This is a genomic window from Cryobacterium sp. AP23 (assembly GCF_054075385.1).
This window is the reverse complement of the sequence record NZ_CM133415.1, coordinates 1078032-1134893: the sequence shown is the minus strand read 5'-3', so window position 1 is coordinate 1134893 and position 56862 is coordinate 1078032. Positions and strand designations below refer to the sequence as shown.

Annotated in this window: 59 protein-coding genes and 1 pseudogene (2 of these 60 running past the window's edge); 40 read left to right on the top strand and 20 right to left on the bottom strand. The window is 63.1% G+C overall.

Features of this window, described 5'->3' with window-relative positions; all coding sequences use genetic code 11:
• On the top strand, window positions 1-466 hold the 3' portion of the coding sequence (locus ACU5E9_RS05370) for an alpha/beta hydrolase fold domain-containing protein (RefSeq protein WP_456812588.1). Its footprint begins 593 nt before the window's first position; the window shows 466 of its 1059 coding nt (coding positions 594-1059); its start codon lies off the left edge, out of view; it ends in the stop codon at window positions 464-466.
• Between the two features lie 274 nt (window positions 467-740).
• Here the strand turns inward: ACU5E9_RS05370 and ACU5E9_RS05365 are convergent, their stop codons facing one another.
• Together ACU5E9_RS05365 and ACU5E9_RS05360 are read right to left on the bottom strand one after the other, a co-directional pair.
• The gene (locus ACU5E9_RS05365; protein ID WP_456812587.1) at window positions 741-1337 is read right to left on the bottom strand and encodes a hypothetical protein; all 597 of its coding nucleotides are present in this window, start codon (window positions 1335-1337) and stop codon (window positions 741-743) included.
• A gap of 15 nt (window positions 1338-1352) precedes the next feature.
• Window positions 1353-2387, bottom strand: coding sequence for a LacI family DNA-binding transcriptional regulator (locus ACU5E9_RS05360; protein WP_456812586.1), 1035 nt, complete (start codon window positions 2385-2387; stop codon window positions 1353-1355).
• A gap of 88 nt (window positions 2388-2475) precedes the next feature.
• Between ACU5E9_RS05360 and ACU5E9_RS05355 the strand changes: the two genes are divergently transcribed.
• Window positions 2476-3822, top strand: a complete 1347-nt coding sequence (locus tag ACU5E9_RS05355) for an NAD(P)H-dependent oxidoreductase (protein WP_456812585.1) — start codon at window positions 2476-2478, stop codon at window positions 3820-3822.
• Window positions 3823-3828: 6 nt separating this feature from the next.
• Here ACU5E9_RS05355 and ACU5E9_RS05350 read toward each other — a convergent pair whose 3' ends face one another.
• Window positions 3829-4569, bottom strand: coding sequence for a DeoR/GlpR family DNA-binding transcription regulator (locus tag ACU5E9_RS05350; RefSeq protein WP_456812584.1), 741 nt, complete (start codon window positions 4567-4569; stop codon window positions 3829-3831).
• Entirely contained in the window at window positions 4535-5473 is a 939-nt protein-coding gene (locus tag ACU5E9_RS05345) for a ribokinase (RefSeq protein ID WP_456812583.1), read from the bottom strand. The genes ACU5E9_RS05350 and ACU5E9_RS05345 overlap by 35 nt, the downstream gene beginning before the upstream one ends.
• Window positions 5474-5662: 189 nt before the next feature.
• Between ACU5E9_RS05345 and ACU5E9_RS05340 the strand changes: the two genes are divergently transcribed.
• The 6 genes from ACU5E9_RS05340 (at window position 5663) to ACU5E9_RS05315 (ending at window position 12314) form a co-directional block, all read left to right on the top strand.
• Window positions 5663-6595: a sugar phosphate isomerase/epimerase family protein gene (locus ACU5E9_RS05340; RefSeq protein WP_456812582.1), complete on the top strand. Its 933-nt coding sequence runs from the start codon at window positions 5663-5665 to the stop codon at window positions 6593-6595.
• A gap of 155 nt (window positions 6596-6750) precedes the next feature.
• Entirely contained in the window at window positions 6751-7818 is a 1068-nt protein-coding gene (locus tag ACU5E9_RS05335; protein ID WP_456812581.1) for a sugar ABC transporter substrate-binding protein, read from the top strand.
• Window positions 7819-7856: 38 nt separating this feature from the next.
• On the top strand, window positions 7857-9359 hold the full coding sequence (locus tag ACU5E9_RS05330; RefSeq protein WP_456812580.1) for a sugar ABC transporter ATP-binding protein: 1503 nt from the start codon (window positions 7857-7859) through the stop codon (window positions 9357-9359).
• Window positions 9356-10393, top strand: a complete 1038-nt coding sequence (locus ACU5E9_RS05325) for an ABC transporter permease (RefSeq protein WP_456812579.1) — start codon at window positions 9356-9358, stop codon at window positions 10391-10393. Before ACU5E9_RS05330 ends, ACU5E9_RS05325 begins: the two co-directional genes overlap by 4 nt.
• Before the next feature lie 102 nt (window positions 10394-10495).
• Complete coding sequence (locus tag ACU5E9_RS05320; RefSeq protein ID WP_456812578.1) at window positions 10496-11407, top strand: NAD(P)-dependent oxidoreductase; 912 nt, start codon at window positions 10496-10498, stop codon at window positions 11405-11407.
• Window positions 11394-12314 (top strand): amidohydrolase family protein, encoded by a 921-nt coding sequence (locus ACU5E9_RS05315; RefSeq protein WP_456812577.1) that lies wholly within the window; start codon window positions 11394-11396, stop codon window positions 12312-12314. The genes ACU5E9_RS05320 and ACU5E9_RS05315 overlap by 14 nt, the downstream gene beginning before the upstream one ends.
• 555 nt (window positions 12315-12869) lie before the next feature.
• Here ACU5E9_RS05315 and ACU5E9_RS05310 read toward each other — a convergent pair.
• On the bottom strand, window positions 12870-13805 hold the full coding sequence (locus ACU5E9_RS05310; RefSeq protein WP_456812576.1) for a LysR family transcriptional regulator: 936 nt from the start codon (window positions 13803-13805) through the stop codon (window positions 12870-12872).
• A 129-nt stretch (window positions 13806-13934) separates the two neighbouring features.
• On the opposite strand from ACU5E9_RS05310, the gene ACU5E9_RS05305 reads away from it, so the two are divergent.
• The 8 genes from ACU5E9_RS05305 (at window position 13935) to ACU5E9_RS05270 (ending at window position 21637) form a co-directional block, all read left to right on the top strand.
• Window positions 13935-14951 (top strand): VOC family protein, encoded by a 1017-nt coding sequence (locus tag ACU5E9_RS05305; protein WP_456813499.1) that lies wholly within the window; start codon window positions 13935-13937, stop codon window positions 14949-14951.
• A gap of 6 nt (window positions 14952-14957) precedes the next feature.
• The gene (locus tag ACU5E9_RS05300; protein ID WP_456812575.1) at window positions 14958-15962 is read left to right on the top strand and encodes a fumarylacetoacetate hydrolase family protein; all 1005 of its coding nucleotides are present in this window, start codon (window positions 14958-14960) and stop codon (window positions 15960-15962) included.
• A 49-nt stretch (window positions 15963-16011) separates the two neighbouring features.
• The gene (locus tag ACU5E9_RS05295; protein WP_456812574.1) at window positions 16012-17145 is read left to right on the top strand and encodes an FAD-dependent monooxygenase; all 1134 of its coding nucleotides are present in this window, start codon (window positions 16012-16014) and stop codon (window positions 17143-17145) included.
• Window positions 17142-17813, top strand: coding sequence for a fumarylacetoacetate hydrolase family protein (locus ACU5E9_RS05290; protein ID WP_456812573.1), 672 nt, complete (start codon window positions 17142-17144; stop codon window positions 17811-17813). The genes ACU5E9_RS05295 and ACU5E9_RS05290 overlap by 4 nt, the downstream gene beginning before the upstream one ends.
• Complete coding sequence (locus ACU5E9_RS05285; protein WP_456812572.1) at window positions 17810-18817, top strand: phosphotransferase family protein; 1008 nt, start codon at window positions 17810-17812, stop codon at window positions 18815-18817. Before ACU5E9_RS05290 ends, ACU5E9_RS05285 begins: the two co-directional genes overlap by 4 nt.
• Window positions 18814-20112 (top strand): phosphopyruvate hydratase, encoded by a 1299-nt coding sequence (gene eno / locus ACU5E9_RS05280; RefSeq protein ID WP_456812571.1) that lies wholly within the window; start codon window positions 18814-18816, stop codon window positions 20110-20112. The genes ACU5E9_RS05285 and eno overlap by 4 nt, the downstream gene beginning before the upstream one ends.
• Before the next feature lie 62 nt (window positions 20113-20174).
• Window positions 20175-21044 (top strand): C-terminal binding protein, encoded by an 870-nt coding sequence (locus tag ACU5E9_RS05275; RefSeq protein ID WP_456812570.1) that lies wholly within the window; start codon window positions 20175-20177, stop codon window positions 21042-21044.
• A 233-nt stretch (window positions 21045-21277) separates the two neighbouring features.
• Window positions 21278-21637 carry a hypothetical protein gene (locus tag ACU5E9_RS05270; protein WP_456812569.1) on the top strand — a complete coding sequence of 120 codons (360 nt, stop codon included), beginning with the start codon at window positions 21278-21280 and terminating at the stop codon, window positions 21635-21637.
• A gap of 27 nt (window positions 21638-21664) precedes the next feature.
• On the opposite strand, the gene ACU5E9_RS05265 is transcribed toward ACU5E9_RS05270, so the two are convergent.
• The gene (locus tag ACU5E9_RS05265) at window positions 21665-22522 is read right to left on the bottom strand and encodes an IclR family transcriptional regulator (RefSeq protein WP_456812568.1); all 858 of its coding nucleotides are present in this window, start codon (window positions 22520-22522) and stop codon (window positions 21665-21667) included.
• 102 nt (window positions 22523-22624) lie between these two features.
• Between ACU5E9_RS05265 and ACU5E9_RS05260 the strand changes: the two genes are divergently transcribed.
• The 8 genes from ACU5E9_RS05260 to ACU5E9_RS05225 all read left to right on the top strand — a co-directional run bounded on the left by ACU5E9_RS05260 (window position 22625) and on the right by ACU5E9_RS05225 (window position 29931).
• On the top strand, window positions 22625-23614 hold the full coding sequence (locus ACU5E9_RS05260) for a PDR/VanB family oxidoreductase (protein ID WP_456812567.1): 990 nt from the start codon (window positions 22625-22627) through the stop codon (window positions 23612-23614).
• Window positions 23615-23632: 18 nt separating this feature from the next.
• Window positions 23633-24844: a cytochrome P450 gene (locus tag ACU5E9_RS05255; RefSeq protein ID WP_456812566.1), complete on the top strand. Its 1212-nt coding sequence runs from the start codon at window positions 23633-23635 to the stop codon at window positions 24842-24844.
• Window positions 24845-25654: 810 nt separating this feature from the next.
• Window positions 25655-25894: a DUF3105 domain-containing protein gene (locus ACU5E9_RS05250; RefSeq protein ID WP_456812565.1), complete on the top strand. Its 240-nt coding sequence runs from the start codon at window positions 25655-25657 to the stop codon at window positions 25892-25894.
• Between the two features lie 273 nt (window positions 25895-26167).
• A complete protein-coding gene (locus ACU5E9_RS05245; RefSeq protein ID WP_456812564.1) occupies window positions 26168-26431 on the top strand; it encodes a hypothetical protein in 264 nt (87 codons plus the stop codon).
• A gap of 66 nt (window positions 26432-26497) precedes the next feature.
• Window positions 26498-27445 carry a cytochrome c biogenesis CcdA family protein gene (locus tag ACU5E9_RS05240; protein WP_456812563.1) on the top strand — a complete coding sequence of 316 codons (948 nt, stop codon included), beginning with the start codon at window positions 26498-26500 and terminating at the stop codon, window positions 27443-27445.
• The gene (locus ACU5E9_RS05235; RefSeq protein ID WP_456812562.1) at window positions 27445-28140 is read left to right on the top strand and encodes a peroxiredoxin family protein; all 696 of its coding nucleotides are present in this window, start codon (window positions 27445-27447) and stop codon (window positions 28138-28140) included. The genes ACU5E9_RS05240 and ACU5E9_RS05235 overlap by 1 nt, the downstream gene beginning before the upstream one ends.
• Window positions 28137-28418, top strand: a complete 282-nt coding sequence (locus tag ACU5E9_RS05230; protein ID WP_456812561.1) for a glutaredoxin family protein — start codon at window positions 28137-28139, stop codon at window positions 28416-28418. The genes ACU5E9_RS05235 and ACU5E9_RS05230 overlap by 4 nt, the downstream gene beginning before the upstream one ends.
• Window positions 28419-28560: 142 nt before the next feature.
• Entirely contained in the window at window positions 28561-29931 is a 1371-nt protein-coding gene (locus ACU5E9_RS05225; RefSeq protein ID WP_456812560.1) for a multicopper oxidase family protein, read from the top strand.
• A gap of 33 nt (window positions 29932-29964) precedes the next feature.
• Here the strand turns inward: ACU5E9_RS05225 and ACU5E9_RS05220 are convergent, their stop codons facing one another.
• From ACU5E9_RS05220 to ACU5E9_RS05205, 4 genes are all read right to left on the bottom strand, one after another.
• Window positions 29965-30564 carry a recombinase family protein gene (locus tag ACU5E9_RS05220; protein ID WP_456812559.1) on the bottom strand — a complete coding sequence of 200 codons (600 nt, stop codon included), beginning with the start codon at window positions 30562-30564 and terminating at the stop codon, window positions 29965-29967.
• 13 nt (window positions 30565-30577) lie between these two features.
• Window positions 30578-31420, bottom strand: a complete 843-nt coding sequence (locus ACU5E9_RS05215; RefSeq protein WP_456812558.1) for a M23 family metallopeptidase — start codon at window positions 31418-31420, stop codon at window positions 30578-30580.
• A gap of 130 nt (window positions 31421-31550) precedes the next feature.
• Window positions 31551-32162: a DUF305 domain-containing protein gene (locus tag ACU5E9_RS05210; protein WP_456812557.1), complete on the bottom strand. Its 612-nt coding sequence runs from the start codon at window positions 32160-32162 to the stop codon at window positions 31551-31553.
• Between the two features lie 92 nt (window positions 32163-32254).
• On the bottom strand, window positions 32255-32734 hold the full coding sequence (locus ACU5E9_RS05205; protein ID WP_456812556.1) for a hypothetical protein: 480 nt from the start codon (window positions 32732-32734) through the stop codon (window positions 32255-32257).
• Between the two features lie 282 nt (window positions 32735-33016).
• Between ACU5E9_RS05205 and ACU5E9_RS05200 the strand changes: the two genes are divergently transcribed.
• From ACU5E9_RS05200 to ACU5E9_RS05180, 5 genes are all read left to right on the top strand, one after another.
• A complete protein-coding gene (locus tag ACU5E9_RS05200; RefSeq protein ID WP_456812555.1) occupies window positions 33017-33754 on the top strand; it encodes a response regulator in 738 nt (245 codons plus the stop codon).
• 260 nt (window positions 33755-34014) lie between these two features.
• Complete coding sequence (locus ACU5E9_RS05195) at window positions 34015-34884, top strand: HAMP domain-containing sensor histidine kinase (protein WP_456812554.1); 870 nt, start codon at window positions 34015-34017, stop codon at window positions 34882-34884.
• Window positions 34885-34938: 54 nt separating this feature from the next.
• Complete coding sequence (locus ACU5E9_RS05190) at window positions 34939-35298, top strand: ArsR/SmtB family transcription factor (RefSeq protein ID WP_456812553.1); 360 nt, start codon at window positions 34939-34941, stop codon at window positions 35296-35298.
• 149 nt (window positions 35299-35447) lie between these two features.
• On the top strand, window positions 35448-36353 hold the full coding sequence (locus ACU5E9_RS05185) for a cation diffusion facilitator family transporter (protein ID WP_456812552.1): 906 nt from the start codon (window positions 35448-35450) through the stop codon (window positions 36351-36353).
• Window positions 36354-36885: 532 nt separating this feature from the next.
• Window positions 36886-37302: an arsenate-mycothiol transferase ArsC gene (locus ACU5E9_RS05180; protein ID WP_456812551.1), complete on the top strand. Its 417-nt coding sequence runs from the start codon at window positions 36886-36888 to the stop codon at window positions 37300-37302.
• 268 nt (window positions 37303-37570) lie between these two features.
• On the opposite strand, the gene ACU5E9_RS05175 is transcribed toward ACU5E9_RS05180, so the two are convergent.
• Window positions 37571-38362 carry a CPBP family intramembrane glutamic endopeptidase gene (locus tag ACU5E9_RS05175; protein ID WP_456812550.1) on the bottom strand — a complete coding sequence of 264 codons (792 nt, stop codon included), beginning with the start codon at window positions 38360-38362 and terminating at the stop codon, window positions 37571-37573.
• Window positions 38363-38676: 314 nt separating this feature from the next.
• On the opposite strand from ACU5E9_RS05175, the gene ACU5E9_RS05170 reads away from it, so the two are divergent.
• The 7 genes and pseudogenes from ACU5E9_RS05170 (at window position 38677) to ACU5E9_RS05140 (ending at window position 43940) form a co-directional block, all read left to right on the top strand.
• Window positions 38677-39348 (top strand): SDR family NAD(P)-dependent oxidoreductase, encoded by a 672-nt coding sequence (locus ACU5E9_RS05170; protein ID WP_456812549.1) that lies wholly within the window; start codon window positions 38677-38679, stop codon window positions 39346-39348.
• A gap of 30 nt (window positions 39349-39378) precedes the next feature.
• Window positions 39379-40578: an MFS transporter gene (locus tag ACU5E9_RS05165; protein ID WP_456812548.1), complete on the top strand. Its 1200-nt coding sequence runs from the start codon at window positions 39379-39381 to the stop codon at window positions 40576-40578.
• A gap of 63 nt (window positions 40579-40641) precedes the next feature.
• Entirely contained in the window at window positions 40642-41187 is a 546-nt protein-coding gene (locus ACU5E9_RS05160) for a cyclophilin-like fold protein (RefSeq protein ID WP_456812547.1), read from the top strand.
• A gap of 50 nt (window positions 41188-41237) precedes the next feature.
• Window positions 41238-42278: pseudogene (locus tag ACU5E9_RS05155) on the top strand (zinc-binding dehydrogenase).
• Window positions 42279-42337: 59 nt separating this feature from the next.
• A complete protein-coding gene (locus tag ACU5E9_RS05150; RefSeq protein ID WP_456812546.1) occupies window positions 42338-42757 on the top strand; it encodes a (R)-mandelonitrile lyase in 420 nt (139 codons plus the stop codon).
• A gap of 35 nt (window positions 42758-42792) precedes the next feature.
• The gene (locus tag ACU5E9_RS05145; protein WP_456812545.1) at window positions 42793-43575 is read left to right on the top strand and encodes a carboxymuconolactone decarboxylase family protein; all 783 of its coding nucleotides are present in this window, start codon (window positions 42793-42795) and stop codon (window positions 43573-43575) included.
• Between the two features lie 14 nt (window positions 43576-43589).
• Window positions 43590-43940, top strand: coding sequence for a cyclophilin-like fold protein (locus ACU5E9_RS05140; protein WP_456812544.1), 351 nt, complete (start codon window positions 43590-43592; stop codon window positions 43938-43940).
• 373 nt (window positions 43941-44313) lie between these two features.
• On the opposite strand, the gene ACU5E9_RS05135 is transcribed toward ACU5E9_RS05140, so the two are convergent.
• Both ACU5E9_RS05135 and ACU5E9_RS05130 read right to left on the bottom strand, forming a co-directional pair.
• Window positions 44314-45351 carry a methionine synthase gene (locus tag ACU5E9_RS05135; RefSeq protein WP_456812543.1) on the bottom strand — a complete coding sequence of 346 codons (1038 nt, stop codon included), beginning with the start codon at window positions 45349-45351 and terminating at the stop codon, window positions 44314-44316.
• 20 nt (window positions 45352-45371) lie between these two features.
• Complete coding sequence (locus ACU5E9_RS05130) at window positions 45372-46364, bottom strand: DUF1852 domain-containing protein (protein WP_456812542.1); 993 nt, start codon at window positions 46362-46364, stop codon at window positions 45372-45374.
• A gap of 123 nt (window positions 46365-46487) precedes the next feature.
• On the opposite strand from ACU5E9_RS05130, the gene ACU5E9_RS05125 reads away from it, so the two are divergent.
• Entirely contained in the window at window positions 46488-47429 is a 942-nt protein-coding gene (locus tag ACU5E9_RS05125; RefSeq protein ID WP_456812541.1) for a LysR family transcriptional regulator, read from the top strand.
• 123 nt (window positions 47430-47552) lie between these two features.
• Here ACU5E9_RS05125 and ACU5E9_RS05120 read toward each other — a convergent pair whose 3' ends face one another.
• The 6 genes from ACU5E9_RS05120 to ACU5E9_RS05095 form a co-directional block, all read right to left on the bottom strand.
• Window positions 47553-47759: an ANTAR domain-containing protein gene (locus ACU5E9_RS05120; protein WP_456812540.1), complete on the bottom strand. Its 207-nt coding sequence runs from the start codon at window positions 47757-47759 to the stop codon at window positions 47553-47555.
• Between the two features lie 776 nt (window positions 47760-48535).
• Window positions 48536-48838, bottom strand: a complete 303-nt coding sequence (locus ACU5E9_RS05115) for a hypothetical protein (RefSeq protein ID WP_456812539.1) — start codon at window positions 48836-48838, stop codon at window positions 48536-48538.
• Window positions 48839-48856: 18 nt separating this feature from the next.
• Complete coding sequence (locus tag ACU5E9_RS05110) at window positions 48857-49021, bottom strand: hypothetical protein (RefSeq protein WP_456812538.1); 165 nt, start codon at window positions 49019-49021, stop codon at window positions 48857-48859.
• A gap of 194 nt (window positions 49022-49215) precedes the next feature.
• Entirely contained in the window at window positions 49216-49785 is a 570-nt protein-coding gene (locus ACU5E9_RS05105) for a potassium channel family protein (RefSeq protein WP_456812537.1), read from the bottom strand.
• The gene (locus tag ACU5E9_RS05100; RefSeq protein WP_456812536.1) at window positions 49782-51053 is read right to left on the bottom strand and encodes an AI-2E family transporter; all 1272 of its coding nucleotides are present in this window, start codon (window positions 51051-51053) and stop codon (window positions 49782-49784) included. The genes ACU5E9_RS05105 and ACU5E9_RS05100 overlap by 4 nt, the downstream gene beginning before the upstream one ends.
• A gap of 29 nt (window positions 51054-51082) precedes the next feature.
• Window positions 51083-52378, bottom strand: a complete 1296-nt coding sequence (locus ACU5E9_RS05095) for a cation:proton antiporter (protein ID WP_456812535.1) — start codon at window positions 52376-52378, stop codon at window positions 51083-51085.
• Window positions 52379-52597: 219 nt separating this feature from the next.
• Here ACU5E9_RS05095 and ACU5E9_RS05090 point away from each other — a divergent pair, with 219 nt between their 5' ends.
• The gene (locus ACU5E9_RS05090; protein ID WP_456812534.1) at window positions 52598-54160 is read left to right on the top strand and encodes a DUF1254 domain-containing protein; all 1563 of its coding nucleotides are present in this window, start codon (window positions 52598-52600) and stop codon (window positions 54158-54160) included.
• Window positions 54161-54218: 58 nt separating this feature from the next.
• Window positions 54219-54545, top strand: coding sequence for a carboxymuconolactone decarboxylase family protein (locus ACU5E9_RS05085; RefSeq protein ID WP_456812533.1), 327 nt, complete (start codon window positions 54219-54221; stop codon window positions 54543-54545).
• 15 nt (window positions 54546-54560) lie between these two features.
• Here the strand turns inward: ACU5E9_RS05085 and cls are convergent, their stop codons facing one another.
• The gene (gene cls / locus ACU5E9_RS05080; protein WP_456812532.1) at window positions 54561-56033 is read right to left on the bottom strand and encodes a cardiolipin synthase; all 1473 of its coding nucleotides are present in this window, start codon (window positions 56031-56033) and stop codon (window positions 54561-54563) included.
• A 177-nt stretch (window positions 56034-56210) separates the two neighbouring features.
• Here cls and ACU5E9_RS05075 point away from each other — a divergent pair, with 177 nt between their 5' ends.
• On the top strand, window positions 56211-56862 hold the beginning of the coding sequence (locus tag ACU5E9_RS05075) for a DUF1254 domain-containing protein (protein ID WP_456812531.1). It continues 923 nt past the right edge of the window; only the first 652 of its 1575 coding nucleotides appear in the window; it begins with the start codon at window positions 56211-56213; the stop codon falls past the right edge of the window.

The window sequence follows — 56862 nt, the reverse complement described above, 5'->3', positions numbered from 1 at the left end:
GGGCGACTCCGCCGGAGGCGGCCTCGCCCTCGGCCTCGCCCAGGTCCTCCAAGTGAACAATCTGCCGCAGCCGGAAAACATCATCCTGTTGTCACCCTGGCTAGATCTCACCATGACCAACCCCGGCATCCCGAACCTCGAATCCACGGACCCCGTACTCGGAACGCTCGGGCTGGTGGAAATGGGCCAGGCGTGGGCTGGCTCTACGGAGACGAAGGACCCCCGGCTGAGTCCCATATACGGCTCTTTCGAGGATCTGGGACACATCACTCTGTTCACAGGCACCCGTGAACTCTTCATCGCCGATGCCCGGAAATTCAGGGCCATGGCCGCCATTCGAAGCATCGAGATCACCTATATCGAAAAAGCCAAGATGAACCACGACTACCCGCTAATCCCTGCACCAGAGGGGGAAGAAGCTCGTCAGCAAATCGCCCAGATCATCCTCGGCCAAGACATCGGCTGAACGCGCATCTCCAGCGTCGATTAGAGGACATCCGACGAGCGGCAGTTGGTGGTCACAGCTGAATGCGGCGTGCGGCCTCGAAAATGTGACCTGAATCAAATCATTCCCAGTGATCCGCTTCTCGTCGTCTCGGTCGGCGCCGGCGACAGCCGGCACACGAGTGCTGATTGGCGCCTGCCGGTCAGTAGACAGACTCGTGAGAGCTAGGGGCCCTCGAAAAGAGGCTCGCTTCGCACGCCTTGGTGTCTTCGGTACCTGACGCAGGATCGGGCGCCTAGCCGTCGGTACGTTTCAAACGCGCGATGTCGATTGCGATAAGACTTTGAATTCTTTCTGCTCTGGCGCTTGTGTACCCTGCCTCAGAGTCGAAATCGTGGCGGACCAGCCGCCCTAGTGCCTCGTTACCGATCTCATCAGCTGCCTCGACGCGAGCTTGTGCAACGAGGACCGCAATCGCCGTCGGGTCATCGGCGTCTCTGCGGAGCGCGGCCGCAAGCATGCGATGAACGGTCGGGCGTCGGCGATGAGCCTCCTCGAGGAGGATGTCGTAGTCGTCCTTTTCCACGTCGGCATCGATAGCCGCGCCGTCTCCATCCCGTTCCTCCTGGTCAAGACGGTCGGCAGTCTTTTCGTTTTCGACCGCAAGGAAGATGAGTTGCTCCCGAGTTTCAACTTCCAGCAGATCTGAGTTGTAATCGAGTCGATCGCGCAGGGCTCCGACTATGAGTGAGTTCTTGATGGTCATCCGCACCGCGAGCGCAGCGATCAGCAGGCCCTCCCGCACAACGCTTTCGATCGCGGCAAGCGGAACAGTGGGCGGATGCTTGTAGATTCCGACGTCTGCACGGGGCCGCCGCCACCACAACTTCATGGCATGGCCATCCGATCAGGCGGAACGTGCCGGTTGAATCACGGAAGCGCAACTACCGCGGGTGATCAACTCTGCGTCGACCTCGATCACGCGCGGCCCGGCAGCGACCTGTCCCTGCATGCGCGCCAGAACCAAGTCCACGGAGTGGCGGGCAAGAAGGTCGATGGGTTGTCGCATCGCGCTCAGTGGCGGAGTGACGAGTTCGGTCCACGGATTGTCGTCGAAGACGATCAACGACAGATCGTGCGGAATGCTGGTGCCGAGTTGCGAGAGGCGCCGAACGACGTTCTGAACCTGCGCCGTATTGGCAACGACGAGTGCGGTCGGCGGCTCGGGCAGAGAGAGTAGAGAGGTCACGGCATCCGCTCCGCCATCGCCGCGGAAAGGAACCGCTCTGATCAAGCTCGCATTCTGATCGGCTCCAGCCCGGCGCAACGCCTCTTGGTATCCCTCGATGCGCGAGCGCCCGGTGGACGTGGACAGCGGTCCGGAGATCAGTCCGATCCGGGTGTGCCCGAGCGCCACGAGGCACTCGGTGGCCGTGTCTGCGGACTGGGCGTTCGCGATACTCACTACGTCTATTCCCTGCAGGCCGTCGATCGCGCGATCGACGAAGACGATGTTCACGCCCACGTCCTGCAGTTTTTCCCATTTGCCGAGGTTGTCCCCGGTCGGGGTCGCGATCACGCCGCCGACCGACCGGTCGAGGAGGGTGTCCAGCGATTGCGCCTCAAGATGCGGATCTTCCTGCGTGGTCATGAGAACCACTTGGGCACCGCGCCCCCGTGCTTCCCACACGATCCGGTCGGCCAGACGGGCGAAAAACGGGTTGGTCAGATCGGCGAGCACGAGTCCGATGGTCAGGGCGCGACCCTGACTGAGTTCCCTGGCAGCGGCACGTGGACGGTAGGCCATGCTCTCGATGGCCTGCAAGACGGCCTCGCGTTTGTCGGGAGCTACCGGCCCCGAATCGTTGAGCACGCGGGACACGACCGACACCGAGACGCCGGCCGTCTTCGCTACATCCCGGATAGTGGGCGGTTTGTTCACGTGCTCCCTCATTCGTTGCTGTTGACACAGTCTACGCTGCGGTGGTACAAAAGTGGTACCGATACCACAATAGACTGGAGAGGTCATCGTGAACTTGCATAAACTCCTCGGCCAACGAGAAAAGGAAGGCCGTCCCATCCGCGTCGGCCTGATCGGCGCGGGCCGCTACGGCACCATGTACCTGGCCCAGGCCCGCAACATCCCCGGTGTGCACGTCGTCGCCATCGCCGACATCAATGTTGAGAGGGCCAGGGGAGCCTTTGCGCTCGTCGACTGGCCGGAGGATCGGATGGCGCACACTGTCGCAGACGCTCTGGCGAACCGCACCACGACCATCCTCAAGGACGCCGCTGAGCTTTTCGAGTCAGACATCGACGTCATCGTCGAGGCCACCGGCAATCCCATCGTGGGTATCCATCACGCGCTCCGCGCGATCGAGACCGGGAAACACATCATCATGGTCACCGTCGAAGCAGATGCCCTGGCCGGACCGGCGTTGGTGAAGCGCGCGGAAAAGGCCGGCGTGGTCTATTCGATGGCCTACGGGGATCAGCCGGCGTTGATCATGGAACTCGTCGACTGGGCGCGCACCAGCGGCTTCGAAGTTGCCTGTGCGGGCAAGGGCGCCAAATACCTGGAGCATTATCACGACATGAATCCCGACAATGTCTGGGAGAACTGGGAGTTCTCCAAGGAGCTCACCGACTCCGGACAGCTCAATCCGAACATGCACACCTCGTTCCGCGACGGTACTAAGGCCGCTATCGAAATGGCCGCCGTGGCGAACGCCGCACGCCTCGTACCGTCGGACACCGGACTCACCTTCACCCCGGGAAACGTCGAGGAAATCGCCACGATCTGCCGGCCCAAGGAGGTCGGGGGAGTGCTCGACAATCACGGCAGTGTCGACGTCTTGTCGAGCGTGAACCGCGACGGAAGCTGGATTCCGTTCAACACCCAGGAGGGGGTCTTCGTCGTCGTCAAGGCCACCAACGACTACGTCTCGACCTGTTTCGCCGAATACCCGTGGCATCCGGATCCGACCAACCAGTACGCCGCGCTCTACCGGCCCTACCACTACGTCGGCTTGGAACTGAATATCTCGATCGCGAACGCCGCCCTGCGCGGAATTTCCACCGGTCACCCGGAGGGCTTCTACGGAGACGTCGTCGCCACCGCGAAGAAGGACCTGACGGCCGGCGAGTTCCTCGACGGTGAGGGCGGCTACACGGTGTGGGGCAAGCTGGTGTCTGCCAAGCACTCGGTCGAGGCCGGTGCGCTTCCCGTGGCGCTCGCCCACCACGTTGAACTGGTCAATGACATCGCCAAGGGACAGATCGTGAGCTGGGCCGACGTGATCATCGACGATTCCCTGGCGGAGGCCATCGAACTGCGTCGGGAGACGGAGGCCCTGATCGGCGAGCAGGAGCGGTAGGCGCCTCTAGCCGGTCGCTACGATGTACGAGCGGGCCGAGTCCAGCACCTCGCCGTAGGCGTCGGTGATGATGTTGGCCTCGGCGAGTTCGAGCGACCGGCAGAGGGTGACCTTGTCGAACTTGCTGCTGTCGACGAGCACAAAGCTCTGGCGGCTGTGCTCGTGGGCCAGGCGTTTTTTGGTGGCCTCCCGCACGTCGAAGGTGGTGACACCCGCCACCGTGCTGATCCCGTTGGCTCCCAGGAAAGCCTTGTCGAAATACAGTTCGTGCAACATGCGATCGGTCATCGATCCGGCGACGGAGCCGATCTCGGGGAAAAATGTGCCGCCCAGAAGGGTCACGGTCATCTTCGGGCCGAGCGGGGACGCCAGGATCTGCGTGTTCGAGGTAACGATGTGCACGCGGGTGCCGTGCAGGAACGGCATCATCCGCGTGGCCGTAGTCCCGGAGTCCAGGTAGATCGTTTCGCCGTCGCGCACGTTTTCCGCAGCAGCCTTGGCGATTGCGGCTTTCTCCGACTGGTTGATGAGTGATTTCGCGGCAGCCGGCAGCTCGGTGGGTCGGTCGTCCAGCCGCACGGCGCCGCCGCGGAGGCTGACGATCTGGCCCTGTTGCTCGAGGGCCCGGAGATCGCGGCGCACCGTCGACGGGGAGGCCCCGGTCTCGGCGACCAGTTCATCGATGTGAACCGGGTTACCGTCGCGGACCTTGTCAAGAATCAGTTGCTGGCGCAAAAACAGTTGCATTGGTCATGTCCTCACGCATCGGCATGCTCGATTGGGCACCCACGCCGGTGACGGTGCGGGCGGCGACAAGCGACGCGGCTCTCGCCGCATCTGGTGCAGAGGCGCCCTCGAGCAGGGCAGTCGCAAACGCCCCCACGAAAGAATCCCCCGCACCTGTGGAGTCTACGGCGTGCGCAGGCGTGGCACCGATGAAGAGCACCCCGGTGTCGGCGGCGACATAGCACCCGTGTCGACCGGCGGTGAGGATCACACCGGAGCAGTAACGCTGAAGCGATGTGACGGCCTCGGTCATGGCCTGATGGTCGCTGACGTCGCCCAGGTCCCGGCCGAGGTAGAACTGTGCCTCGTCCTCGTTCACAATGAACCACGAGCACAGGGCCGTCAGGGTTGGGTCGACCGGCCGGGCCGGGGCCGCGTTGTAGATCACCGGCGTGCCTTCGCCACTGGCCAGGGTGATCGCCCGGAAGTTGGCCTCGGCCGGGATCTCGTTCTGGATGATCACGATGTCGGCGGCTGCCAGGCGGTCTCGTTGAGCATCCACCCAGTCGCGGTCGACGGAGCGGTTGGCACCGTCGAAGATCGTGGCGTACACATCGCCGGCGTCGGTGACGTGCACGACGCCCAGGCCCGTCGCGAAGGGGGAGTCACGCAGTATGCAGGTCACTCCCTGCTGCTCGAAGTTCGCCCGGCTTTCCCTGCCGTGCGCATCATCACCGACGGCGCCGAGGAACTCGACGGTGGCACCCAGGCGCGCGGCTTGAACGGCCTGGTTGGCACCTTTTCCGCCGAATGCCGCCCGCATGGCGGTCGCCGACAGCGTCTCGCCGCGTCGCGGCAGCCGGTCCTGGCTCAGGATGAAGTCGTAGTTGATACTTCCGATGACCAGGATGTTTCCGACCGTCATGTGCTGCTCCCGCTCACTGTGAATACCCCGTTCCTGGGGTGATCAACGAGCCGCGCGCTGTTCGCGCCGCCCCTACCAACAAGAGTGAGCCTATGTCCATATGACCGCAATTGCCAAAATGTAACGATTTGGCTGCACAAAAATGACCGAGGGTGACAAAACATGTCATTTCCTGTTAGCGTCACGACTATGAAATTCGCAACCAGACTCAACTCGTTCAACGCCGGCGCTGATGCCGGCGCCGCCCTTCGTCGTGTAGCCGCGGTCGATGGCATCGACTTCGTCGACCTCAACTATCCCGAGCACTTCGTCGACATCGAACCTGAGGCAATGAAAACGCTCCTCGACGAGCTCGGATTGACCCTCAACAGTGTCGCCATGCGATTCCGCAAGGAATTCGTGCACGGCGAGTACAGCAACCGCGACGAAGCGGTGCGCCGGGAGGCCATCGAGCTGACCAAGAAGGGAATCGATGCGGCGGCCGCCGGCGGATCGGACCTCGTCACGGTCTGGCTCGGCTTCGACGGTTTCGACTACACGTTCCAGAAGGACTACGTGAAGGACTTCGGTCGCATCGTCGAGGCGTTCCAGGAACTCGCCGACTACCGCCCCGACGTGCGCCTGAGCATCGAATACAAGCCGTACGAAGAACGTGTGCACTCGGTCGTCCGCAGCCTCGGCGGGACTCTCCATATCCTCAAGCTCATCGACCGCCCGAACGTCGGCGCGACCCTGGACTTCGCACACATGCTCATGGCCGGGGATGCCCCTGGCTTCGGCGCGGCGCAGCTCCTGGCCGAAGGAAAGCTGTGGGGTGTCCACCTCAACGACGGCAATAACGCCCACGACGACGGCCTCATGGTCGCGTCGATCCACCCGTTCGAGACCCTGGAGTTCCTTTACTACCTGCTGCGTTACGACTACGACGGCGTGATCTACTTCGACACCTTCCCGATCCGCGAAGAGGCCGAAGCCGAAGCCGAGGCGAACCTCGCCACGATGGCCCTGCTCCTGGACAAGCTGAAGGCCGTGGGCATCGATCACATCACCGACGTGATCAACAAGGCTGACGGCGTCGAATCCCAGAAGCTTCGCAACGAACTCGTCCGAATCGCGCTCTAACGCGCAACGCCGGCCGACGTTCGAATGCCTCGGCCGGCGGCCTTGACCCGCCATCCATTTGACCTATCAACCCAGCACGACCGATTGACCGCAACGAAGACGTTGCCACAGGCGTAGAACCTGTGTTTTTCCCTTCAAAGATGAAAGGCATCACAATGTTCACATTTCCACGCGCCGCCGGCGCGACCCTGGCCGGCATTGCCGCGGTTGGCCTCCTCGCGGGCTGCACCGCCACACCAGACGGTCCCAGCAGCACAGGTGGGGGTTCGGGTTCGGACACGTCAATCGTCGACCTGGTCGACGCCGACGCGAAGACCGAGGTCACTGAGGTCAAGGAAGAGCTCGGTGAGCCCAAGGGTGGCGAAGGCATCAAGCTCTGCTACGTGACCCGGACGCTGTCCAACGAGTTCTGGGGCTTCGAACAACAGGGCTTCCAGGACGAGGCTGAAAGGCTGGGCGTCGAGTCGCAGACGTTCGACGTGACCGACGAGTCGTCGATCACCGAACAGCTCGACAAGGCGAACAGCGCCATGAACCAGGGCTGCAGTGCGATCCTGGCCTCGCCGATCTCCGCCACCGCTCTGGACACCGTGTTCGAGGCCGCCCTGGAGCAGGGCATCCCCGCAATCGTCCTGAACGACGCTCAGGGAACCGTGCCCGGTGTCGTGTATGTCGGGCCCGACGCCCTGACCATCGGCGCGACGGCTGCTGATTACATCGCGGAGAAACTGCCGGATGGTGGCCAGGTCGCCATGATCGAGGGTGACCCGGGCTCCTCCAACGCTCGTAACCGCGGCGAAGGATTCACGACCGCCCTGAAGGAGCACCCGAACCTGGAGCTCGTTGCCTCACAGAGCGCCAACTGGAGCCAGACTGAAGCCCAGGAGATCGCCACCGCGATGCTGACTGCGAATCCTGACATCAAGGCCTTCTACTCCCAGAACGACGGCATGGCGTTGGGTGTTCAGGCGGCCATCGCCGCGAAGGGCCTAACCGGCGAGGTTGTCCTCGTGGGCACCGACGGAATCCCGCAGGCGAAGAAGCAGATCGTTGACGGCGGCATTACCGCCACGGTCAGCGAACTGCCGGTCACCGAGGGTGCCACCGGCGTCGACGTGGCCCTGTGGCTGCTCGATGGCCAGACCGTACCCGGCTGGGTCGACGTGCCGGCGTTCATCATCGATGCCGAGAACGTGGACGAATACGCCACGGGCATGCCGTAACGGTTCAGCCGACCATTTCAACCTGAAAGGCGATTTTCATGGCCGAACATCTGCTCGAAGTCCGAGACATCGCGAAGTCCTTCCCCGGCGTTCGTGCGCTGGACGGAGTGAGCTTCATCCTGGAGCGGGGCGAGGTGCGAACCCTCGCCGGAGAAAACGGTGCAGGCAAGAGCACCCTCCTCTCCATCCTGGGCGGATCCCTTCGGCCTGATGGGGGATCGATCACCATCGACGGCGTCCGGCGGACGGAATACACGTCCCGCCGGGCGCTGGCGGAGGGTGTGCGGATCGCCCAGCAGGAGCCGGCCATCGTGCCTCAGCTCACCGTCATTCAGAACCTGCTTCTGGGTCTCACCCGAAGCCAACGTGCCACCGCGGGCGAGGACATCGACCGCGCACTCAAGGATGTCGCACAAATGGGCTTTCCAATGGAGGCGCGAACGCCGGTCGCCAAGCTGAGCCCCGCCCAGCGGCACGCGCTCACGATCGCCAGGGCGTTCGCGTTCGACGCGAAGATCGTGGCGTTGGACGAACCGACCACCAGCATGCTCGAGCACAACGTCGAAGAGGTCCTCAACCGGGTGCGGGAGATCGCCCACGGTCGAGGCGTCGGCGTGATCTACGTGTCGCACAAGATGCCGGAGGTGATGAGCGTGTCTGACACTGTCGTGGTTCTCCGTGACGGCAAACCGGTGTTCGATGCTCCGATCCACCAGACCTCCTCCGAGGACATCGTCCGTCGCATGGTGGGCCGCGAGTTGCTCTCCTTCGTGCGGCAACACCCGGTCAAGGCCGACGCCGAGGTGTATTTCGAGGCGACGGGGGTGACCCATCCGTCAGGGGTCGGCCCACTGTCGATCTCGGTGCGCCGCGGTGAGGTCGTCGGAATCGCCGGCCTCGTCGGGTCGGGTCGCACCGAGTTCCTGCGGGCGATGATCCACGCCGATGAGGGAACCCACAGTTCCGTCACCCTCGGTGGGCGAAAGCTCAAGTTGAAGTCGCCTCGAGACAGTCGTACCGCCGGCATCGCGTTCATCCCCGAGGACCGTAAACACCAGGGCCTCGTGTTGCAGACGCCGGCGTTCGCGAATATCTCGCTCACGGCCGACAAACAGCTCAACTCGTTCGGCCCGTTCATCAGCGCCCGCCGGCAGGTGGAGACGGCCGAGGCGATGGGCAAGAGCATGTCGCTGCGGCCGGCGAACGTGAGGCTCAACGCCCGCCAGTTCTCCGGCGGCAACCAGCAGAAAATCGTCATCGGCAAGTGGATGTGGCTGGGCGCCAGCGTCTTCCTCTTCGATGAGCCCACCAAGGGAGTCGACGTCGGCGGCAAAGTCGAGATCTACGAGCTCATCGACCGACTGGCATCCGAAGGCCACGCCGTCATCGTGGTCTCCAGTGACCTTCCGGAAGTGATCTCCATCGCAGACCGGGTACTCGTCATGAAGGCGGGCCAGTTCGTCTCGGAACACACCGGCGACGACATCAACGAACACAGCATCGTGGCAAGCGCCATGGGTGTACCGAAAGGACAGAAATGACTCTCCCGCCCCCGGCCGCAGTCCGGCCGAAGCGCAAGATCAACCTCCAAGCCGTCGGCATCTACGTGGCAGCAGTGGTGCTGTTCGCGGTACTCGGATTCCTCAACCCGAACTTCCTCACGGTCAACAACCTCCGTGACGTCGCGGTGTCGGCGAGCGTGAACGCCATCATCGGTATCGGGCTGACCTTCGTCATCATCACCGCCGGCATCGACCTGTCGGTCGGCGCAGTCGCGAGTTTTGCGGGCATCGTCAGCGCCAACCTGATGGTCAACGAGGGTGTCCCGCCGATGCTCGGGCTCCTTCTGGGTATCTTCATCGGCATCATCTGCGGAACCATCAACGGTTTGCTGGTCACGAAACTGCGGCTGCCCCCGTTCATCGCCACCCTAGGCACGATGAGCGTGTTCCAGGGTTGCGCCTACGTGGCCACGAACGGCCGACCGGTCTACGACATCCCGGCCGAGTTCGTGATGATCCTCAACAGCTACGTGTTCGGCGTGCCGGTTGTCGTCATCGTGGTCGCGGTTGTCGCCATCGGCGCCTGGTTGTTGCTGCGCAAGACCGTCTTCGGTCAGAACGTGATCGCGGTCGGCGGCAGCGAAGAAACCGCGTGGCTGTCTGGCGTGCGGGTACACCGCGTGAAGATCGCCGTGTATGCGATCGCCGGTGGTCTGTCCGCGTTGGGCGGCCTGGTGATCGTCGCTCGAATCAACGCGGCTCAGCCCGACGCCGGCGCATCCTACCAGTTGACCGCCATCGCGGCAGCCGTGATTGGTGGCGCCAACCTGATGGGTGGCGAGGGTCGCATCGCCGGCACCCTGGTCGGTGCCCTCATCCTCGGTGCCCTCACCAACGGTCTGGTGCTGCTGAACGTTCCGAGCTTCTACGAGCAGATCGTCACCGGCCTCGTGGTCCTGATCGCGGTGGTCCTCGATCAGACCAGCAAGGACTGGTCGATGTTCTCCCGGGCCAAGAAGCGCAAGGACGTCGCCGCCCCGCCGACGGCTACCCACCCGTCCGTCAAGATCTAGCCCACCCCCGCATCGCCGGTGCTCATGTCCTGAGTACCGGCGATACTGGGCTCATCGGTCGGGGCGCGCACAGCGCGTTCTCTTTCTCACCCTGGAATGGCTATGACCCGCGAATCCCTCGAACGCCCGACCCTCTCGCTGCTGGGCCTGGGCCCCATGGGCGGCCCGATGGCCGCCAATCTCCTCACCCGGCATGGCCCGATCATCGTCTGGAACCGGTCCGCCGGGAAAGCGGCGGCCCTGGAACCGGCCGGAGCAGTCGTTGCGCACACGCCGGCGGAGGCGGCGACCGAGGTGACGCTCACCGTGCTGCCCGACCTGCCGCAGGTCGAAGGCCTGCTGGGTGGTGCGGACGGGCTGCTCGCTGGCTGGACGGCGCGGGGCATCAGCGCCCCGGTGCTCGTCGTGCACGGCACGGTGTCGCCGATCGCGGTCGCCGATTTCGCCGAGCGGATGCTGGATCAGCACAGCGTGATCGTCGTCGATGCGCCCCTGAGCGGCGGAACCGTCGGAGCCGAACAGGGCACGCTGAGCATCATGATCGGCGGTGAGCCCCATGCCGCAGAGCGCTTGAGGTCGGTGTTCAGCCTGATCGGTAGCACCATCCGGTATCTCGGCCCCAGCGGGTCGGGTGCGATGGCCAAGGCATGCAACCAAATCGTCGTCGCCGGTGTGGTGGCCGCGGTGTCTGAAGCGATGCTGCTGGCCCGGTCCGCCGGACTCGATCTCGACGTCGTGCGGGAGATTCTGCAGGGCGGCCTGGCCCGTTCCGAGGTGCTGGAGCAGAAGGGCGACAAGTGGACCCACCAGGAGTTCAGCGCCGGCGGCAGCGCAAAAAATCAGCTCAAGGACCTGCGATTCATCGCCGACGCCGCTGAGGCCAATCAGCTCTCCCTGCCGACCACCACGGCGGTCACCCGGCTGTTCGCTCAGATGGTTGCCGACGGGGACGGCGAGCTGGACCACACGGGCGTTTACCTGACCATCGCGAAGAGCAGCCGTGACAGCCCTTGAGATCGTGGACGCCCACCATCACCTGACCGACCTGACCCGGTCGTACCCGTGGCTCGAAGGTGCGGTGCGGGATCGGTATCACGGCAACGACCTGCCCCTGCGGCGGTCATACTCGCTCGACGACTACCTGACCGATGTGGGCGACTACCGGCTCCTCGGCTCCGTGCACGTGGAGAACGGCGCGGCCGATCCTCTGGCGGAGGCGCGCTGGATTGACTCGATCTCCGCCGCGCGCACTCTGCCGAGTGTTCAGGTGGCGAAGGTGTCGCTGCTGGCCGACGACGCTCCAGCGCAGCTGGAACGGCTCGCGGCGATACCGAGCGTGCGAGGAATTCGCGACATCCTGAACTGGCATCCCGACCCCTTCTACTCTCATCGGGACCGGGACGATATTCTCACCGATCCCACCTGGCGGGCACACTTCGCACTCCTTGAGCAGCAAAATCTTACCTTCGACCTGCAGGTCTTTCCGGCGCAACTGCGGCAGGCTGGAGAGCTTGCCGCGGCGTTCCCGTCGATTCGAATCATCCTCGACCACGCCGGGATGCCGATTAAACGAGACCGGCAGTCGGTGAACGAATGGCAGCGGGGTATGCGAGCGGTCGCGGCCCAACCCAACGTATTCGTGAAGGTATCGGCACTTGGAACGAACGACCACAACTGGACCATACGCTCCATTCGTCCCATCGTTCTCGAAACCATCGATATTTTTAGCACCGAACGCACCATGTTCGGCAGTAACTTCCCCGTGGACAGCCTGTACTCCGGATTCGCCCGGCTCTACGAGGCTTTCGAAGTACTTACCTCAGACTTTTCGCGTGAAGAGAGACGGTTGTTGTTCTCGGGTACCGCGCTGGAAGCATACAAGTTCGCACCCAACCGACCTACCGCTGAGAAGTTCGCGTGACACTCCGGCCCGTTAATGTGGTCCGCGCCCGCGCTCTGCCCGATGAATCGTCCCCAGCTCCCATCCCTGGGGTGCGAGACGATGTGCTCTACGAGCCACCCGACAGGGCACCCCAGCAGTAACAAAACCCCCGGTCATCCGGGGGTTTTCCTTTGGACTTGATTGTCGACCAATGTCCGAAAACCGCTGGAGTGACCGCTCATTTCGCATATCTCCTATTTTTTATGCCGGTCAGCGATGGAATGTCGACTGGAAGCCTATGCGGAGTCTGAAAGAGATGAATGGAGGCGCGAGGTTTAGGTGTATCGACTTCTCCCCACCAGCACCAACATGGTCGGAGTCGCATGGGAGGGCCTCACGCCCCGGAGCAGTGTCTCGCTTTCTGACCAGTGGGCGCGACTGTACCCGGATGTTGCTCGTGGGGCGCTTGCGCCGGTGCTTCGGGAGGTTGCGGCGTTCGACCCGGCTACGGGAGCCGCGGCCGCACTGGACGAGCGACGCCCGTTCGGAGAATGGTCCTCGCTGTCCGCCAGCAGCAGCGAGCATCTGCTGCCGCTACAGCGACGTGGCGCTTTCGACCTTCGCCCCTGCCCTCGCGAATGTTTCGCGAATCCATCGATGTTCGGGGTCCGCATCAAAGAGCGGATGCCACCAGAGGGCAGTCAGCACGGGGGAGGGTTCGAAAGGCGCCTTCACCATGCGGAGTCCTCCAGAACGGATGGCCCGTTCGGCGACGCGACGCTGTACAAGGGCGATCCGTCGGGTGCCGATGAGGAAGTCTGGGATGGCGAGGAAGCTCTCGACTACGGCGGCAACGTCGGGCTCGATGCCCAGGTTTTGGAGCTGTCGGGTGGCCAGGGTGAAGGCCTGTTTGGATTGGTAGGAGTAGACCCAACGGCATTCCCGCAATGCGTCCAAAGCCATCCCTTCCGCAATCACTTCGTTCGCCTCGTCGGCGAGGACGACCCAGTCGTCGTGCCAAAGATCGGTGTGGGAGAGGCCCTCTAGAAAGCCGTGAGGGAGAATCATTCCGTCGATCGTCCGGAGTCTCATTTTCGCTTCGTCAACAATGGCGGGGCTAAGGAGAGAGAGCCGCAGCCGCACTCCCGGTGCGCTTTCCTCGACAAGACGGGAGACGACCGGTCCGATGGTGCGCATTCCGAAGTCGGACGAGTAGAACGAGAATTCGCGAGTGGATTCCGCAGGAGACCAGTCGGCCTGGCTCTCAAAAACCCTTCGGGCCGCATCCAGGGCGATCGCAGCGTGCGGGGCGAGTCGAGCGGCGAGAGGGCTGACGTCGAAGCCGTTTCCCCGCCTTATGAGGATCGGGTCTTCGAATTGACGGCGGATTCTGGCAAGTGAAGCACTCATCGCGGGCTGGCTCACGCCGAGGCGGTCCGCCGCCCTCGTGACACTCCGATCGGTGAGAAGGGCATCGAGAGCGAGCAACAGGTTGAGGTCCAGTCGCGAGAGCTTGCGTGATTCGGACAATGACTTCTCCCTCGAAGTGCATAACGTCGTTGGATATCGAGTATGCCCGAATTCACCTTCCCTGATGAACGGGAAACTTCGATGCTGGATCCAGCGAGAACCACCGTCGGCTCCCCGGAAGGATCAAAGATGATCAAGCTGCTCTCCCACTTATCGTTCGTAACGATCACGTCTCCCGACGTCGAAGCATCAGTCCGGTTCTATGAGGATCACGTCGGACTCAGCGTCGTAGACCGTCTCGACGGCGCCGTCTACCTGCGCTGCTGGGGCGACTACTACAAGTATTCGGTTGTCATCGTCCGCGGAGATGCGCCCTCACTTGTAACGATGGCGTGGCGGACATCGAGCCCGGAGGCCCTGCGAGAGGCTGCTGATCGCGTTGAGGCGGCTGGAATCGTCGGCGAATGGACAGATGTGCCGGGCCTCGGTCTGACGTATAGCTTTGTAGGGCCGTGGGGACACAATCTCACCCTTCACTGGGACGTGGAACGGCACGTGGCGGCGGCCGGGGTTGACTCGATCTATCCAGATCGCCCGCAACGCCGCAGCAAGGTCGCCGGTGCCCCCCGGCAGCTGGATCATGTCACCATCGCGGCCAGCGATGTCGACGCATTTGTAACCTGGTACCGCGATGTGCTCGGCTTTCGGATCATGGCCCGCACGCTCCTGGACGAGGCGCCCCTGTCCGTGTTTTCGGTTCTGACGACCAACGAGAAGTCGCACGATCTCGGGGTCGTCCTTGATGGCTCATCACAGCCAGGCCGGTTTAACCATTTCGCGTTCTGGGTCGACACCCGGGAAGAACTCCTCATCGCCGCAGACACACTGCTCGAGAATGGTGTGCCGATTGAGTACGGTCCCTCCGTCCATGGCATCGGCGAACAAAGCTTCCTATATTACCGTGAGCCCAGTTCTCTGCGCATCGAAATCAACACGGGCGGCTACCGCAACTACGTGCCGGATTGGGAACCGAACACCTGGCGGCCGTCCCTGGGGTCCAATAACTTCTACCGCAACAGTGCAATGCCGATGTCAATGACGGAATCATTCCCTGCGGCGGACGGACCCAGCGCGACCGAGGAGGGGGTCCCCGACGAAATCCGGGATGCTCTGATCAACCCGTACGCCCAACACGGCCGGGGTTGAGCAGCGTTGACTTCCATCAACCCAGCAACCGCGCACCGAGTAGTGATAGCGGGGCACTTCGCGCTGGCCCGGTTCCGCGTCGGAACGTCCATCCGGCCCGGGCTCGTTAGGGACGGCAGGGTTCGGGAGCTGACCGCGGCGGACCTGGGAGCGAAAGATCTCAATGAGTTTCTCGCGGCGCCGGACTGGTCCCGTTTGGACACGCTCGCGGAGTCTGACGGCCCGTGGATGCCGGTGCAGGACGTCACTCTTGTCGCACCAGTCGAGCCACGCCAAGTGTTCCAAGCCGGAGCGAACTACCGCGAGCATGTCATCGAACTCGTCGTCTCCGGGCGGCGCGGCGACGACTCTCGGTCGGACGAGGAACTCCGGCTCTGGGCCGCCGCGATGATGGACGATCGCCGGGACAACGGCATCCCGTACATCTTTGTCGGCCTGCCCGCGTGCGTTGTCGGCGACGATGAGCCGCTCGTCCTGCCGTCGTATAGTGACCGGCACGACTGGGAACTTGAATTGGCGGCCGTGATCGGGGCGCCGGCGTTTCGGGTAGGGCCGGAGTCGGCCCTCGACCACGTGGCCGGGTACACGATGGTGAACGACATCACCACCCGTGACCGGGTCTTCCGTCAGGATATGAAGGAGATCGGCACGGACTTCTTTCGTGGCAAGCACGCACCAGGGTTCCTGCCTACCGGTCCTTACCTCACCCCTGCGCGTTTCGTGGACAGCACGAACCTGACGATCCGGCTCGAGCTGAACGGAGAGGTCATGCAGGATTCGTGCACGTCCGACCTCGTCTTCGATGTCGCCGCGCTCGTTTCCGCTGCGTCCCAGACAATGCCTCTGCTGCCCGGCGACCTGGTACTGACGGGAAGTCCGAGCGGCAATGGTGCTCACCATGGCCGCTGGCTTCGAGACGGAGACGTCATGACCGGGTCCATCTCCGGCCTCGGCACTCAAATCGTTCGTTGCGTCGCAGAAATTGCATCATCCGGGGCCGACCACTCTTAAATCGATCGTTCGCCCACCGTAGATACAACCAGAACAAGGAGGTTCTGAAATGACCGCAGTGAAGAAGGTGGCTATCGCCGGGTGCGGGATGGCCGCGCTGGCAACCGCAATCCGCTTGGCTCGAGCGGGCGTCGAGGTCGACGTTTTCGAGTCCAAGCCTGAGCTGAGTGCTCTCGGGTCGGGAATCACGCTGCAGGGGAACGCGCTCCGCGTGTTCGGGGAGCTCGGTATCTGGGACGACATCCGGCCTCTCGGCGCCGCCGTCGACGGTTTGCGGCTGCGGCTACCGGGGGCCGGCGCGCCGGTGCTTCAGGAGCTGCCCGACATCAAAAGCGGTGGACCGGACTATCCCGGATCCTTCGGCATCTACCGCCCCGTGCTCGCGAACGTGCTGCTCGAGCACGCACGGAGCGCGGGCGCACGTATCCACTTCGGTAGGAAAGTGACAGCGCTTGAATTGACCGACGACGCGGTCAGACTGTTCGTTGATGGAGAAAGGGCCGGTGATTTCGATCTGCTGGTCGGCGCCGACGGACTCCACTCCACCGTCAGGCAGCTGATCGGGATCGACGTGGAGCCCAAGCGGACCGGAATGGGAGCATGGCGGGCGTTTGTTTCCCGACCGGTCGAGGTCGTCACAAGTGAACTTTTTTACGGCGGGCCTGTCTATATTGCGGGGTACACCCCGACAAGTGACGACACGATGTACGCGTTCCTCGTGGAAGCGGCCCAAGACCGGTCGGGGCTCAGCGCGGCGGAAGCGACGCAGGTCATGATCGAGGAATCCCGCGCGTATCACGGCCCGTGGGACACCATCCGTGCCGACCTGGAATCCGGGGCTAGCGCGCACTACTCATGGTTCACTCAGCACCTGGTGCCGGCGCCGTGGAACCGTGGCCGCGTGGTCGTGATCGGTGATGCGGCGCACAGCTGCCCACCGACGATTGCTCAAGGAGCGGCGCAGGCCCTCGAAGACGCATTCGTGCTGACCGAACTCATCATTGAGCGGGATGCCCTCGACCAGCAACTGTGGGACGAGTTCCATGCTCGACGGTTGCCGCGAGCGCAGGCAGTCGTTGAAGCATCGGTGCAACTCGGTCAGTGGCAGATTGACGGCAACCGCGACGCGGATGCCGGTGGACTGATCTATGGCGTCGGTCAGAAGATGGCGCAGCCGGCATGATTGCCTCCCATCAAGTCGATCTGACCGACCATTTGTCGCCCCCGGAGTCCGTCACCGGACAGCAAATCGGCTGGAAGGCCGGACTCGGCAGCCCGGTTAGCATCGCTGCGCTCGGCTTGAGGGGTCCGCTCGTCGGGCGTCTCATTGAAGGGTGCGAGTACTCGTCAGGCAGCACCATCGACGTCTCAGGCTGGATCAGCCCCCGCCTTGAACCGGAAATCGCGGTGCTCCTCGGCAACGATGTGCACGACCCAACCAACCTTCGGCAGGTCGCTGACGCCATCTCGGCGGTGGTACCGGCTTTCGAGATCGTTGACGTCACCGGTCCTCTCGACGACCGGAGCGCAGCCCTGGCGGCCAACATCTACCAGCGCCGCATCGTACTCGGGGCTCCGAGTGTTTACGAACCAGGAAAACGGTTCCGCCTCAGTTTGACCAGCGGCACAGAGCTACTCGAGGCGCGCGACCACGCGGAAGCCGCCATCGGCAGCATCCTCGACGTCGTCGCGCACGTCGCACGAGTAGCGCAAGCCAACGGGGAGCAGGTGCGGGCCGGCGACCTGATCATGACAGGTTCCCTGATCCCACCCATCCCCATACTGCGACCCGAGTACACCTCGTGCATGGGGCCGCTCGGAAGCGTCACAATCCGGATCACCGGGCAATGACCGGCGCACCCGAGCTCTTGAACGAATCGACCGTCATCCCCTGGGCGAAGGGACAAGGGATAGTTCCAGAAGGTCACCCGCTCTGCGCGCGGGCACTCGCCGGCGGAGTGTCGAATATCGTGCTGGCCGTGAAGTGGGAAAGCGGAGGCGTTGTCGTCAAGCAGTCACTCCCGCAACTCCGCGTGGCCGACCGATGGGACTTCGATCGCGCCCGCATCATCACAGAACGCAAGGCGCTCAGCTACCTCCAGACAGTGATCCCCGGCCACGTTCCAACGGTCGTCGGCGCAGACGACGACGCCTTCGCCTTCGCCATGACTTATGTGCCTGCTGGGGAAGTATGGAAGGCGCAACTGATGCGCGGCGAACTGAGCAGGTCAACCGCCCGCGCCGCAGCCGACATCCTCGCAACGATCCAGCTCGCATCCCGAGTCGACCACGCCGCGCTCGAAGACTTCGCCGACAGGATGCCGTTGATACAGGGACGCATCGAGCCTTACCACCGCGCCGCAGCCCAGAGGAACCCGGAACTCGCGCCGATCGTCCATGCCCACGCCCAACGCCTGATCGAATCGCGAGACGTCCTCGTGCTCGGCGACTTCGCTCCAAAAAACCTCCTCGTCGACGGCGACACCGTCGTCGTCATCGACGTCGAAGTGGCCCACCTCGGCGACCCATGCTTCGATGTCGCCTTTCTGCTTACCCATCTGATCCTCAAGCACATCGTCCTACCTGGTTGCACCACAGATCTCTTGGAATTGGCGACCGAGTTCTGGCTCACCTATCAGACACGCTGCGGAGCGGCAGCCGCGCCCGAAGGTGACGTTGTGATTGCCGTCGGCTGCCTGCTCCTCGCCCGAGTGGACGGCAAGTCCCCGGTCGAGTACCTGGGGGTCCACGGCCCGTCAATCCGGGCGACCGCCCGGGACATCCTCACGACAGGTGCAACAGAGCCGCTGCTCGCCGTTCTCGCGCGAGCGCTTCACGAACAGGAAACATCATGAACACTTCCCCAACCATCGATTCCATCATTGGACGTGAGATCCTCGACTCTCGTGGGCGACCAACCGTCGAGGCGGAACTGCGGCTGACCGATGGCACAGCCGTCATCGCCAGCGTCCCGTCCGGGGCATCGACCGGCCGGCACGAGGCAGTCGAGCGGCGCGACGGTGACGATCGCAGATTCAGAGGTCTCGGCGTTCGAGATGCCGCCCGCTCAATCAGTACCGAGATTTCGAACCGGCTGCGCGGTATGACCGTCGACCACAGCGAAATCGACCGGGTGCTGATCGACCTCGACGGAACCGCCGACAAGAGGCGACTCGGCGCGAATGCAATCCTCGCGGTCTCCCTCGCCACGGTCCGGGCGGAGAGCCGACTCGCCGGCCTGCCGCTCTGGCGTCACCTCGGAGGCGACGCTGAGGTGACGTTGCCTATGCCGATGGTCAACATCATCAGCGGCGGGCTGCACGCCGGCAGGCAGCTCGACTTCCAGGACTTCCTGGTTGTCCCGGTCGGCGCTGCCAGCTACAGTCAGGCGATCGAATGGGTCAGTGACGTCCGGGCCGCGACAGGCGACATCCTGAGGGAACGTGGGTACTCACTCCTCACAGCCGATGAAGGCGGGTTCGGTCCCGCGCTTCGTAGCCATGAGGAGGCACTTGAGATTCTCGATGAAGCTGTTGTGCGTGCGGGACGCGAACTCGGCAGCGACATCGCTTATGCGCTCGACGTCGCCGCGAGTCATTTCTATAACAGCTCCAGCGACCGCTACAGTCTCGCCTCCGAGGGTCGCGACCTCAGCGCCGACGACGTCATCGACGTGCTGGAGGGCATGGTCGACCGGCACCCCATCATCTCCATCGAAGACGGTCTCGCCGAAGACGACTGGGCAAATTGGCCCAGACTCATGGCCAGGCTCGGCGGGCGGGTCCAAATTATCGGTGACGATCTCTTCACCACCAACCCGCGACGGGTCAATCGGGGCATCGCCGAGAGCTCCGCAAACGCCGTCCTGGTCAAGATGAATCAAATCGGAACAATCTCAGAGACGTTCGAGGTGCTCCAACTCGCAAAGGCACAGGGCTGGGCAACTGTGATCTCAGCCAGGTCCGGCGAAACCGAGGATAGCGCGCTGGCCGATCTCGCCGTCGGATGGCGCGGGGGGCAGATAAAGATCGGCTCGATCACGCAGTCCGAGCGCCTCGCCAAGTACAACCAGCTGATGCGCATTGAAGAACAACTGGGAGACAACGCGGTGTTCGCGGGGCGTTCCGCGCTGGCTGCGAGTGCGTCGTGAGTCGGCCACGGGTCCTGATCACGGACTACACGTGGCGGGATACATCCGTAGAGCGAAGGGTGTTGGCGGAAATCGACGCGGAGGTGATCGAGGCTTCCGACGGTTCTGAGGACACCCTTGTTGCGCTCGCGCCCGGAGCAGACGCCATAATGACCTGCTTCGCCGAGGTGACTCCCGCTGTCATAAGAGCTGCCGGTGCGTCCCTCCGCGTTGTCGCCCGATACGGCGTCGGAGTGGACAACATTGCGGTGGAGGAAGCGACATCGCTGGGAATTCCCGTCACGAACGTGCCCGCCTACTGCGTCGATGAGGTGGCAGAACACGTGCTTGCGATGATCTTCGCCCTGGAGCGGAATCTCCTTTCCTACAATCGCGGAGTGCGGGACGGCGACTGGCGGCTGCGCACTGAATTCGGCACACGACGAATCAGCGGCCGCACAATCGGAGTGATCGGCGGCGGCCGGATCGGCTCGGCGCTCCGCGCACGGTGCGAAGCACTCGGGATGCACGTCCTCGTCCATCACCTTCAACGATCGAGCACTTCAGACCTGCACTCATTCTTGGGCCGATGCGACTACGTCTCCCTCCACGTGCCCCTCACCGCCGAGACGCGTGGAATGGTTAACGACAAGTTTTTTGCAGCGATGCGGCCTGACGGGTTCTTCATCAATACGGCCCGTGGCGGCGTAGTCGATCACGGCGCACTCGAGCGCGCCCTGTACGAGAAGCGGATCGCCGGGGCAGGCGTCGACGTGTTCGATCCCGAGATTCTGCCAGCCGACCACCCCCTGCTCGCGCAACCCAACCTGCTGGCGACACCCCACACCGCGTTCTACTCGGTGGAATCGATCGAATCTCTCGCGGAACAGGCAGCCAGAAGCGTGGTCGATGTCCTCTCCGGCCGCCCACCGCAAAGCGTCGTCAACGGCTGACACACGCAGTCTGTCGCTGGCGAGTTGTGTGTGCGGGGCAGCCCACCTTGCGCGCGCTGGAGCGCCACGTCCGCGATGCCTGCGCCGATCGAATCAGTCCTCCCGGTCGGTGGCACGCGAAGTGCTGAGCGCGTGGAGTGCTCCGGCGATTGCTCCGCCCGCGGGCGGCGGCAAGAGGTAGAAAGCCGCCACGAGTGGGCTGTGGGCAGACCAGTCCGTCTGGGAACGGAAGCTTGGAGGGTCGAACCGGAATCGACCTCCTGCGAATCCTCCTCGACATCGCCCGCCGAGATGAAGCGGATTTAGAGGCGATGCGCTTGTTTGCGATCATTTCCGCTGAGGCCGGCGATCCCGAACACCCCAGGCACGCCTACTTCGCTCGGCGGTACAACCTTGTCGTAGAAAACCTGACCTCGGCACTGGAGGTCGCGGAAGCGGCGGGAGAGCTTACCGAAGGCATCGTCCCCGCCGATGCGGCGCGCATGTATGTTGCGCTGTCGGACGGGCTTCAGGTGCAGTCCTTCTACGACGCGAGGCATTACACTGAAACGTTGACGGTCGCGCTGCAGGCCATGCTTCGCGTTTCGCTGTGATTGTGGGTTCTGCGGGGCGTTTGCGCCTCATTTCTTTCGCGACGTGGCCAGGTAGCGCATCGACTCGTCCGAGGAATTCACCATTGCTCGGTATCGGCCCCCCGGTCGGGCCGAGGGATGATTCGCGGGCAGATAGGCGGACTTCAGCGCTTCCGCAATCTCGGCGGCACAGTTCAAAAGCGTGCGCACTATCGGGTTGCTCGGCTGCGAGTCTCGTGGAACGATTGCAGCCAGCGAGGCAATGCACTCGCCCGACGGGCCGAAGACAGGCACCGCGATCCCGCGCGCGTCCGGATGAATAAATCCGTCACCGATGATGAATCCTTGGCGCCGCACCCTGTCCAGGAGGCGCCGGATCTCGGGCTCGTCGGTCGCCGTTAGCTCAGTGAACCGAGTGCGAGCCGATGCGAATACGTCCTCTTGTACGTCGTCGGGTGCATGGGCGAGAAGGACCAACCCACTTGTCGAAGCATGCACGGGCAGTCGTCCACCAACCAGGGTCACGTTCACCACTGCGTCTCGCGTAGACAACCGTTCCAGGAACAGAACGTCGTGGTGCTCCAGCACGCCGAGCTGAAGGTGCTGGCCGATGAGGTTGTGAGCCGCCTGCATTGAGGGCATCGAGAGCTCGCGGAGACCCAGCGCGCCGGGCGTGCGGCAGGCCAGTTCCCAGAGCCGGATTCCGAGTCGGTAAGTTCTATCCGGTTGACGCTCCAGAAGCTTCTGCGACTCGAGTTCGCTGAGAATCCGATGGGTTGTGGAAAGGGGCAGGCTACTGAGCTTGGAGACTTGCGACACCGTCAGGAAGGCTCGGCCAACATCGAATACGCCCAAAACATCGAGGTACCGACTCAACACCGATCGCCCGGCCGACCCGTTCGCCACAGCGTCCCCGCTTCTTTGTTTCCGTTCAATAGAAACACCGTACCTCCTCGGGACTGGGCGGCATACGGTTACCGAATAATTGCTGGCGTCAAGGAGGATGTCGTGATCACCACCACTTACCCGACCTCAGGCGGCTCACGGGATGTGACGTCGAAGGGTCTGATTCTGGAAGTCGCGTCGAAAGAGTCGATCGCCGAGGGAGTCGTCGAGCTCATCCTGCGGCGACCTGACCGGACCCGCTTACCCGATTGGACCCCGGGAGCGCACATCGACATCTCGCTCGAAAACGGGATGACCCGCCAGTACTCACTCTGCGGAGACCCGTTCGACGCATACTCGTATCGCATCGCAGTTCTCAAGGAGGCCGACGGCCGCGGAGGCTCGGCATTCATTCACGATCACCTTGAGGTCGGCTCGACTGTCGGCCTCGGCGGTCCACGGAACAACTTCGCCCTCAACCCATCGCCCCGGTACCTGTTCGTCGCCGGAGGCATCGGCATCACGCCGCTGCTGCCGATGATGCGCGCCGCCGACCAGCTGGGCTCTGAGTGGAGTCTCGTGTACCTGGGTCGAGCCAGCGAGCGGATGGGATACCGGATTGAGCTCGCCGCTCTCGGAGATCATGTCCGGCTTCATACCTCCGGCAATTGCGGAAGGGCAGACCTTCCAGCGATCTTGGAGCAGTGCGACGATTCCACCAAGGTGTACGCGTGCGGGCCGCCATCTCTGATCGACGGCATTCAGGGACTGACTAGCGCGTGGAGGCCAGGCCAGGTCTACACCGAGCGCTTCAGCGCGAAGGCGCAAGAGGCGCCCGCTCGTTCTACTCCCTTCGAAGTGGAATTCGCCGACTCCGGAATAGTTCTCACGGTACCGCCCGGTGTGAGCGTCGCCTCAGTCGCGCGCCAGGCGGGGTCTGCGATCCTCACCTCATGCAATATCGGCGTTTGCGGCACCTGCGAAAGCCGGCTCCTCGGCGGTATACCGGACCATCGTGACTCGCTCCTGACGGATGAGGAACGCGAAGCCGGAACGTATTTCTATCCCTGTGTGTCTCGAGCCAAGTCCGACCGTATCGTGCTGGCCCTCTAGAGCTGAAAGGTAATTCCCATGCACACAGTGCCGTCCATTCCCATCCTCGAAAACACGGAAGACCCGTTTTCCGAGGAACTCCTGGCCGATCCGCTCGGATTTCACGAGCGCTTGAGGGAGGCATCTCCGGTCGTCTACCTCTCGCACTACGACCTCTACGCTTTCTCAAGGTACGAGATGGTGCGTTCGGCGTTGCTCGACTGGCAGGGCTTCCAATCCGGCGCGGGGGTGGGCCTGAGCAACTTCAAGACAGAGAAGCCCTGGCGCCCGCCGAGCCTGCTGCTCGAAACCGACCCGCCGCACCACGACGCGCCGAGAGAGACTCTGAGCAAGATTCTTGGTCCACGATCGCTCCGACAACTGGCCGTCAAGTGGGCCGCGGATGCCGAGAAACTGGTGGACGAAGTTCTCAGCAAGGGATGCGAGTTCGACGCCATCGAGGAATTCGCGGAAGCGTTTCCACTCCGAGTCTTCCCTGATGCCGTCGGCATCCGTCAGGAAGGCAGAGACGACCTTCTGCCCTACGGAGATCACCTCTTCAACTCATTCGGGCCAGAGAACTGGCTGGTGATCAGAGGGCAGCCGGGGATCGGCCACATCGCGGGAACGATGAACGAAATGTGTGCTCGTGACCAGTTGACGCCCACCGGCTTCGGGGCCGAGGTGTGGGCAGCTGCGGACCGGCGGGAGATCACCGAGGCACAAGCCCCTCTGATTGTTCGGTCCTTGTTATCCGCGGGCGTGGACACAACGGTCCATGCCATCGGAGCCTTGCTTTACGCGATTGCAGCCAACCCTGACCAATGGCAGCGGCTCCGACGCGACCCATCGCTCGTCCGTAACGCCTTCGACGAAGCGATCCGCCTTGAGTCACCGGTGCAAACCTTCTTCCGAACCGCCACTGACGACATCATGATCGACGGATGCCTCGTACCCGCCGGCAAGAAGATCCTGATGTTCCTGGGGGCGGCGAATCGCGATCCGCGACGGTGGGTGTCACCGGACGCGTTCGACGTACATCGGGACCCGTCCGGTCACGTCGGGTTCGGCATGGGAATCCACCGATGCGTCGGCCAGCATGTGGCTCGGCTTGAGGCCGTCAGCCTCATCACAGCGCTGCTCGACCGGGTCGAATCCATTGAATTGACGGGGACGCCGAGGAGGCACCTTAACAACACCCTGCGTGCTTTGGCATCTCTGCCGGTGCGAGTGACCGAAGGCGAACGCTAACGAGCCATCGCCGCGCCCGCGGGCCTGCCGCCCGACTCGGTGGAGAGGTCCCGCATGCACGTGTCTATGAGGCAACGTGGGTCGCTACTGCAGCGCTTTGATCCAGGCTTCCAAATATCAGGAACTCAGGCGTTGGCGCGGGGTGATTTTTGAGACGAGTTGATGCCGTCCGGCCGCCCTGCGGCACTCATGAGGCCGTGACCACAAACGCACCAGAAACCCAGCGTCGTGACCAGAATGAGCCCGTATCAGTCCGTGGCGGCGCGTACACTAGATCCATGAAAACCGCGGAAATCCGCGGAATTCCGCCCCAGTTGCGGGGGAGTGGCACGGCCGAGACGCCTATCATTTGTTCTTGGTTCGAGTCCAGGTACCCCAGCAGTAACAAAACCCCCGATCATGCGGGGGTTTTTTCATTTCTACTTCACGGTTGACTAATGTCCGAAAAACGCTACGGCGACGGACAGATTTGGCTTGACTCTCGTTCTTTAGGCCGGTCAGCGATGAATTCCTGATTTGGATCCTATGAGAAGTCTGAATAGACATGAATAGGGACGCAAGGTTGTTGGTTCGAATCTCCTATGAATACCCGCTCATCAGGGGATATGAAACCTACGCCTGAGCATTTCGGTGCCACCCGTACTCGAAGCCCGGAAATCCGCGGTTGGCGTGACCAGAATCGCGCCACAAGGCAACTTCAGCTGCTGGCATCGCTAACTGCAGGCTTTACGGCATCAACAGCGAGGGCGACTGACGGCATCGAGACGGCGGCCCGGCAGCTTCTGACCACGGGATGCCGAACGAGCGGCCGTGCAAGGTCCTCCCGCAACTGAGCTCGAGGCCCTAACCTCCAATGCAGCAGCGAACTCGTATGAGATCTTGAGCCCGTATCCGAACCTGCCGGCGCCGATCATCGCCACCGCGTGGGGTATGCGGCTCCAGGTAGAGAGTGCAGGCGACCCTAGGCCGAGCGAATTCCTCTCCACCTATCTGCAGGGTCCACAAACCTCCGAACCCGGCGCTCCCTGTTCTGGCGGAGTCCAAGGCTGAGAGCTCCCTCGGGGCTGAGGACCATTCTTTATCGTTTCTTCGTCAAACCTGCACCGAGAGGCCCGGGTAATGGGGCCACAGTCATGACAAGACATTCCGATAGGAGGAAGTAATGGTCATGAATGCGTGGCTGATTCTCGCCGGAATTTGTGTGGTATTCGTCATCCTCGGTGTGTGGGCGGTCGCTCAGATCTTCCCCGTGAATAGCCGGGGGACTGACACACCACCGGAGGACGCAGTCCACCAAACCAAACCCCAGAAAAGAGAAGGTCCATGAACGGGCACCACCACGGCGGCAAGTCCCATCTCATCGGCATGATGGTGATCGGTGTCGTCATCCTCGGCGGGCTGCTTGTGGCCGGCAGGTCGATCGATGAGGCGCTTCCCGTCGCCGCGGTTTTGGCTTGCCCCGTGATGATGATCGGAATGATGTTCATGATGATGCGAAGCGGCAAAGCCAAGGGCAGCGACACCTCAAACGACTCCCACCTTCAAGCCGCCACCGACGAACCCGTAAAGACCACGACCCAGGCTTGACCCTCGGGCGTTCGCCCCGTCCCGACGGCACGGCGCTGAGTCCGTGCACTTTTGAAGGAGCAATACATGGAGCAGGTCCTGCTCTCCACCACGATTCTCGCCTCGTTCTTAGGCGGTATCGTCGCCCTATTGGCCCCGTGTTGCGTGTCGGTGATGTTGCCGGCGTTCTTCGCGTCCAGCTTCCGCCGTCGCGGCCGGATCCTGGGAATGACATTGGTTTTCGCTGCAGGTGTCGGCACGATCATCCTGCCCATTGCGTTGGGGGCCGCGATCGTGAGCCGCGCCCTGGCGCAGTACCACTTCTGGATATTCAGCGTGGTGGGAATTGGCATGGTCGTTGTTGGTGTCGCCACGTTGGTGGGGTGGAAGTTGATGCTCCCGATGCCGTCGGGGAAGAGTTCAGGGTCAGGAATTGGCTCCGTGTACGGCTTGGGCGTGTTCTCTGGCGCGGCGAGTGCGTGTTGTGCACCTGTGCTGGCCGGAGTCGCCGCGATGTCGGGGGCAGCGTCGTCCATCTCTACCGCTGCGCTGGTGGGAATTGCTTACGTCTTCGGCATGGTCGCCCCGCTCTGCGTCCTTGCGCTGGTGTGGGACCGGAAGGATTGGAGCAACAGCCGGCTGCTCACGGCTCGCACTGTTGCGTTGTGGCCCGGCGGGCGCCGGCTGCCGCTGTCAAGCCTGTTGTCCGGTGCCTTGATGCTCGGGATGGGCATCGTCACCATGATCATCGCGGTTCGCGGTATTGGCATGGCGCCTGATGGCTGGCAGGTGAGGGTCACCGCTTGGCTGAACCACGCAGCGGTGGTTATCCAGCAGTCCATTGGTTTCATCCCCGGCTGGCTCTCTGCGCTCGTGGTCTTCGCCGCCCTCGCCGCCCTCGTGTGGAAGGCGCTGCGCGCTCGGCGCTCACAGGCCGGTCACACCGCTTCGGCGACAGAGCCAAACACGGCAGAACAGGTTGCGGCCGGTGCGACCACTCCGGCATGTCACGACAATGCAAAGGAATCGAAGTAATGGCATCACGCAATAAGAGGCCGGCAGCAGCGATGCGGCCGCTGAGGAAGAACACCAACCGCCTTGCCGTGCTGATCGGTGCCGGCGTGGTCGTGGCTCTTTTCGGCACCTTCTTCCTCGTTCTCGCCCAGCAGCCCTCCGCACCCGCCCAGACGGCCCAGTCTGCTCCTCTGGGCAGGAGCGCCGATGCGGCCGACTACGCGGTGGGATCTCCGGGAGTGGGGGAGATCGCCCCGGGATTCGCGATGGAGTCCACAACGGGGGACACCGTGGATCTGAGCGACTACTCGGGCAAATCGGTGCTCCTGTACTTCCATGAGGGACTGGGCTGCCAGCCGTGCTGGGACCAGATGCGTGACCTGGATGCCTCATCCGACCAGCTCGCCGCCGCCGGAGTCGACGATGTGCTCACGATCACCAGCGGACCGGTAGACCTGATAGCGCAAAAGATGGACGACGACAAGCTCGCTTCTGTCGCGCTGGCGGACACGAAGATGGACGTCATCAAGGAGTACGGGGCGAACGATTACGGCATGATGGGCGACTCCCGCGCCGGTCACAGCTTCATCCTCGTCGGGCCCGACGGCGAGATTGAATGGCGTGCCGACTACGGCGGCGCACCGGATTACACAATGTACGTGTCCATGACCGACTTGCTCGCCGACATGAAGGCTGCCGGGGTGAGCGGATCATGATGATCACCGTCCTGACCCAGGAATCATGTCCGTCCTGCGTGAACGCCAAGAACACCTTGGCGCAGCTCAGCGACGAGTACCCCCTGGACATCGTAGATATTCCACTGGCTTCAGCCGAAGGGCGTGAGCTTGCCAACCGGGTCGGCATCGTTTTCGCCCCGGGCATCTTGATCGACGGCGAGCTGTTCAGCTACGGCCGCCTGTCCGAAAAGAAACTGCGCCGCCATCTCTCCTCACTGGAGTGGCCTGCCACACGCTCACCCGCGAGCCCCAGCTAACGGAGCGATGATGGTCAATCACCTCACCCGGCGCACCTTCCTAGGCGCGACCCTTGGCGCGACAGCGACAGCGGTCCTTGCCTCATGCACAACGGGCCCCGGCACGCGAGCTGGGGTCGACCGGATACTGTCGACGGATCCTTTGGTCGGCCTGTACGAGACGCGCCGTGCGGCCCACGGCGGCACTGTTACCCAAGACCTCACCGCCGGAGCCTTTGACACCCTGGTAGCCGGCACCGCGCTCACCACGTGGGGATACAACGGGACACTCAACGGACCTCTCATCCGCGCAAAAATGGGAGACCTCCTGAAGGTGCAGGTGAATAACGCCCTGGCAGAGTCGACAAGTATCCACTGGCACGGACTGGCTTTGCGAAACGATGCAGACGGAGTCCCAGGCGTCACCCAAAAGGCCATAGCTCCAGGCAGCGACTACGAATACCAGTTTTTGCTCCACCGACCCGGCACTTACTGGTACCACTCTCACGTCGACATGCAGCGAGAACGTGCCTTGTCGGGTGCGCTCATCATCGACGACTTTAGTGAACCGATGGCCTACGACCAGGAATGGGTGATCCTCCTCGACGACTGGCTCGACGGACTCCCGGGCACCCCCGACGATGCGCTGAACGCTGTGGCCGACGGGTCGGGTATGAGCGGGATGGATTCGGGCATGGGCGGAATGGGGTCGACCTTCACCAGCCCATACTTGGGCGGTGACGCGGGCGACGTGCCATTCCCCGTCCATCTGTTCAACGGCCAGGCTCCGCAAACGGCCGAAGTGTTCGACAGCCGACCGGGTAATCGGATCCGCTTGCGCATCATCAATGCGGCGGGGGACACCGCCTACAGGGTGGGCATCCCCGGGCAGAAGTTGACTCTGACCCACACCGACGGCTTTCCTGTCGAGCACCAGGAGGTGGACGCAGTGGTCCTCGGAATGGGCGAACGCATCGACGCGCTCGTCACCGTCGTCGACGGCTACACGCCAGTTCTGGCTCTCCCCGAAGGCAAGGACGGAAGCGCCTACGGGCTCATCCGCACAGGTTCTGGTACCCCACCCTCGCCAGATCGAATGCCGTCCTCTCTGACGGGTAAGGGCACCGACGGCGGTCAGTTGCGAGCCGATGAATCCGTCCGCCTCCCGTCCCGCACGCCGACTCGGCGACACGAGATGCGACTCACGGGAGGGATGCACTCCTACGACTGGAGCATCAACGGGCGAACCTTCAACATGGACGACCCCTACGCCGGCGCCTTCGATGTCAGCCTCAGCGAGCGAGTGCAGATCACGATGATCAACGACACGATGATGTGGCATCCGATACACCTGCACGGCCACAGCTTTCAGATCGCTGGCAACGGAGCACGCAAGGACACGGTCATCGTACGGCCCGGGGAAACCGTCACCGTTGAATTCGACGCTGACAATCCAGGCCAATGGCTCGTCCACTGTCACAACGCCTATCACGCTGCTCGCGGGATGATCGGCCTGGTCTCTTACGTGAGGTGACGCGAGATGGGGAGTGGGCTCGCCTGCGCGATATCACCCCTCATCGCGGCCCAACTTCGGCTGTCCGTGCGGGTTTCTCAGGAGCGCGCGTTGCACGGTCACGTTGTCGACGCCGAGAGTGGTCGCGATCGTGTCAATCGTGGCGCCCCTTTCGCGCATGTCTATAGCAACAGCGATCCTCTCGTTTGTCATCTCTGTGGGGCGTGCGCCGTTGCGCCCATGCGGTCGAGCCGGTGCGGGACCATCGCGCCGGTGCACCTGGATCGACTCAGTACGCAGCTGAGCGAACACGGAGATGATATCGAAAAGGGCCCGGCCTGAGGGGCCGGTCGTGTCGATCGCCGGTTCCGCCAACGAATGAAGTCCGATGCCGCGTTCGCCGAGCTCATGAAGGAGCGAAATCAAACGATCGTCGCGACCCAACCGATCCAACTGGCTCAGCTGGCAAACCAACAAGAGGTCACCTGCCCGCAAGTAATCCAGGCAGGCAGAAAACTGCGGCAGCGACGCCTTATTCCTCGACTCGCCGTGGTCCACAAACACGCGCTCGGCGCCGGCCGCGGTCAACGCGATTTCTCGCTCATCAACTCTCTTCTTGCGCGTTGCAACACGCGCATAACCAATGACGGTCATCGCAGCCTGCCTGTCATGATGCGCTCACCTTGTCTGTCAGCCAGGCGTACGGGTCCGTCGGGGTGACCCCGTCAAGGAGGATCTCGAAGTGAAGGTGTGGGCCGGTACTTTGACCGGTGTTGCCAACGTTTCCCACCAGCTGGCCGACGAGGACGGGGTCGCCGAAAGCAAGTGCGAGGGTGCCTTCCGTCATGTGGGCGTACAGGCTGCTGACGAGACGCCCATCGATCATGTGGTCGATGATCGCGTACACACCGAGTCCGCTTTTGTCAGTTCCCGAGACTTCTCTCACAGCGCCATTCGCGACCGCTTGGATCGGAGTATTCACGCCCGGGTTCATATCGATGCCCTTATGGAAGCTGGAGCATCCATCGCACGGGGGAATCCGAGGGCCGAAGTCAGTGGTGATGGGTACCCCGACAAGAAAGGGCCACTGAATTGCAGAGCCGAGATAGTTCACATAGGTATTTGCGGTCTGGGAGTAGACGCCCGGGAGCGAGTCCTCAGTCCGCAGCGTCTCCTGGATGGCTTGGGACGTGTACGTGTCCTGGGCGACGACGATGGTTCCGTTTCCCGACGCCGTCAAGCTTTGCACTCCCACCTCGGTTCGTTCAGCGGGCAGGGCGAGGGTCTGGGCGTTGGGGTTCACGGCAAGGGCTGGGACCGACACGCTGACGGCGAGGAGGGCAGCGAACGCTAGAGCGGCCGCGGAAGACAGCTGTTTACGAAGGGTGACTTTCATGCGGCGGGCTGGTCGACGGGTCGCGGGGAGTGGCCGTTGTGCTCGGCGGCGGCGGTGCGGTTGTTTTTCGGCCAGACGCCATTGTTTGCGGGGGAAATAGGGTGATGCGGTCATGAGGAGGTGGTCCTTGCGATCACATTGGCGCGCTCCATCGGTGCCTCCGGGAGGCGAGGAGATGGTGTCCGAGTCGGGCACGCCGCGGAGCGGGGCCGCGATGCGCGGCCCCGATCCTGGTGGAGTAGTCCTACAGTGTGGCGAGGATGTCGTTCATGACATCAATCTCAGCGGTCTGGCTCTCGACGATGTTCGTGGCCATGTCCACCGCGTCCGGGAATTGTCCCTGATCGATCTCGGTCTGCGCCATCGCGATGGCGCCCTGGTGATGAACGATCATCTGTTCGAGGAAAAGCTTCCCGGCGTCCTCTGAGGACGCGGACTTGAGGGCGTTCATGTCGTCATCGGACATCATGCCGTCCGTGCCGTGATCCATCTCGGACATATCCATCTCGCTGGAGCTGGTGTCATCCATGCCCCATACTGTCAGCCACGATTCGAGCTGCTTGATTTCGGGCTCCTGGGCGGCCTTGATCTCGGTGGCCAGATCCACGATGCGCTGGTCGATGCCGTCCTTCGCAAGGAGGTCGTCGCTCATTTCAACGGCCTGTTCGTGGTGCGGGATCATCATCTGGGCGAACTCGACGTCCGCGTCGGCGAAATCGACCGAGGAGGCGGAGGAATCGGGGGAGCTGGGGGCGGAGGATGAACCGGTATCGGTGGTTCCGCCGGCACAGGCGCTGAGCGTGAGCGCTGTCGCGATGGCCGCGGCAGTAAGCAGGTAGGTACGTGTCTTGGGCATTGTTAATCCATTCAAAGTCAGGCGTGAGAAACCGGTTCGCCATACGGCGTCGTGAAGGCAGGCGTCAAGTGACGCGAAGGCCAAGGCCGGTTTTAGGTGCGACTGATGGAAAGAACGACCAAGCTAGGCCGGAAAAGGTGGAGCGCAGGGCCATGGAAGACAGAGACGACGCGCCCGCCCGCTTCGAGCAAGCGCCGATACGTGGCCGGGGAGCGGGCGAGAATGATGAGAGACGCCAGGACCAGCAGAATGGCGCAGGTCATCGCCCACATGGCGCAGTCGAGCATGCAGTCGGCGCAGCCCAACAGTCTGACCTCGGCGTGGGCCACTAGTGGGATCATCGCCGCTGTCGCCGCGACCGCCACGTCAGTTCTGAAGTCAGTGCCAATCGGGATGGTGTCCGAATGTGCGTTGGACTCGGCTGCCCCCGACGCTACGCCGTGTTCGCCGGTCATGGAGTGCATGGCCAGGATGCCCAGCAGCATGGCTGCCAGGACCAGAACGGCCGTGAACGCGTGTGCGAGGACGGGCCTGTGGCGACGGTTAGCTACGGAATTGCCGTGCGGGTTCATGTCACCTCCGGTGTCGATCAGGCCATGTTGCGAACGTGGATACCCGAAAACCGTATCGGCACTTGACAAAGTTCAGCTGAGAATGCGGCGGACGAAGGTCAGCAGATCACGACCGAGTCAGCGTTTGCCGGATGTGCATAGTTGGATTCTCCTGGCATTGGCGACAAGCCCCGCGGTGGACGAAATCTAATGAATGGGCCTTTTGACAAAGATTGACTGGGGATATGGGCTGTGGCCGCTCATCAGAGCGGTTCGGGATGAACCCGGAGGGACAATGAGACCATGATGTCAACGACCTTCAGGCCACAGACCACTGCGGAGCCGCGTCCGCGAGTCTTGGTGGTCGACGACGAGGTACCGCTGCTCGAGTTGGTGGCCGGCTACTTGGAGCGAGATGGGTTCGACGTTGAGACAGCGGCCGACGGCCAGTCCGCCGTGACGAAGGCACGAGATTGGGCCCCCGCCATCATCGTTCTCGACCTGGGCCTGCCAGGGATGGATGGCATTGAGGTTTGTCGTACCGTGCGCACCTTCACTGATTGCTACATCATCATGCTGACCGCGCGGGTCGAGGAGATCGACAAGCTGGTCGGTCTCTCTGTCGGAGCAGACGACTACCTGACCAAACCATTCAGCCCGCGAGAGCTAGTAGCTCGAGTGCGCGCTATGCTCCGCCGACCGCGCCCCAGCGAACAAGCCGCCGCGCTCGGCGCACCGCCTCTTGTCTTTGGCTCCCTTCGAATCGACGTCGCCGGCCGCGAAGTTCACCGAAGCGGTGAACCGGTGGACCTGACCCGCACCGAGTTCGAGGTGCTGGTGGCGTTGGCCGGCCAACCTCGAATTGTCTTCTCTCGGCAGCAACTGATTGATGCCGTATGGGGAGACGGCTGGATGAGCGATCCGCATTTGGTGGACGTGCATATCGGGCATGTGCGGCGCAAGATCGGTGATGATCCGTCGTCACCGGTATTCATCCGGACAGTGCGCGGGGTTGGCTACCAGATGGGCGTCGGAGCGTGAGCAGAACACGCACACGGGTCCCTGGCCCTAGGGACCTCAGCGCTCGCCTGCTCGGCGCCATCCTCGTCGTTGTACTTGTCGGAGTCGCAACTGCTTGGGTCGTCGTCGCAGGGATCGGCCCAGCCATATTCCACGTTCACATGATGGGCATGGGTGGTTCTGGGGCTGACTCAACGGTGCATGCCGAGGAGGCATTCCGGACGGCATCCATGCTTTCCCTTGCCGTGGCCCTTTTCGCTGCTCTGGCAGCGTCAGTCGGGGTGAGCCTGTTTCTCTCTCGCCGGATCACGCGATCCCTCGCACCCGTCACTGAAGCGGCTGGCCGGGTGGCGGACGGGGACTACACGGCGCGTATCCCCGCTGTGGGCCTGGGCAGTGAGTTTGACGACCTCACTTCGGCCTTCAACTCGATGGCCACCGATCTGGGCCGGATCGAAGCGACCAGAACGAGGATGCTGGGCGACCTGGCGCACGAAATGCGTACTCCGATCACCACCATCGGCGCCTACCTTGAGGCCATCGCCGATGGCGTCCAAGAAGCGGATCCGGCAACCCTCACGATGCTGCGGGACCAGGTCACCCGTCTGGCACGGCTTAGCGAGGACGTCGCCATCGTGACGACTGCAGAGGAAGGCCGACTCACTATGCACCGACGACGCCTGCCCGTTGCCCAGGTAGTCGCGGATGCAGTAGCCCAGGCGACGGCGCAATACGCTGCCCAGAACGTTACGCTGACGGTCACCATGTCCGGAGACGCCCGCGACGCTGCTGTCAGCGGGGACAGTGATCGCATCGGTCAGGTCCTGACAAATCTCCTCGACAACGCAGTTCGACACACCCCGTCCGGGCGCGAGGTTATGATATCCGCCGCGGTAGTCGGCGGCAGGGCAGCGATAGCCGTGTCCGACGAAGGCGATGGAATTCCGCCAGACCACATTTCGCATGTTTTCGAGCGTTTCTACCGAGTGGACGCAAGCCGGGACCGCGCTCACGGCGGGTCGGGAGTAGGCCTGGCGATTGCCAAGTCCATCACCGAGGCCCACGGTGGGAGCATCCAGGCAGAGAGTGCGGGTGTCGGCCGAGGCGCGACTTTCACCGTTGAGTTTCCGTTGCTCAGCGATTCGCACTGATGGCGCGGGTCACTGCGATTACGCGACGTCGCGGTTTAATGTAAGAATCTGCGTATGGATGCAGATAAGCCCGTACGCGGACGTGAACCCGACAGCCAGTACGTCGAATTGGCAGTCGAGGTCTTCGCGATGCTCGCGGATGCCACCCGGATCCGCATTATTCTCGCTCTGCGCGACGGCGAACTCTCGGTCAACAGCCTGGCCGAGCTGCTGGAGAAGTCCCCGCCGTCCGTGTCGCAGCATCTAGCCAAGCTGCGCTTGTCGCGATTCGTGACCAGCCGGCAGGAGGGGACGAAGGTGTTCTACAGCCTGGCCAATGAGCATGCGCGGCAGCTGGTGTCCGACGCGATCTTCCAAGCCGAGCACTCGCTGAGCTCGAACCCACGCCATCATCACTTGGAGGCCGGGGCATGAGTTCAGCCAGCAGACACCATCTGCACGAGCACGAGCACGAGCACGAGCACGAGCACGAGCACAGCCACGACCCCGACCACGACCACGGAGGTGAAGGACACACTGACTCCCACCCGACTGGGTTGCAGGGGTTTTTCTACGGCCTGTTCGTGCCCCACAGTCATGACGCCGCCGACTCGATCGACGATGCCCTTGAGGCCAGCAAGGAGGGTGTGCGGGCGCTGAAGATCAGCCTCTTCGTCCTTCTCGCTACCACCGTGTTGCAACTGGGGGTCGTTTTCATCAGCGGGTCCGTCGCCCTCTTGGCTGACACGATCCATAACTTTTCCGACGCCCTCACCGCCGTGCCGCTCTGGGTCGCCTTCATCCTTGGCCGCCGCGCCGCATCCCGCCGGTACACCTTCGGGTTGGGACGGGCCGAGGATTTCGCCGGGCTTTTCATCGTCATGGTTGTCGCTCTCTCGGCCGTCGTCGCGGCGTGGCAGTCGATTGCGCGACTCCTGGATCCACATCCACTTGAAAACCTCTGGTGGGTCGTGGCGGCTGGCGTCATAGGCTTCGCTGGGAACGAGGCTGTAGCGGTGTACCGCATCAGTGTGGGTCAGCGCATCGGGTCGGCTGCACTGGTAGCCGATGGAGTCCACGCCCGCACCGACGGCTTCACGTCCCTCGCGGTGGTCGCGGGCGCAATTGGCGCCATGCTTGGATTCCCGTTGGCCGACCCGATCGTCGGCATTCTCATCTCCGGCGCAATCATCGTGCTCCTGTGGGGCACGGTGAAAAGCATCGGACGACGGCTGATGGACGGCATCGAGCCCGATCTCGTCGACCGCGCGAATGCCGCTCTGCTCACGGTGCCCGGCATCACAACAGTCGACCGTCTGCAGCTGCGCTGGGTCGGCCACCGCCTCCAGGGAACCGCGGTCGTCTCAATTGTCGCGGCCACGACGGCGGAGGCGGCCACGGTAATGAACGAAGCACACCGCGTCGTGAACCAAGCGTTGCCAAACCTCGACGACTTCCTGATCGCTCAATATTCCCAAAGCGGGCGGTGACGGCGAAAGATCTTGCCGTGATCTGGGGTGCCGCCCTTGCCTTAGAGGGCTACGACCGTGGGTCGAGTAGGACGTGGCGAAGTCTGCCACTCGATAGGGGCCATTGCGTCTGGTGCATATCTCGGTCGGGCGGGGGAAGGGCAAAATGACGGCGTTCAGCCTATCTATTGCCGGTACTGACACATAGAATCACATTCCATTCGAGAGGGAAGCTCATGAAGATCAACAACGAGTCAGATAGTGAATACACCGATTCCGAGTCTGCGGCCGGCACGTCGGACGCAATTGTCAGCGAGACTCAGACCGAGGGCGAGTACACGGACAGTGATACTCCACACGATAATCCCGCGGACTCCGACCGGGACTCGTCTTGACCCTGGTTGCCAGCAACCTCGCCGGCAGTCTCCAGATCAGGCAAGTGGAACGCTGCAACTTGTAATCGCCGATTGGCCGCCTCCAAACAAATGCCCAAGTGCGACTCATTCGCCGTGCACAGCGTCGACTACGTTTTCGCGGTAGGTACCATTGCGTCATGACTGAGACTCGTATCCCCAACGTTGTGTTCGTCTGCCAGAAGAACGGGGGGAAGTCACAGATGGCGGCGGCTCTTCTGCGTGCGGCAGCGGGGGACACCGTCACCGTGCACTCCGCGGGAACGAATCCTGGGGCGGCGTTGAACGCAGAGTCGGTGGAGTCTCTTGCCGAGGTGGGCATCGGTGTCGGTGATGAGCGCCCGAAGCTCATATCCTCGGAGATGGTCGCCGCTGCTGACGTTGTCGTCGTTCTCGGTAAAGAGGCTCAGGTCGCTGAAGTACCGGGCACGACATTCGAGACGTGGATCACGGACGAACCGTCTGAGCGTGGAATCCAGGGCATGGAGCGCATGCGCCTGGTCCGCGACGACATCCGCGCTCTGGTCGACGAGCTCCTCGCCCGCCTTCAGGGCTGAGCCTGCTCGTACACCTCAGCTCGGACGAAGATGTCTTGGGGACATCATGCGTTGCGCTTGTCTCGCCAGCGAGCGATCTGCTCGATGCCCTGGCGGAACCCTGGACTTTTTGAGCGTTCAGGTAGGCGTGAGTGGAATCGATGACGCCGCGACCTCCACACCGGCAGCACGTAAATCGTCGGCAAAGGTGTCTCCGTACTGTCGGAGGCGGTCCTTGCGAGCCGAACAGACACGCGATTCTGAGTGGTCCATTTGGGACCGCACCGTCTTAGACGAGAGTGCGCTGTCTCAGTGCATTACGGTCCGTTGTGCGTTCGTTGGCGCCGCGGATGACGAACGCCACCACAGCGAGAGCTACGGCAGCCGAAACGAGTTGGATGAGCAAGGCGACGCCGACGAGTGGGCCGGGGGCGCCGTGGTGGACGGCGAAGGTGGAGAAGTCCCAGAGTCCGTGGAGGGCCATGGCCCAGATGAGGGTGCCGGTCGTTCGGCGCAGAATGTAGAGCGTGGTGCCGGCTGTGAAGGCGAACACCATTTGCTGCAGCGTGACTTCGAGGCCTTGGCCCAGTAGGGCATTGACCAGGTGGAGTAGGGAGAACAGTGCCGTGGTGAGGAACCATACCCAGATCTCACCGAGTCGGCTGCGGAGGCCGGTGAGGAGCAGGCCGCGGGTGGTGAGTTCTTCGGTGAAGCCGACGAGGATCAGAAGAAGTGAGGCGGCGAAGAATGCTCCGTCGTAGGATGCCCAGTCGGTGGCGGCGAGGTTGGCGACGAGGGCCGTGGCGAGCAGGATCGGCGCGATTATCGGCCACCTCACGCTTCGTTGCCGCTCGAACAGTGCGGGGCGCCACCATCCCAGCAGAGTGGTGGTGATGGCGAGGGCGATCGCGCCACCGATGAGGGGGATGTCGCCGCCGAGGAAGAGGGTGCGACCGGTGTCTCCGAGGTTGGGATAGGGCACTCCCGAGACTGCCATCAGCCCGTAGAACAGGGCGACGTAGCCGACGTAGATGGCGAGTCCGATCCAGACTTTCGGGCGGACTCTGAGTTCCTTGGGCATGACGAAGTGGAATGCCGTCGGCCGCGCGGGGGAGGTCGAACAGGTGGGTTCGTTCGGTGTGGTCGAGGCTGAAGGCACGGGCGATGGCCTCAAGCACAGATGATGAGGCTCCGCTGATTGCGTAATTTGTCCATGCCCGAGACTGCGTCGCCGCGTCCATGTAAGGGGTGCTCTGCTGGAACACCCCTTGCCAGAGACTCCTCCCGACGCAGGTTCCGGCGTTGACTGTCTCCTGACTGATGTGCGGCTCACGGCCAGAACCTAGTTTTGGCCACATCTGAATCCGCCGTTCCGACACGAAAAGAAGGGTAGTCATGACCGTTATCGCTATTGTCGGTGCCGGCACTGGGCTCGGCGCGGCCATCGCCCGCCGTTTCGGAGCTCAGGGATTCGCCGTCGCCCTGATTTCCCGCGATCATAACAAGCTCAACCTGCTTGCTGATGAACTGATCAGCGAGGGCGTTTTCGCTCGCGGCTACGCCGCCAGCGTCCGCGATCCTCGGGCTCTCGAGTCCGCACTCGAGCGGGCGGCCCAGGATCTGGGCCCGATCGAGGTGCTTGAGTACAGCCCTGTCCCGCAGAAGGAGTTCCTGCGGCCGGTGCTGGAGACGACGGTTGAAGATCTCGTCGCAGCAGTGGAGTTCTCCATCTATGGACCCGTCACGGCCGTTCACCAGGTCTTGGACGGCATGCGCAGCCTAGGACGCGGAACCATCCTCTTCGTCAATGGCGGCTCCGGTGCACGACCCAACCCGTCCGTCGCCGGCACATCCATCGCCTTTGCCGGTGAAGCCGCGTTCGCAACGATGCTCCACGACACCCTCAGCGCAGAGAACGTCCACGTGGGACAGCTGATTATTCCCGGCGCGATCGAAGCCGGTCACCCGCAGAACGATCCGGATGTCCTCGCGGAACGGCTCTGGGAGCAGCACCTTCGCCGCGACACATTCCGGGAGTACGCCGAACCTCTACCGGCGACCGCCTAGCCCCGACCTACCTTCGCGACAAGGAGAACAATGGACACGACCCTTCAAGCGCCGCCCCCGGCGGTCACCGAGACGGCGACGAAGCTTCCGCTGGCTAGCCTGATTGCCCTGGCGGTCATCGGCTTCGTCCTGGTTGCGATGGAGACAATGCCGGCCGGCCTGCTGCCGATCATCGCCACCGGCATCGGCACCAGCGAGGGCACCGTAGGACTTTTCGTCAGTGCCTACGCCCTCGGCACCGTGATCGTCACGATCCCCGCCATCACCTTGACCCGCAGCATGCGACGCAAGCCCCTCCTCCTCGGAGCAATCCTCGGGCTCGTCCTGGCCAACAGCACCACGGCTCTCTCTAGCGATGTAACCCTGTCACTTGTGTCACGGTTCATCGCCGGCGCGTTCTCGGGAATCATCTGGGGGATGCTGGCCGCCTACGGCCGGAAAATCAGCCCGCCGTCCCGCGCTGGACTGTCGTTGGCCATCGTCTCTGTAGGGGCACCGGTCGGATTCGCCCTGGGTACTCCTCTCGGGTCCTGGCTGGGGATGACCTTCGACTGGCGGTGGGCATTCTCCGGACTCACCGCGGTCGCCGTGATCGCCGGTGTGATCATCGCGATTATCGCCCCCGACGCCGACGGGCAACCGGGCGCCTCTCGACTCCCTTTGGCGCGGGTCTTCCGCATCCCCGGAATCGCCGTGATCCTGGCCGTCATTTTCACCTGGATGCTGGCGCACAACACCATTTATACCTACATCTCCCCGTACCTCAGGGCGACCGCCAGCAGCATCACCGTCGACGTGCAGCTCTTTCTTTTCGGAGTCGCCTCGATAGTGGGGATCGTCATCACCGGGGCGCTCCTGGACCGCCACCCCCGCCCACTCCTGCACGGCAGCGTTCTGGCGTTCATCGCGGCTGGGATGGTCCTGCTGATCGGCCCCACCTCAACCCCGGCGATCATCGCGGCGACTGTGCTCTGGGGGATCACCTTCGGTGGGGCGGCGGCCCAGCTCCAGGCAGCGCTCACCACGACGGGCGGCGCTGACGCGGACGTGGCCAACTCATTCCTGCCCGTGGCATTCAACCTCGCCATTTTCACCGCGGGCCTCCTCGGCGCCGCCCTCCTGACCTACTTCGACGGCCTCGTACTCGCTGTTGTGATGATCGTCGCCGGCCTCGCTGCACTCCTACTGACCATCTATGGTCGGCGCAACGCGTTCCCAGCCCGGCTCTAGCGGCCAAACTGGCGAGCCACGCCATCTCGCTACCCACATCACCATCAGGGAAGGGTTCATTTCATGAGGAGAAGCATCCAGGCCGGTGTGCTGGTGCCAGCAGCCGTGATCGGGCTCGCCCTATCCAGCTGCGCCGGCAGTGCTCGCGAGAACAGACCGACGACCCCGGCCGTCGCCCCTCCAGCGACTCCGGCTCCGGACACCGCCGTCACGCCGTCGACCACTCGCACCGACATCGCCGCGCCGTCAAAGGCGGCCACAGGGATCGTCATCAAGGTCGGCGATCAGGGCATAGCGGGAGAACTGGACGACAGCATCACAGCCGCGTCCCTGATCGCTCAACTGCCCCTCACCCTGAGCTTCCGCGACTACGGTGGCCACGAGAAAATGGCCGAACTCCCCGCCGCCCTCGACGTCACAGTCGCTCCTGCGGAAAGTGACGCCGAGCCGTTGACGATCGGCTATTACGCCCCCGAACAGAGGCTCATCCTGTATTACGACTACGTCGCCTCATTCCCGGGCATCATCCCCATCGGCTCGTATGAAGATACCGACGCCATCGAGAACCAGACCGCAGAATTCTCGGTCACCATCCGCCAGGCGAACTGACTCCCGGCCAGATCCGCCTACCCGCTCAACCATCACATTCTGGAGATCTCATGAAGGCCACTTACATGTTCGGCGCCGGCGACGTCCGCATCATCGACGTCCCCGACCCGATCCTGGAAAACAGCACCGACGCACTCGTACGAATCGTGCGCGCCTGAGTCTGCGGATCAGATCTGCACCCCTATCACAGCATGGATGCCAGCCCCGAGGGCGTGTCGATGGGCCACGAATTCATCGGCGTCATCGAAGAGATCGGATCCAACGTTCGCACCCTCGCGAAGGGCGATCTCGTCATCGCCCCGTTCGCCTACTCCGACGGCACCTGTGAGTTCTGCCAAGAAGGCCTATACACGTCCTGTCTGCGCGGCGGGTTCTGGGACGCGCCCGGGATGGGCGGCGGTCAGGCCGAAGCCATCCGGGTCCCATTCGCCGACGGCACCCTCATTGAAGTACCGGGCGTCGAGGAGACCTCCCCGCTGCTGACCTCACTGCTGACCCTCTCCGACGTTTACGGCACCGGATGGCATGCAGCCGCCAGCGCCGAGGTCACACCCGGAGACACTGTCGCGGTCATCGGCGACGGAGCGGTTGGCCTGATGGCTGTGCTCTCCGCCAAGCAACTCGGCGCTGAGCGCATCATCCTGATGGGCCGGCACAAAGTTCGCACCGACCTCGGCATCGAATTCGGCGCCACCCATGTTGTCGCCGAACGCGGCGAAGAGGGTAGTAACAAGGTCCTCGAACTCACCGGCGGTCATGGCGCCCGAAAGGTGCTCGAAGCGGTCGGCCACATGCCCGCCTACGAGCAGGCCTATCGCATCGTGCGCCCCGGCGGCGTCATCAGTCGGGTCGGCGTCCCACAGTACGAAGACGCCCCAATCGGTTTCGGCAGCCTCTTCGGCGGCAACATCACCCTCACCGGTGGTCCGGCACCGGTCCGCGGGTACATTGAACAACTCATGCCGGCAATCCTCGACGGCACCGTAAACCCGGGCAAGGTCTTCGACCGCACGGTGAGCCTCGACGCCGTCCCTGGCGCGTACCGAGCAATGGACACCCGCGAAGCACTCAAGGTGATGATCGCATTGTGACACAGGCCGCATCTCGGAACGACAGTCCCTATCCCCGCCCAAATAGAAGAAGGAACCCCATGAACATCGAACCAACTATCCCGACGCTCAAAAACCCGCCGGAACAATTCGCCGGCGACGTCTGGTTCGACCCCATCACCGTCCCGCACGACGACGACCAGCGCATGGTCGTCGGTCTCGTCCGATTCGCTCCGGGCGCCCGCACCGCGTGGCACTCCCACGCCCGCGGACAGTACCTGCGAGTCACCGACGGCATCGGCCGGTTCGGCACCCGCGACGGTGAAATCCTCGAAGTGCGCCCCGGGGAGACCCTCTATACGCCGCCCGGCCAAGAACACTGGCACGCGTCAGCGGTCGGCACATTCATGGAGCACCTAGCGATGTTCGAGAACGCCGACGACCCCGCAGACACCACAACCTGGCTCGAGCACATCACGGACGACGACTACCGGGGTACCGCAGCCTCGACGCCATCCTGACCCCCATCGTCACAGCGACAAGACAGAGGATTACGATGACCTTCCACGAAGAAGCCCAGCAAGAACTCGATCGTCTTCTACCCACCACTACAGCAACCACCAGCACGTCGCTTGTGGTGACAGACCCCGAGTTCTTCGCGTTCTACCAGGATTTCGCATTCGGAGAGACCCTCCGGCGCGTTGATCTGGACCGCGGCGACCGACTCATCTACCAACTCGCGGCGACGATCGCCGTTGGCGCTGTGCGCGAGTTCCGGCTCCTTCTCGCCGCGGCGCTGGAGATCGGTGTCACACCTGTCCAGGTGAAGGAGTTGGCCTATCACTCCGTGGCCTATGTAGGAATTGCACGAGGGATTGACTTCATCGTTGCCACCAATGAGATTTTCACCGAACGAGACGTCCCACTTCCTCTTGAGGGTCAGGCGACGACGACGCCTGACACGCGAATGACCGCCGGTCTGGCCTTACAGAAGAAGATTTTCGGGACAGAGACCATTGACGGTATCTATGCCAAATCATCCCCCGACACCATCCATTTCCAGCAGTTCCTCTCCGCGAACTGTTTCGGCGACTACTACACACGCACCGGCTTCGATGTAAAACAGCGTGAGCTCATCACCTTCGCTCTCCTCGCCGCGCTAGGCGGTACCGACAGCCAAGTCAAGAGCCACGTGTCCGCCAACCTCAACGTGGGCAACAGCCGCGCCGACTTGATCAGCGTTCTCACGGCCCTGGTCGCCTACATCGGCTACCCCCGCACACTCAACGCGCTCGCCCAAGTTGAGGCCGCCGCGCCCGCGCCTGGCTCACCGGCATGACACCGTCGGCTAACGTGACACCGATCGTTTTCGAGCTCGACGGTGAAGAGATCGGGGGAGTTCTGAACGATACCGCCACGTCAACGTCGCTACTTGCCCAGCTTCCCCTCTCCCTGACCTTCCGGGACTACGGCGGTCAAGAGAAGATCGCCGAGCTCCCCGAATACCTGAGCCTCGAGGGAGCTTCGGAGGGAAGCGCCGCCGCACCCATGACCATCGGGTACTACGCGCCCCAGCAGAGCCTCGTCTTGTACTACGACCACGTCGGATACTTCGCCGGCATCGTCCCCATCGGCACCTACGAACGAACCGGCGCTATCGAAAGCCAGGCTGGAAATTTCACCGTCACCCTTCGCGCCGCCTGAACGCCGTAGCGGCAAGTCACCTCGCCGGCAGAGTACGCGTCTCCTGCCTGTGTTCATCGCCAATTTACGCGGCGAAGTCCTCCGGGCCGTGCCTGTCGCCGACCCCCGCAATCACGCGGCCCTAGATCGAGCCGAGCCAGGTCATATCTATCGCCCGAATCAGAAGGACTGTGTGCATGTAGATCGAACCCGACCAGCCCGCCGCCAAGGCACCCGCCGAACGATTCACCGGCGACGTGTCGGTCGAACCCATTGCCTGGCCGAGGTATGCCGCTGAACAGGCGTTCTGTAATTCCTCTAACGTCCGGGGCGGCCACCCTCGTGGTGCTGAGGCACTGCGTCGCCGCCCTGCCAGCCAGTCGACAGCGGGCGGTCAGGGCCGTGCGGCGGTGAGCTCCTCGCGAATGATGTCCGCACCCGCCGTCAGCGCGTTCATCTTCCCTCGTGCAACGTTCCTAGAGAACGGCGCCATGCCGCAGTTCGAGCTGGGGAGGAGCTTCTCCGGATCGACGAACCTGAGCGCGTTCCGGAGGGTGTCGGCGACCTCCTCCGGGGTCTCAATCATCTCGCTCGCCACGTCGATGGCCCCGAGCATGACCTTCTTGCCACGGATGAGCTCGATGAGGTCCATCGGAACACGGGAGTGGTGGCACTCCAGCGAAACGATGTCGATGGTGGATTGTTGCAAGAGTGGGAACGATTTCTCGTAGTGCCGCCATTCCGGCCCGAGGGTCGCCTTCCAGTCGGTGTTGGCCTTGATGCCGTAGCCGTAGCAGATGTGCACGGCTGTTTCCGCACGCAGTCCTTCTGCCGCCCTTTCCAGCGCTGCTATTCCCCAGTCCTGCACCTCATCGTGGAAGACGTTGAATGCGGGCTCGTCGAACTGGATGATATCGATCCCCGCCGCCTCGAGTTCTTTCGCCTCCTGATTGAGGATCGTCGCGAACTCCCACGCCAACTTCTCTCGGCTCTTGTAGTGGCGGTCGTAGAGTGTGTCGATCATCGTCATGGGGCCCGGGAGCGCCCATTTGATCGGCTGATCGGTCTGCCGGCGGAGGAACTTCGCGTCCTCGACGAACACGGGTTTCTCGCGGCTCACGGCACCAACGACGGTCGGCACGCTCGCGTCATATCGATTGCGGATTCGAACCGTCTCGCGCTGCTCGAAATCGACCCCGGTGAGATGCTCGATGAATGTCGTGACGAAGTGCTGGCGGGTCTGCTCCCCGTCGCTGACGATGTCGATCCCGTGTTGGCGCTGTTCCTGGACTGCGATGCGCAGTGCATCCTGTTTGCCCTCGATCAACGCATCACCCTGCAGTGTCCACGGAGACCAGAGGGTTTCGGGCTCGGCGAGCCAGGACGGCTTCGGCAGGCTGCCGACGATGGAGGTAGGTAAGAGAGTGTGCATGATCGACGATTCCCTGCCGGTCAACGAACGGGCGTGGGGTAGTGGGCGGCCCAGTGCTTCAGCACGTCCCTGTGCGGCTTCACGAAGTGTTCCTCGGTGTACTTCCCCTGCGTGATTGCGAGCTGGTTGCGCTCGTCGCGATCGTAGGCGATTTGCGTGCGCGAGTAGTCCTGCTGCTCCAGGCTCGGTCGGTAGATGCTCGCGGCGGCCGAGTTCGCGTTGTAGATCTCTGGTCGATAGATCTTCTGGAACGTCTCCATCGTGCTGATTGTGCCGATGAGTTGCAGGTTGGAATAGTCGCTGAGCAAATCGCCGCGAAAATAGAACGCGAGCGGCGCCACGCCCCCGCGTGGCATGAAGTATCGGACCTGCAGTCCCATCCGTCCGAAGTATTCGTCGGTGAGCGAGAACTCGTCCTGCTGATACTCGACGCCGAGGATCGGGTGGCTGTTCTCGGTCCGACGGTACGTCTTGCTCGTCGACACGCTGATGCAGATCACGGGCGGCGTCGGGAAGCGTTCCTGGTACGCGGCGGAGTCGAGGAAATGTTGGAATAGCAGGCCGTGCAGAGTGCCGAAGTCGTCGGGGACGGTGAATTTCATCGCGTCTTTGTTGACCGCCGGCAGCAGCACGCTGAAGTCGAAATCGCGGACATAGGACGAGAAGTTGTTCCCCACGATCCCATGGCGACGTTCGCCGGTCGTCAGGTCGACGATCTGGATGTCGAGGATCTCGAGCAGCGGGAAGTGCTGGTTCTCTCCTTCCGCGGTGAAGTGCAACTCGACGGAGACGATGTCGAGCTCGACGGTATAGCGGTCCCGTCTCGGGTTGTCCCAATGCGCGAGGTCGTTGAACCGGCGGTCGATCATTGTCAGCGCGCTGCGGAGGTTCTGCTGACGGTGCTCGCCTCGGGCCAGATTGGCAAAGTTCGTGGTGGCTCGGGAACTGGTCGACGGTGCGTAGTCCTCGTCGAAGCGGGTGGTGGTGATGCTGAACGTGAACTCGTTCGCCATGAGCGGCCAATCCGGTAGCTGATCGGCCGGGCCGGCCTTGTGGAAGTCAGTGCATCCATCGTGCAGGTTCCCTTACGGACATAGGTAATCCGACTCCACTATGATTCTCTATAGACTTTCCCTATGGCTCAGAAGTCGAGCGGCGTTACGCTGCAGCAGCTCCATTACTTCATCGAGGTCGCCGCGGAGGGGTCGATCACCGCGGCCGCCGACATGCTCTATGTCGCCCAGCCGACTATGTCTGTGGCGATGAAAGACCTCGAGACCCGGGTGGGCCGCGCCCTCCTCGTCCGCTCCGCGCGCGGGATCACCCTCACCACCGACGGCGCGGAGTTCCTCGGGTACGCCAGGCAGGTCGTCGAGCAGGTAGCGCTCCTCGAGCAGCGCTACCTCGGTCGACCGCCGTCGCGACGCCTGCTCGGGGTGTCGACGCAGCATTATTCGTTCGCGGTCGACGCGTTCGTCCGGATGGTCAAGGGCACCGAGGCGGCCGAATACGAGTTCTCGCTGCGTGAGACCCGCACCTGGGACATCATCGAGGATGTCCGGACGCTCCGCAGCGAGCTGGGCATCCTCTACCGGAACGACTTCAACCGGAACGTCATCGACAAACTGCTCCGAGACTCCGGACTCGCATTCCGCCCGCTCTTCCTCGCCGAGCCGCACATCTTCATCTCCCGGAAGAACCCACTCGCCTCTCGCGATCGCGTGACCCTCGCTGATCTCGCCAACCTGCCGCGGCTCACCTTTGACCAGGGGGCGAACAACTCGTTCTACCTCGCCGAGGAAATCCTTTCCACCTTGTCGAGCAAGCGGGAGATCCGGGTCTCCGACCGGGCGACAATCTTCAACCTCATGATCGGGCTCGACGGCTACACGATCTCGACGGGCATCATCAGCGACGACCTCGACCCGGAGATTGTCTCCGTACCGCTCGACGTTGAGGAACGCATCGAGATCGGCTGGATCGGCCATTCAGCGATCCCCCTCACCGAGCAGGCGCAGCGGTATCTCGCTGAAGTTCGGGCTGTCGTCGCCGGCTTTGGCGTGGCGCTGCTCGGCTAGCTGTACTGCCCAGGCACGCTGGTTGACCCGCGGATGGGTGGCGAAGTGTGTGGGACAAGAGCATTGCGGTGAGTTCGTACTCGTCGCATGCGCGACTCTCCTTGACTTCACCAACCGAGAACCTTAGGTGAAGGTGATCTCCCGAGCGATGACGGCGGCTGCCACGGCATCAACTGTAAGCCCCGAAGACTCAGCATGCCTTACGAGACGATTGAGCGCTTCGTCAGGATTTACGTCGGTCTGAGCGACGATCACCCCGGTCGCCTGATGCACTTGCGGATGGTACCAACTTCCTGATTGCCTGATCTCTTGCTGGCTGTCAATGGTCACAGCGCGCCTGGCTTTCTGCCTCATTTTTCGATGGCGAGGCCCGGGCCTATTCTCGACCTCGAACCCGGAACGGGTCAAGAATTTCAACGATGCCATTTGACCTGTATTCCGGCCGGTGCCCTCCTGAACATCGTCCCAGACGAAATCCCGCACTCGCCAGTCCTGCGACAGGTCCGGTGGAAATGTGAACGAGCTACATGATTGGCGGGCTACCGTGGCCATGGGTTCGGGAATATGTTGGTTCCGTGTTGGACTTTGATGTTCGAGGTGCTCTGGTCCGTCAACAGATTCGGACCTGCGAGGAAGCATGTTTCGCTCTTGTCGATGTAAGCGAACAGTGTGCCGACAGGTGCCTGGACATCAAAGGCGACGGCGAGATTACCGCCTGTTTCCTGGCCAACCTGGACTGCGTCGAAATTGGAAACGTGGCCGTTAAAGTGCTGTCCTGGACCACTGACCGTCACCGATTAGCGGCGATAGCGATATTGGATGCATGCATCGAGGTTTGTGACGAGTCTTCGGCAACGTGCGAGCGCATGGCCCGGCTTCATAGTCCTTGGCTTTCGTGTGCTGCGGCCTGCCAACGGCTCAGGGTTGCGTGCTCCGAGCTATTGCTGAGCTTGGCTGTACCGTTTACTTTGGGCGAGAACCCCGCGTGAGTCGCTGTCACACACTCGAACGAGGGCTGCGGAGTCAGAGGTGAGGACGTGGCCTCTCGCCGACAGCCGGCAGTACTCATGCCCGCTCGATAGATCTCGCCGCATCGGGAGCCTGGATCAGTTTCGGCCGGTCGTCGCCGCACGGGCATCAACGGTGTCACCGGATTGACTCCATTGGTTCCCGGTCGCTGTGAGGTGGATGACGCGGCCGATGGTCACTGCTGCAAGGAGAACTGACATGAGGACGAAAAGCCACCCGACGTACGAGAACGCCGGCCCCAGAACACCGAATTGATCGGCGGAGGAAGCAAGAACGGCTGGCAGATACGCGCGACCCAGCGCCGCGGCCACGGCAAACCCGAGTCCGGCGAGTAGGGAACCCGGCAGGAGGGCGCGCAGGGTGACGATGCGATTGATCACCACCCACGACGCGACCCACTACAGAGCGCACCAGAGCGCCGCCTCGAGAACGAACTCGAGAAACGGGATGGCGCCTGTTCCGCGCACGACGTAGCGGGTCGTGACGCCGTCGACTTTCGCGGGCATCGATTGCTGCAGGAGCCCTGCGGTGTGATCGTCGAGGCTGAGATTGTCAGCGAACACAGCATTCGCAGCTGAGTAGCCATGCTTCACACCCAACTCATCAGCATTTCGATGTCACAGTGGCGAGGCGACGCGAACGGGTCTGTGTGGGTCGAGGCCATGTCATCCTCCGCATCGTCGTCACCGTTATTGGACGACGGCGTGGTCGACGACGCGTCACGTGAATGGGGTGAATCACCCGGCTGTGATCTTGATTAGTCGTCACCATCCGCGGCGACGTTCGCACCTGCCTGCTGGTCCCTCCGGCGCCGTTGCACGGCGCCGACGAACACCTTGATTCCGGCGCCCAGCACCAGAAGGTTCAGAATCATCTGGATCATGACGACCAGTCGCGCGTCCTGAGACGCGGGCGAGATATCGCCGAAACCGACCGTGGCGAAGACCGTGACGGTGAAGTACAGGGCGTCCAGCCGAGTCAGCGCACCCGAGGTGAACGTCTCCGAATCAGCGTTCGACATCAGAACGTACGTGGTCGCGAAAAGCAGCAGGTACAGCGGTGCGGTGACCGCAAGTGCCACGATCGCGCGCACTGTCGGGTGCGCAGACCGGGTGATGGCCCGCAATTGCCAGGCTGAGACCCCCACGAGAACAAGAAGCGCCACAACCCACCAGACCACCAGGGGGATCGCGGCGATGACGGCCAGGGGCAGCACGAAGTACAGGGCAACCAGAACAGTGGTGGAGACCAGGGCCCGCAGCAGGCCCCGCGCGATGAGGCGGCGGCGTTTGGCCGGCGACAGCGCAGCCGGGTCGGCGTCGGTCATGGTTGCACGGTCTCGGTCGGCGGTGGCGGCGCGCCTGCCGGAGGTGTCTTCTGGCTCCCCGTTATCTCGGCGTCCTCCTCGGCGATCAGATTCTTCGTCCCGGAGAGGTCACCGAGCAACGGGCGCACCCAGCCGGCGGGAGGGTTCGTATCGACGAGCATCAAACGCACGAGAAGCGTGAGCGGGATCGCCAGGATGGCGCCGATCGGGCCGAGGATGGCCGCCCAGAACAGCACGGAGAAAAAGGTGATGGTCTGGCTGAGCGAGACGGCGTTGCCGATCACCCGTGGTTGGATGACCGATTGCACGATCGCGTTGATGATTGCGTAGACGACGATCACCGCGATCACTGTTGGCCATCCGCCGACGAGCGCACCGAAGACGATCGGGGGGACGAGTGCGAGGAAGTAGCCGACATTCGGAATGAAGCTGCACAGAAACGCCAATAAGCCCCACGTGAATGCTCCGGGAACACCGATCAGGATGAGAGCGACGAAATCGATGGCCCCTTGCAGCAGTCCCAGCAGTGTCGTCCAGACCATGTAACGACGCACATTGGCGGCATAGGCGGAGAGGGCGGTGACCACGACCGGATGGGTCGTGTTGGTCTGGGCCAGCACCGCGGGAATGTACCCGGCGTCCATCCCCATCAGCAGCGCGACCGTCAGGAGGATGATCAGGGCGGAGCTGATCCCGGCAAGCCCTCCGATCAGGCCACTCACGAAGTCGGCCAGCTTCGCCGGGTCGAACTCGGAGGCGACGGCGCTGAGCTCCCTGGAGGAGATGCCGATGGAGTTCAGCCACGCGACCACGTCCTGGCCGAACCCGGTGATCTGATCCGCGAATTGCGGGAGCAGCGCGCTGAACTCGCCGAACGCGACGAGCACGGCATAGCCGAAGGCGACCAGCAGCAGAATTGCCGCCAAGACTACGGCGCCGGTAGCCATCCCTCGGGGGATGTGGTGTCGTTCCAGCCAGATCCTGAGCGGATGCATGCAAATTGTCAGGATGACGGCGAGGAACACCGGGGCGATGATGGGAGCGAGCCCGGAGAGGCCGATCCCCACGAGGACGGCTCCGCCCAGACCCATCAGGATGAACGCATTGCGGTGGTTTCCCAGCACCGATTTCACCCGGGCCTGATCCGCGTTCACCTGTGCCTGGGCGGCATTCACGCGTGCCTGATCGGCATTCACTTGAACCTGCTCCGCCGACGGAGCGGCCTCGGCGACCGGACCGGCCTCAACTGTCTTCTTGTTCCACCACACGAGTCACTCCGATCCCGGGCGAACCCGGCCTAGGTCCCGCGCTGTGGCGGGGCTACTGGCTGGTGGCTCTGGCGCCGCGCTCGTGGGCCGGTTATGGCGCCACGTGACGCGCCATCGCTGTGGCCGGCGGCGTAGCGGCGTCCGATCGGCCCGGCCGAGATGCCGTGGGCGACCACGCTCAGCAAGACGGTGAAGCTGACGGCGGAGACAGCGTGACCGACCACCTCCGATTCGCCGAGTTCCTCGATCGCCAGGAGGGCGAAGACGACGGATGCGAGGCCTCGGGGCCCGAACCACCCCATGAACAGCACGGTCGACCTGTCCAGTCCGGTTCTCGGCAGCGCCAGCGTCACGGGCAGCATCCGGATCACGGTCAGGCTCAACACGGCGTACACGATCGTGGATGCCGAGAGATACTCGACCGCGATCGGCACCAGGGCAGCACCGAAGAGGAACCACACCGCAAGCGAGAGCACTTCGCCCAGCAGTTCCGGCAGCTCGCCCACCTCCTCAAGCTGGGCGACGTCACGAGGAAGCGCGGCACCGAACGCGATCCCCGCAACGAACGCCGCGATGAAGCCGTTGCCGCCAAACGTCCCGGCCAGCGAGAAGCTGGCGAGCGCGGCGGCCAGCGTGGCCAGGCGTCGACCACCGGAGAGAATCCACTTCCGTCTCGACGCGAACGCGATGAGTTTGGCGCTACCGAAGCCGATCGCGAGACCGATGACGATTCCCACGATCAGTTCGAGTAGCGGCCTGATAGCGGAAGCCTCCTCACCGCCCTCGACCCCGAGCTCACCCGCCGCGATCGCGATCGTGAAGACGACGAGGGGAGTTGCGATTCCGTCGTTCAGCCCGCTCTCCACGTTGAGTGCGCGGCGCACGCGCATCGGAATGCGCTCATCGTTGATTACCTGCGCGCTGAGCGCAGCGTCGGTGGGAGCCAGCGCGGCTCCGACGAACCCGGCGAGTGCCCAGGTGAAGTCGTTGAACAGCCACGCCGCCATCAGCGTGCCGAGGATCACCGTGAGCGGAAGTCCGATGCCCAGCAGACGCGCCGGCACACGGATGTCTCGTCGAAGCACGGAGATGTTCACGCGCGCGGCGTCCGAGAACAAGAGCATGGCGAGCGTCAGCTCGGCCAGGAGGTGGATCGACGGCGCGTCGACATCGACCGGCAGGGTTCCCCAATCCTGGTTGGCCAAGAAGAATCCGGCGAGCGTGAACACGAGGGGACCGGTGATGTTCCAGCGGGCGAGACGATCCGACAGCACGGCCCAGCCCAGGATCACGAGCATCAGAACGGCGAATGCGGCTTGCGTCATCAGCTGTCCCTCTCCGATGTCTGCGGGATCCATATACGCGGAGGACGCTAGCTCCACGTCTGGACCGCGGCATCACGCAATCTGAATGAAGCAGGCGGATCACCCACATAGCGTGATGAGGATTCTGTGTACCTGGATCTACCGTGTGTTTCGCCCGAGCCCATCGACGGGTTACCGGCCAACAGCCCACAGTGGAATTGCTAGAGCAAGGAGAGCGTGATGAGTTCACAGACGCAGATTTCACCTGACACGCCAGCGTCATTGACGACACCGGACCGCATCGAGAGTCGACTCGGCACACTGGAATTCGACGACGGCGCCCCGTCGGATGCCACAGCAGACCTGCTCTATGAGCATCTCGACTTCCTTCACGGCGTCGAGGCCTTCATCAATTCGTTCCCTGGGGCGTCGACGACCGCGATGCACCGCGGACTGCAATCGATCGGTGTCGAGGACAACAAGGGTGTCGTCATCTTCTCCAAGCTGATGGACTCGTCGTCGTTGTTCCTGACTGCGAACTGCGACACGATCTACGCCGTTGGATTCCTCGATCTGAGCGATGGGCCGATGGTGATCGAGGTACCGGCTCTCGCTGCGCCCTCGGGGATCCTCGGCACCGCTGACGACATGTGGTTCCGCTGGATAACGGACATGGGTCTCCCCGGTCCCGATCGCGCCGCCGGCGGCAACTACCTCTTCGTCGGGCCCGGGTACCACGGCCCTCTTCCTGACAGCGGTTTCCATGTCTCGCACTCGAGCACCAACAGGGTGCTGTACTTTCTCCGCGCATTCCTGATCGACAACGATCCCAGCGTGCCGGCCCAGGTGCTGCGGGATGGACTGCGGGTCCGCGGCTACGTCCCCGGCGCCGAGGGCACGGCCATCGGAACCTTTCTCGCGGGTAGGGCGCCCCTGGGCAAGGCGTCACCGCCTGCGGAGTTCCGGTTCGTCGAGGGGTCGGGACTGGCCTTCAACACCATCCCGCCCAATGACTCGAGCTACTGGGACGTCATCAACGAGCTCGTTCAGACCGAGCCGGCCGGGTCGGGGGATGTGGAGACCCTCGGGCTGCTGGCCAGAGTCGGGATCGTGAACGGCAAGCCATTCGCCCCTGACGCACGGCTGCGAAGAGTGCTTGACGAAGCCGTCGTGGTCGGAAATGCGACCGCCCGAACGGTGTCCGTGGGACCTCGAAAGGATGAGGGGTTCGCCTACTATCCCGACTCCCAGTGGTTCAATCCCCTGTGGGTGGGCGGATACGAGTTCCTCGACCCGCCCCCGCAGATCACCCCGGACGGCGTCGTCCTGAGCGAAAGTGACGGGGCGCGGAAGCTGAACTCGCGGATCGCGTGGTTCTATCCGTACACGGGCGTCACCCCGGCCATGTGCATGCGGCTGACGGGAATCGGATCGCAGTACGTCATGGCCATGCGCGGTGCTGACGGCGCATACCTCGACGGCAGACGAAACTACCGGCTGGCCTTGCCACCGGATATCCCACAGAGCCGGTTCTGGTCGGTGATGGTCTACGACCGCCAGACCCGCTCGATGCTGAAGACCGACCAATCCAAGCCCGACATCGGGAGCCAGTCCGGGACGGTGCAGGCCAACGCCGACGGCTCGACGGACGTCTTCTTCGGTCCTACCGCACCCGAGGGGAAGGCCACCAATTGGCTGCAGACGGACCCGTCGAAGGGGTACTTCGTCATTCTCCGCCTCTACAGCCCGCTGCAGCCGTTCTTCGACAAGACCTGGCAACCGAGCGAGATCGAACCCCTGTGAACGTGCAGCTGACGCGGCTGGATCGACACCCCTAACCCGAATAGATGCGGAGGTCATCGTGGAACTGGACTATGTGGGCCGCTTGCGCCGGTTGGCCATCAGCGACTCACGAGCCGCGGATCCGGTCGGCGGAGCAGGCCGGGAATCGTTGAGCTTGTCTCCCAAGACGTTGGCTCTCGCTCGATTGGCTGCGCTCGTGGCGGTCGGGGCATCCGAGCCGTCCTTCGGTGATCTGGCTGACGCCGCCGTGGGAGCAGGAGCGACGCCAGACGAAATCGTCGACGTTCTGATCGGCGTCACGGCGGTGGTCGGTGCCCCTCGGGTCGTCGCAGCCGCGCCAAAGGTCGCGTTAGCGCTGGGCCACGACCTTGATGGTTCGGAATGATCGTCGGCTGATTGATCACTGGAGCGCCGACGTGAGGCGCGCCACCCCGTCGAGGAAAGTGGCGGATGCCGGTTCCTTCTTCCACTCCTCGAGTGTCAGGCGTCGGCCGGCATCGCGGTAGGCCTGTTCGACGTCGCGCATCTGGGCGACGAAGGATGCGCCGCGCACAAGCAGGGAACTTTCGGCGTTCAAGGCAAAGGAGCGAATGTCCATATTGCTCGACCCGATCACGGCGACGTCCTCGTCGATCGACAGGTGCTTGGCATGGAGGATGTACGGGGCCGGATAGAGCCAGATCTCCACACCCGCCCGGAGCAGGGCGCCGTAGTAGGACCGTTGGGCGTGCCAGACCGATCCCTGGTCTCCGATCTCGGAGACGAACAGCTGCACGTCCAGTCCGCGTCGGCACGCCGACGTGATCGCGTACATCATCGCCTCGTCGGGCACGAAATAGGGACTGGTGATGATTACCTTTTGCTGGGCGGAAGTGACCAGGGTGAGGAAGAGGCGCAGATTGTTCTCGTCGTTGTAGCCGGGACCGCTGGGCACCACCTGGCACACGAGAGCATGTACTGACGAATCCACCGGTACGTCCATGGCCGGCACGTTCTCCTCCGCGTCGAGCAGCTCGCCCGTCTCGATGTACCAGTCCGACATGAAGACCGCGTTGATCGCGGAGACGGTCGGTCCACTGATTCCGGCCATCAACTCCTGCCATTGCAGGCCACGCTTGTGGTTCTTGGGGGAGTTGTAGCTGCGGTCGATGAGGTTCTGCGATCCCATGAATCCGACCCGGCCGTCGACGACGACGAGCTTGCGATGGTTGCGCAGGTCGGGGCGCTGGTAGTGGCCCTTGAACGGTTGTACCGGCAACATGTAGCTCCACCGGACCCCGATGCGGTCGAGTTCGGCGAACGTCTCGTCGTGGTTGGCCACCCGCCGCGACGCCACGAAGTCGGCGAGCAGTCGCACGGGGACACCGCGCTTCACGGCTCGTTCGAGCGCGCCGAAGAACCCTCGGGTAGTCGCGTCGAAGGACACGATGTAGTACTCGACATGCACGAAGAGAGCGGCCGCGTCGATCTCGCGGGTCATCGCGTCGATCGAGGACTGATAGTCGTCAATGAGGTCAACGGTGTTGCCTCCGAGTGCGGGAAGGGCGCCCAACTCCTGGTTCTGCCTGACGAGCGAGGCGAACCAGTCGGGCCACTCGGTCTCCTCGGCAGGAGGCGCGAGGAGTGTTGCCCGCTCGGTAATCAGCCGATCGAGGTGACGCTGCTTCTCCTGCCTGGCCTTGGGCAGCCTGGAGTTGCCGATCAGCAGGAAGAGGATGATCCCGACAAACGGGATCAGGAAGATCGCCAGCAGCCAGGCCATCGCCGCCGTCGGTTTGCGGTTCCTGGGCACGATAATCAGCGCGGCAATGCGGATCGCAAAATCGATGGCAATCAGAATGCCGCCGATGATTGCGGTGAGCTCAGCGCTCATGCGGGGGTTCCCTTCGTCGAACGATGGTGGGCGATGTCGTCCGCTGGCAGCGCGTGTGTTCCTCGCTATTGCAGACCAGGGCATCGCGCGCCGCATCATGCAGATCGGGTGATGACTGAGGCTCCCGGCAGCCCTACCGTGCGTGGGTACGCACTAATTGAGTCGAAGGAGACCGTGATGCCCACCCAGCTTGCAGCCAAGACACCGGTGCCACCTGTTGTCACGACCGCGTCAAGGGTAGAGACCGGACTCGGGGCATTGGAGTTCGTCGACGGTTACCCCGCTGGAGGAACCGCAGACAAGATCCGGGACCACCTGGACTACGTGCACGGCGTGGACGCATTCATGAACACCGTCCAGGGCGTATCCACTGTTGCCATCCGTAACGGGTTTCTGGAGGCCGGAGTCAACGACGGCGACGTCCTGATTTTTTCTGAACTGATGGATTCGAGGTCGCTCTTCCTCACCGGCAATGCTGACACGGTCTACTTCTGGGTGTTTGTCGATCTTGCGGATGGGCCGGTGGTCCTGGAGACTCCGTCGGAGACCTTGGGCGTCATCGACGATATGTGGTTCCGGTGGATCACCGACTTCGGCCTCCCGGGCGCGGACCGCGGACGCGGCGGAACGTACTTGCTCGTGCCGCCCGGTTACGACGGTCCGCTGCCCGAGGGCGGGTACTACGTGCACGAGTCTCGAACCAACCTGGCATTCGTGGTCGGGCGGGCGTTCATCAACGAGTACCCGGGCAGCGATCCCGCTCCTGCCGCCAACCGAATCAGGGAACAGCTGAAGATCTACCCCTTTGCCGCTGGCGGCATTGGCAGCA

Coding starts and splice junctions, on each gene's coding strand:
- ACU5E9_RS05365 (WP_456812587.1), bottom strand. CDS start 1,337: ATGAAGTTGTGGTGGCGGCGGCCCCGTGCAGACGTCGGAATCTACAAG.
- ACU5E9_RS05190 (WP_456812553.1), top strand. CDS start 34,939: ATGGATGCAGATAAGCCCGTACGCGGACGTGAACCCGACAGCCAGTAC.
- ACU5E9_RS05180 (WP_456812551.1), top strand. CDS start 36,886: ATGACTGAGACTCGTATCCCCAACGTTGTGTTCGTCTGCCAGAAGAAC.
- ACU5E9_RS05285 (WP_456812572.1), top strand. CDS start 17,810: ATGACCGGCGCACCCGAGCTCTTGAACGAATCGACCGTCATCCCCTGG.
- ACU5E9_RS05295 (WP_456812574.1), top strand. CDS start 16,012: ATGACCGCAGTGAAGAAGGTGGCTATCGCCGGGTGCGGGATGGCCGCG.
- ACU5E9_RS05255 (WP_456812566.1), top strand. CDS start 23,633: ATGCACACAGTGCCGTCCATTCCCATCCTCGAAAACACGGAAGACCCG.
- ACU5E9_RS05320 (WP_456812578.1), top strand. CDS start 10,496: ATGACCCGCGAATCCCTCGAACGCCCGACCCTCTCGCTGCTGGGCCTG.
- ACU5E9_RS05165 (WP_456812548.1), top strand. CDS start 39,379: ATGGACACGACCCTTCAAGCGCCGCCCCCGGCGGTCACCGAGACGGCG.
- ACU5E9_RS05095 (WP_456812535.1), bottom strand. CDS start 52,378: ATGACGCAAGCCGCATTCGCCGTTCTGATGCTCGTGATCCTGGGCTGG.
- ACU5E9_RS05160 (WP_456812547.1), top strand. CDS start 40,642: ATGAGGAGAAGCATCCAGGCCGGTGTGCTGGTGCCAGCAGCCGTGATC.
- ACU5E9_RS05235 (WP_456812562.1), top strand. CDS start 27,445: ATGGCATCACGCAATAAGAGGCCGGCAGCAGCGATGCGGCCGCTGAGG.
- ACU5E9_RS05220 (WP_456812559.1), bottom strand. CDS start 30,564: ATGACCGTCATTGGTTATGCGCGTGTTGCAACGCGCAAGAAGAGAGTT.
- ACU5E9_RS05170 (WP_456812549.1), top strand. CDS start 38,677: ATGACCGTTATCGCTATTGTCGGTGCCGGCACTGGGCTCGGCGCGGCC.
- ACU5E9_RS05305 (WP_456813499.1), top strand. CDS start 13,935: ATGATCAAGCTGCTCTCCCACTTATCGTTCGTAACGATCACGTCTCCC.
- ACU5E9_RS05150 (WP_456812546.1), top strand. CDS start 42,338: ATGAACATCGAACCAACTATCCCGACGCTCAAAAACCCGCCGGAACAA.
- ACU5E9_RS05240 (WP_456812563.1), top strand. CDS start 26,498: ATGGAGCAGGTCCTGCTCTCCACCACGATTCTCGCCTCGTTCTTAGGC.
- ACU5E9_RS05210 (WP_456812557.1), bottom strand. CDS start 32,162: ATGCCCAAGACACGTACCTACCTGCTTACTGCCGCGGCCATCGCGACA.
- cls (WP_456812532.1), bottom strand. CDS start 56,033: ATGAGCGCTGAGCTCACCGCAATCATCGGCGGCATTCTGATTGCCATC.
- ACU5E9_RS05245 (WP_456812564.1), top strand. CDS start 26,168: ATGAACGGGCACCACCACGGCGGCAAGTCCCATCTCATCGGCATGATG.
- ACU5E9_RS05135 (WP_456812543.1), bottom strand. CDS start 45,351: ATGCACACTCTCTTACCTACCTCCATCGTCGGCAGCCTGCCGAAGCCG.
- ACU5E9_RS05230 (WP_456812561.1), top strand. CDS start 28,137: ATGATGATCACCGTCCTGACCCAGGAATCATGTCCGTCCTGCGTGAAC.
- ACU5E9_RS05105 (WP_456812537.1), bottom strand. CDS start 49,785: ATGACCGACGCCGACCCGGCTGCGCTGTCGCCGGCCAAACGCCGCCGC.
- ACU5E9_RS05130 (WP_456812542.1), bottom strand. CDS start 46,364: ATGGCGAACGAGTTCACGTTCAGCATCACCACCACCCGCTTCGACGAG.
- ACU5E9_RS05090 (WP_456812534.1), top strand. CDS start 52,598: ATGAGTTCACAGACGCAGATTTCACCTGACACGCCAGCGTCATTGACG.
- ACU5E9_RS05125 (WP_456812541.1), top strand. CDS start 46,488: ATGGCTCAGAAGTCGAGCGGCGTTACGCTGCAGCAGCTCCATTACTTC.
- ACU5E9_RS05345 (WP_456812583.1), bottom strand. CDS start 5,473: ATGACGGTCGGAAACATCCTGGTCATCGGAAGTATCAACTACGACTTC.
- ACU5E9_RS05350 (WP_456812584.1), bottom strand. CDS start 4,569: ATGCAACTGTTTTTGCGCCAGCAACTGATTCTTGACAAGGTCCGCGAC.
- ACU5E9_RS05340 (WP_456812582.1), top strand. CDS start 5,663: ATGAAATTCGCAACCAGACTCAACTCGTTCAACGCCGGCGCTGATGCC.
- ACU5E9_RS05335 (WP_456812581.1), top strand. CDS start 6,751: ATGTTCACATTTCCACGCGCCGCCGGCGCGACCCTGGCCGGCATTGCC.
- ACU5E9_RS05215 (WP_456812558.1), bottom strand. CDS start 31,420: ATGACCGCATCACCCTATTTCCCCCGCAAACAATGGCGTCTGGCCGAA.
- ACU5E9_RS05205 (WP_456812556.1), bottom strand. CDS start 32,734: ATGAACCCGCACGGCAATTCCGTAGCTAACCGTCGCCACAGGCCCGTC.
- eno (WP_456812571.1), top strand. CDS start 18,814: ATGAACACTTCCCCAACCATCGATTCCATCATTGGACGTGAGATCCTC.
- ACU5E9_RS05175 (WP_456812550.1), bottom strand. CDS start 38,362: ATGCCCAAGGAACTCAGAGTCCGCCCGAAAGTCTGGATCGGACTCGCC.
- ACU5E9_RS05200 (WP_456812555.1), top strand. CDS start 33,017: ATGATGTCAACGACCTTCAGGCCACAGACCACTGCGGAGCCGCGTCCG.
- ACU5E9_RS05145 (WP_456812545.1), top strand. CDS start 42,793: ATGACCTTCCACGAAGAAGCCCAGCAAGAACTCGATCGTCTTCTACCC.
- ACU5E9_RS05325 (WP_456812579.1), top strand. CDS start 9,356: ATGACTCTCCCGCCCCCGGCCGCAGTCCGGCCGAAGCGCAAGATCAAC.
- ACU5E9_RS05290 (WP_456812573.1), top strand. CDS start 17,142: ATGATTGCCTCCCATCAAGTCGATCTGACCGACCATTTGTCGCCCCCG.
- ACU5E9_RS05330 (WP_456812580.1), top strand. CDS start 7,857: ATGGCCGAACATCTGCTCGAAGTCCGAGACATCGCGAAGTCCTTCCCC.